Origin of the sequence: Maribacter huludaoensis, from assembly GCF_029350945.1 — a bacterium.
In the GTDB taxonomy this organism is placed as follows: domain Bacteria; phylum Bacteroidota; class Bacteroidia; order Flavobacteriales; family Flavobacteriaceae; genus Maribacter; species Maribacter huludaoensis.
The window spans coordinates 2,375-60,045 of record NZ_JARKMS010000001.1 but is presented as its reverse complement, the minus strand read 5'-3'; the positions used below and the strand labels follow the sequence as shown (position 1 = coordinate 60,045).

General features: G+C 36.4%; 40 protein-coding genes and 1 tRNA gene. 19 read left to right on the top strand and 22 right to left on the bottom strand.

Going from position 1 to position 57,671, the window contains the following annotated elements:
- Positions 1-68: 68 nt before the first annotated feature.
- The 5 genes from PXC01_RS00215 to aspS all read right to left on the bottom strand — a co-directional run bounded on the left by PXC01_RS00215 (position 69) and on the right by aspS (position 5,419).
- On the bottom strand, positions 69-329 hold the full coding sequence (locus tag PXC01_RS00215; protein ID WP_276470368.1) for a hypothetical protein: 261 nt from the start codon (positions 327-329) through the stop codon (positions 69-71).
- A 38-nt stretch (positions 330-367) separates the two neighbouring features.
- On the bottom strand, positions 368-2,152 hold the full coding sequence (locus PXC01_RS00210; RefSeq protein ID WP_276470367.1) for a chloride channel protein: 1,785 nt from the start codon (positions 2,150-2,152) through the stop codon (positions 368-370).
- Between the two features lie 35 nt (positions 2,153-2,187).
- Positions 2,188-2,997 (bottom strand): tetratricopeptide repeat protein, encoded by an 810-nt coding sequence (locus tag PXC01_RS00205; RefSeq protein ID WP_276470366.1) that lies wholly within the window; start codon positions 2,995-2,997, stop codon positions 2,188-2,190.
- Positions 2,969-3,535, bottom strand: a complete 567-nt coding sequence (locus tag PXC01_RS00200; RefSeq protein ID WP_276470365.1) for a hypothetical protein — start codon at positions 3,533-3,535, stop codon at positions 2,969-2,971. The genes PXC01_RS00205 and PXC01_RS00200 overlap by 29 nt, the downstream gene beginning before the upstream one ends.
- Positions 3,536-3,661: 126 nt before the next feature.
- Complete coding sequence (aspS, locus tag PXC01_RS00195; RefSeq protein WP_276470364.1) at positions 3,662-5,419, bottom strand: aspartate--tRNA ligase; 1,758 nt, start codon at positions 5,417-5,419, stop codon at positions 3,662-3,664.
- Positions 5,420-5,678: 259 nt separating this feature from the next.
- Here aspS and PXC01_RS00190 point away from each other — a divergent pair, with 259 nt between their 5' ends.
- On the top strand, positions 5,679-6,026 hold the full coding sequence (locus PXC01_RS00190) for a toxin-antitoxin system YwqK family antitoxin (RefSeq protein ID WP_276470363.1): 348 nt from the start codon (positions 5,679-5,681) through the stop codon (positions 6,024-6,026).
- A 73-nt stretch (positions 6,027-6,099) separates the two neighbouring features.
- Here the strand turns inward: PXC01_RS00190 and PXC01_RS00185 are convergent, their stop codons facing one another.
- From PXC01_RS00185 to PXC01_RS00145, 9 genes are all read right to left on the bottom strand, one after another.
- Positions 6,100-9,603 carry an efflux RND transporter permease subunit gene (locus PXC01_RS00185; protein WP_276470362.1) on the bottom strand — a complete coding sequence of 1,168 codons (3,504 nt, stop codon included), beginning with the start codon at positions 9,601-9,603 and terminating at the stop codon, positions 6,100-6,102.
- Between the two features lie 6 nt (positions 9,604-9,609).
- Positions 9,610-10,776 carry an efflux RND transporter periplasmic adaptor subunit gene (locus PXC01_RS00180; RefSeq protein WP_276470361.1) on the bottom strand — a complete coding sequence of 389 codons (1,167 nt, stop codon included), beginning with the start codon at positions 10,774-10,776 and terminating at the stop codon, positions 9,610-9,612.
- Positions 10,777-10,801: 25 nt separating this feature from the next.
- Positions 10,802-12,142 (bottom strand): TolC family protein, encoded by a 1,341-nt coding sequence (locus PXC01_RS00175; RefSeq protein WP_276470360.1) that lies wholly within the window; start codon positions 12,140-12,142, stop codon positions 10,802-10,804.
- Positions 12,143-12,748 carry a TetR/AcrR family transcriptional regulator gene (locus PXC01_RS00170; protein WP_276470359.1) on the bottom strand — a complete coding sequence of 202 codons (606 nt, stop codon included), beginning with the start codon at positions 12,746-12,748 and terminating at the stop codon, positions 12,143-12,145.
- Between the two features lie 201 nt (positions 12,749-12,949).
- Entirely contained in the window at positions 12,950-14,638 is a 1,689-nt protein-coding gene (locus PXC01_RS00165) for a CRTAC1 family protein (protein WP_276470358.1), read from the bottom strand.
- A complete protein-coding gene (locus PXC01_RS00160; RefSeq protein WP_276470357.1) occupies positions 14,628-15,986 on the bottom strand; it encodes a phosphatase PAP2 family protein in 1,359 nt (452 codons plus the stop codon). The genes PXC01_RS00165 and PXC01_RS00160 overlap by 11 nt, the downstream gene beginning before the upstream one ends.
- A gap of 14 nt (positions 15,987-16,000) precedes the next feature.
- On the bottom strand, positions 16,001-19,342 hold the full coding sequence (locus PXC01_RS00155) for a VCBS repeat-containing protein (protein WP_276470356.1): 3,342 nt from the start codon (positions 19,340-19,342) through the stop codon (positions 16,001-16,003).
- Positions 19,343-19,409: 67 nt separating this feature from the next.
- Positions 19,410-21,287 carry a RagB/SusD family nutrient uptake outer membrane protein gene (locus tag PXC01_RS00150; RefSeq protein WP_276470355.1) on the bottom strand — a complete coding sequence of 626 codons (1,878 nt, stop codon included), beginning with the start codon at positions 21,285-21,287 and terminating at the stop codon, positions 19,410-19,412.
- 9 nt (positions 21,288-21,296) lie between these two features.
- On the bottom strand, positions 21,297-24,488 hold the full coding sequence (locus PXC01_RS00145) for a SusC/RagA family TonB-linked outer membrane protein (protein WP_276470354.1): 3,192 nt from the start codon (positions 24,486-24,488) through the stop codon (positions 21,297-21,299).
- Positions 24,489-24,904: 416 nt separating this feature from the next.
- Here PXC01_RS00145 and PXC01_RS00140 point away from each other — a divergent pair, with 416 nt between their 5' ends.
- On the top strand, positions 24,905-25,921 hold the full coding sequence (locus PXC01_RS00140) for a GntR family transcriptional regulator (RefSeq protein WP_276470353.1): 1,017 nt from the start codon (positions 24,905-24,907) through the stop codon (positions 25,919-25,921).
- A gap of 145 nt (positions 25,922-26,066) precedes the next feature.
- Entirely contained in the window at positions 26,067-27,041 is a 975-nt protein-coding gene (locus PXC01_RS00135; RefSeq protein WP_276470352.1) for a polyprenyl synthetase family protein, read from the top strand.
- On the opposite strand, the gene PXC01_RS00130 is transcribed toward PXC01_RS00135, so the two are convergent.
- The gene (locus PXC01_RS00130) at positions 27,038-28,180 is read right to left on the bottom strand and encodes a lycopene cyclase family protein (RefSeq protein WP_276470351.1); all 1,143 of its coding nucleotides are present in this window, start codon (positions 28,178-28,180) and stop codon (positions 27,038-27,040) included. The two genes, PXC01_RS00135 and PXC01_RS00130, sit on opposite strands and share 4 nt — an antisense overlap.
- A gap of 74 nt (positions 28,181-28,254) precedes the next feature.
- On the bottom strand, positions 28,255-30,531 hold the full coding sequence (locus PXC01_RS00125; RefSeq protein ID WP_276470350.1) for a TonB-dependent receptor: 2,277 nt from the start codon (positions 30,529-30,531) through the stop codon (positions 28,255-28,257).
- Between the two features lie 77 nt (positions 30,532-30,608).
- Here PXC01_RS00125 and PXC01_RS00120 point away from each other — a divergent pair, with 77 nt between their 5' ends.
- The 4 genes from PXC01_RS00120 (at position 30,609) to PXC01_RS00105 (ending at position 33,224) form a co-directional block, all read left to right on the top strand.
- Complete coding sequence (locus tag PXC01_RS00120; protein ID WP_276470349.1) at positions 30,609-31,271, top strand: metal-dependent transcriptional regulator; 663 nt, start codon at positions 30,609-30,611, stop codon at positions 31,269-31,271.
- A gap of 27 nt (positions 31,272-31,298) precedes the next feature.
- On the top strand, positions 31,299-32,120 hold the full coding sequence (locus tag PXC01_RS00115; protein ID WP_276470348.1) for a ZIP family metal transporter: 822 nt from the start codon (positions 31,299-31,301) through the stop codon (positions 32,118-32,120).
- An 86-nt stretch (positions 32,121-32,206) separates the two neighbouring features.
- On the top strand, positions 32,207-32,647 hold the full coding sequence (locus PXC01_RS00110) for a hypothetical protein (protein WP_276470347.1): 441 nt from the start codon (positions 32,207-32,209) through the stop codon (positions 32,645-32,647).
- 154 nt (positions 32,648-32,801) lie between these two features.
- Positions 32,802-33,224 carry a DUF2141 domain-containing protein gene (locus PXC01_RS00105; RefSeq protein ID WP_276470346.1) on the top strand — a complete coding sequence of 141 codons (423 nt, stop codon included), beginning with the start codon at positions 32,802-32,804 and terminating at the stop codon, positions 33,222-33,224.
- A gap of 3 nt (positions 33,225-33,227) precedes the next feature.
- Here PXC01_RS00105 and PXC01_RS00100 read toward each other — a convergent pair whose 3' ends face one another.
- Positions 33,228-33,626 carry a TonB-dependent receptor gene (locus tag PXC01_RS00100; RefSeq protein WP_276470345.1) on the bottom strand — a complete coding sequence of 133 codons (399 nt, stop codon included), beginning with the start codon at positions 33,624-33,626 and terminating at the stop codon, positions 33,228-33,230.
- A gap of 71 nt (positions 33,627-33,697) precedes the next feature.
- Here PXC01_RS00100 and PXC01_RS00095 point away from each other — a divergent pair, with 71 nt between their 5' ends.
- On the top strand, positions 33,698-34,084 hold the full coding sequence (locus tag PXC01_RS00095; protein ID WP_276470344.1) for a DUF423 domain-containing protein: 387 nt from the start codon (positions 33,698-33,700) through the stop codon (positions 34,082-34,084).
- Positions 34,085-34,086: 2 nt separating this feature from the next.
- Here PXC01_RS00095 and PXC01_RS00090 read toward each other — a convergent pair whose 3' ends face one another.
- The 3 genes from PXC01_RS00090 to PXC01_RS00080 form a co-directional block, all read right to left on the bottom strand.
- A complete protein-coding gene (locus PXC01_RS00090) occupies positions 34,087-35,625 on the bottom strand; it encodes a carboxypeptidase-like regulatory domain-containing protein (protein ID WP_276470343.1) in 1,539 nt (512 codons plus the stop codon).
- Positions 35,626-35,882: 257 nt separating this feature from the next.
- Positions 35,883-38,075, bottom strand: a complete 2,193-nt coding sequence (gene feoB, locus PXC01_RS00085) for a ferrous iron transport protein B (RefSeq protein WP_276470342.1) — start codon at positions 38,073-38,075, stop codon at positions 35,883-35,885.
- Positions 38,072-38,317, bottom strand: a complete 246-nt coding sequence (locus tag PXC01_RS00080) for a FeoA family protein (protein ID WP_276470341.1) — start codon at positions 38,315-38,317, stop codon at positions 38,072-38,074. The genes feoB and PXC01_RS00080 overlap by 4 nt, the downstream gene beginning before the upstream one ends.
- Before the next feature lie 347 nt (positions 38,318-38,664).
- Here PXC01_RS00080 and PXC01_RS00075 point away from each other — a divergent pair, with 347 nt between their 5' ends.
- Positions 38,665-40,320, top strand: coding sequence for a hypothetical protein (locus PXC01_RS00075; protein WP_276470340.1), 1,656 nt, complete (start codon positions 38,665-38,667; stop codon positions 40,318-40,320).
- Between the two features lie 58 nt (positions 40,321-40,378).
- On the opposite strand, the gene PXC01_RS00070 is transcribed toward PXC01_RS00075, so the two are convergent.
- A complete protein-coding gene (locus PXC01_RS00070; RefSeq protein ID WP_276470339.1) occupies positions 40,379-41,050 on the bottom strand; it encodes an SCO family protein in 672 nt (223 codons plus the stop codon).
- A 163-nt stretch (positions 41,051-41,213) separates the two neighbouring features.
- On the opposite strand from PXC01_RS00070, the gene rseP reads away from it, so the two are divergent.
- The 5 genes from rseP (at position 41,214) to PXC01_RS00045 (ending at position 46,576) form a co-directional block, all read left to right on the top strand.
- Positions 41,214-42,566 (top strand): RIP metalloprotease RseP, encoded by a 1,353-nt coding sequence (rseP, locus tag PXC01_RS00065; RefSeq protein WP_276470338.1) that lies wholly within the window; start codon positions 41,214-41,216, stop codon positions 42,564-42,566.
- A gap of 80 nt (positions 42,567-42,646) precedes the next feature.
- Positions 42,647-42,720: transfer RNA gene (locus tag PXC01_RS00060), tRNA-Asn, on the top strand.
- Positions 42,721-43,007: 287 nt separating this feature from the next.
- Positions 43,008-43,487 carry an acetyl-CoA carboxylase biotin carboxyl carrier protein subunit gene (locus PXC01_RS00055; RefSeq protein ID WP_276470337.1) on the top strand — a complete coding sequence of 160 codons (480 nt, stop codon included), beginning with the start codon at positions 43,008-43,010 and terminating at the stop codon, positions 43,485-43,487.
- A gap of 46 nt (positions 43,488-43,533) precedes the next feature.
- Positions 43,534-45,006: an acetyl-CoA carboxylase biotin carboxylase subunit gene (accC, locus tag PXC01_RS00050; RefSeq protein WP_276470336.1), complete on the top strand. Its 1,473-nt coding sequence runs from the start codon at positions 43,534-43,536 to the stop codon at positions 45,004-45,006.
- A gap of 28 nt (positions 45,007-45,034) precedes the next feature.
- The gene (locus PXC01_RS00045; protein WP_276470335.1) at positions 45,035-46,576 is read left to right on the top strand and encodes an acyl-CoA carboxylase subunit beta; all 1,542 of its coding nucleotides are present in this window, start codon (positions 45,035-45,037) and stop codon (positions 46,574-46,576) included.
- Between the two features lie 14 nt (positions 46,577-46,590).
- On the opposite strand, the gene PXC01_RS00040 is transcribed toward PXC01_RS00045, so the two are convergent.
- A complete protein-coding gene (locus PXC01_RS00040) occupies positions 46,591-47,616 on the bottom strand; it encodes a LacI family DNA-binding transcriptional regulator (protein WP_276470334.1) in 1,026 nt (341 codons plus the stop codon).
- A 195-nt stretch (positions 47,617-47,811) separates the two neighbouring features.
- On the opposite strand from PXC01_RS00040, the gene PXC01_RS00035 reads away from it, so the two are divergent.
- From PXC01_RS00035 to PXC01_RS00015, 5 genes are all read left to right on the top strand, one after another.
- The gene (locus PXC01_RS00035) at positions 47,812-50,487 is read left to right on the top strand and encodes a TonB-dependent receptor (RefSeq protein ID WP_276470333.1); all 2,676 of its coding nucleotides are present in this window, start codon (positions 47,812-47,814) and stop codon (positions 50,485-50,487) included.
- Positions 50,488-50,666: 179 nt separating this feature from the next.
- On the top strand, positions 50,667-51,980 hold the full coding sequence (locus PXC01_RS00030; protein ID WP_276470332.1) for an amylo-alpha-1,6-glucosidase: 1,314 nt from the start codon (positions 50,667-50,669) through the stop codon (positions 51,978-51,980).
- 101 nt (positions 51,981-52,081) lie between these two features.
- Positions 52,082-53,686, top strand: a complete 1,605-nt coding sequence (locus tag PXC01_RS00025; protein ID WP_276470331.1) for a sodium:solute symporter family protein — start codon at positions 52,082-52,084, stop codon at positions 53,684-53,686.
- 10 nt (positions 53,687-53,696) lie between these two features.
- Positions 53,697-54,821: a glycerate kinase gene (locus PXC01_RS00020; protein ID WP_276470330.1), complete on the top strand. Its 1,125-nt coding sequence runs from the start codon at positions 53,697-53,699 to the stop codon at positions 54,819-54,821.
- Between the two features lie 355 nt (positions 54,822-55,176).
- The coding region (locus PXC01_RS00015) for a DUF7507 domain-containing protein (RefSeq protein WP_276470329.1) at positions 55,177-57,671 on the top strand (2,495 nt) is incomplete at its 3' end.

Genomic DNA, 57,671 nt, shown 5'->3' with positions numbered 1-57,671 from the left:
AATTTAAATATTAACATTCTAATTTAATATTTTTTCCTGTTGATTGGTAGAAAATAAAGGAATTAATTTTATGGAGTATCTTGATTATCAGTGTTTCTAGGCTTTTTTCCTTGCATTTTTCTCACATTCTCATCCGTAAGCATGTAATCATTGAACTTTTTGCCCCTGCTTTCCTTTATCAAGAAAAGTGGCATTGCCAATAAAAATAGACCCAATGTGCCGGAACCAATATATTTATGTGACAAAGCTTCTTGACTCACATCTAACGTGAATCCGTAAATAATTAATCCTAAGGATATTAAAACTATTATGCTAATAATATATTTCATCTTTTGTTTCTTAGTTAACAGCCTTAGTATTAGGCTGTTTATTTGGTAAATTGTATTAATTCTCTTCGGTAAGCGGTCAGTAATTTTGATTTTGATACAAAGCCCATGTATTTTCCGTCCTTTACCACCGGTAGGTTCCATGCGCCGCTATCTTGAAATTTTTGCATTACTATTTGCATACTGTCCAGCCCGTAATATATATGATCCGGTGCTTTGTGCGTAAAGGTTTCAACTTTTATGGTATTGTACAGTTTGGTGTCGAACATAAACTCCCTAATATCATCTAACAATATAATACCTAAAAATTTATGATGGGCATCAACTACAGGGAATATATTTCGGGTAGATTTTGCAACGGAATCATGTAACATTTCCCCCAAGGTCATCTCTGGGTGTACCGTTTTAAAATTGGTTTCTATCACGGTGTCTAGATCCATAAGAGTAAGTACGGCTTGATCTTTATTATGGGTCAACAATTCACCACTTTCTGCCAGTTCTCTGGTGTAAATGGTGTAATCTATTGTGTTTTTTGTAATAATGTATGAAATCGATGCGGTAATCATTAACGGAACAAACAAGGCGTAACCACCAGTTATTTCTGCAATAAGGAAAATAGCCGTTAAGGGTGCATGTTGTACACCTGCAATTAAGCCTGCCATGCCTATTAAGGTAAAATTACTTTCCGATACTGAAAATCCCAAGCCCGAATTATTGATCAGTTTAGCTACTACATTCCCTAAAGCGCTCCCCATGACCATGGTAGGAATGAAAATTCCACCAGCCCCACCGGCCGCTAACGTAGTGGTCATTGCTACAGCTTTAAAAATGGTGATACCGAACAGTAATGCAATAACGATCCAAATATTATCAATGTAATCGTCAAAAGGGGTTTTTCCTAAAGCATTTATATGGTCTCCTTTTAGCAAGTCGTTAATAAAGGAAAAACCTTCACCATATAACGGAGGTATAAAATAAAGCATAATTCCAATAGCCAAACCACCTACTAAAAGTCTGTACTTTGGACTCTTCAATGGTTTAAACAAGTTGATAATGCCAAAATACATTTTAGTAAAATAGATAGATGCAACGGCGGTACCAATGCCTAAAACAATGTAGAATAGTGTGTCTTTTACTTGGAACGGTTCATTGATCGAGAAATTGAACAATACTTCATTACCCATAAAGAAGTATGAGGTAAGTACGCCACTTATGGATGCCAATAATAATGGTAGCATTGATATCATTGTAAGGTCTAGGCTAAATACTTCTACCGCAAAAATTATAGCCGCAATGGGCGATTGAAAAATGGATGATATTGCACCGGCAGATGCACAGGCAATTAATAAGGACCTTGTCTTAGAATTGATATGAAACAATCGCCCAAGGTTAGAACTTATTGCAGCACCGGTTGCCACAGCAGGACCTAATAACCCCACCGAACCACCAAAACCGACAGTTAAAGGTGCAATGATCAATTGAGTGTAAACTTGCTTTACGGCAATTCTGCCTTTGTTTTTAGATAATGAAAATAGTATTGAAGAAACAGCATGGTTAAGTTTCTCTTTATGAACGTATTTTACATATAAATAGACAAAGGTTAAGCCTAGAATAGGCAGAATAAAATAGAGTTGATTGCTTGAAAATATAATTCCTTTCTCTAAGGATGCTTCAATAAAATAAGTAATATTCTTAAGTGTTACCGATGCTAAACCGGCCAATAAGCCAACAACAACACTTAAAATGTAAATAAAGGTCTTTTGTGAGATGTTCTTATATCTCCACTTATAAATACGCCTTAAGAAATTGTTCGTTTGTATGGGCATTGTATAACCATATCATTAGTAGCCATCAAAGGTATTTAATTACTTGCTATGATTTTTGATTTAAGTTCTTCTAAATCCTCAAGGTAAATTTGACGAAGTGTTTCAACATATGCTCTATTGTTATAATAGCCGTTGTTAAAATCTACAATGGCATCTTCGATCATATTTAAAGCCGCTTTTTTGTCACCTTCGCTCCGTAATAGCTGCGCCTTGTAATATTTGGCATCTGCAGAGTTGGTGAAGTATTGAATGACTTTGTCAAAATTCTCATTTGCTTTCTCTATGTTATCAGATTCGTAGTAGGCTATACCTCTATAAAGAAACGCTTCTAATTCTACCCAATCTTCACCGGAATCTTCAGTTTCTCTGGTAATATGTTTATCCCAATATACAATAGAGTTCTCATAGTCTTTAGCGCCTAAGTAAGCAATACCACGCCAAAAATCTACACTATGCCCTTGTGGATAATCTAAATACGGAGTTAACGAATCTGATGCATTAAAATCTGCAATGGCTTTTTCGTAATCTCTGTAGAACCACAGGTATAAATATCCTCGCCATGGTTGCCAAGTTATAGGGTCATACTCTACTGCACCATCATACCAAGATTTCCATTTATGTGGAATGCCTCTTTTTAAATAGGTGACGGAAAGTTCTCTATATGTTTCTGCTTTTGTAGAATCTAACTCTAATGCATAGGCAAATGCATTCATGTGAAAGCGGCTACCTTGATAATGCCTAAAGCCTACATCGTATGCATCTTTAACTTTCTCTTCTTTGGTTTGGCAAGAACTTAAAAGAAAAACAAAAATAATACTAAGGAATAATTTCTGTGATTTCTCCATTTACTATTCTGTATGATATGTACATATATGAATCCCTCTCTGCACCATTCATGTAATTAGGTTTCCATTTTTTTAATTCAACTGTAATGTTCAAAAGTTGGGATACTAAGGCTGTATTTAGTTTTTTAGGATTTAAGTCTAAATCATTTTCGTGAATAACATATGCGCCGGCTTCACCTTTGCAGTTAACTATAAATCTAAAATTCAAATAGCCTGAATCTTTATAGTCTTTATTCACGTATTTAGATAATACTTCTTTTCTAAGACCATTTTTATTAGTAATATACTGAGTTCTTCTATGTATAGAGTCATCTTTTAAATGGTTGTAGTAGTCCACAATATGGGTGCTATCACAAATTTTAAAATTTTCAGAAAATAATGCTTTTTTAGTATCTATATAAGCAACTCTTTTCTCGTATAAATCTTTTGAAGGAACATACTTTATTTTATAAGTATAGTATAGATATCCATATCCTGCTGCGGCAATTAGAAGTAAGCTACTTATAGCTATTACCGTAATTTTAACCCATTTTTTCACAAAGTGAATTTAACAAAAAATATCTTACTTGGTGCAGAATTGATTTGTAAGGTATCTAATTGAAGAGGAGACCAAAAATAAAAATCCCGCACTAGGCGGAATTTTTACTTTTATATCAAAAAGACTTTATTTCAAATCTATATCTAGCTTTAAGTTCAATTCTTTTAATTGTTCGTCGTCAATTGCTGCAGGCGCATCGATCATGACATCTCTACCACTATTGTTCTTAGGGAATGCAATGAAATCACGTATGGTCTCCTGTCCGCCTAAAATAGCAACGAGTCTATCTAAACCAAATGCCAATCCGCCATGAGGTGGTGCTCCGTACTGAAAGGCATCCATCAAGAATCCAAATTGTGCTTTTGCCTCCTCGGGAGTAAAACCTAAGTGCTTGAACATGGTTGCCTGTGTTTCTTTATCATGAATACGAATAGAACCACCGCCTATTTCATTACCGTTCAATACTAAATCATAAGCATTGGCGCGAACAGCACCTGGATCGGTATCCAATAATTCTAATTGACCTGGTTTTGGTGATGTAAATGGGTGGTGCATGGCGTGGTAGTGACCCGTTTCTTCATCAAGTTCCAATAAAGGGAAATCAACTACCCATAATGGAGCAAACTCGTTTGGCTTTCTCAACCCTAATCTGGTGGCCATTTCCATACGTAGCGCACTTAACTGTGTTCTTGTTTTATTGGCGTCGCCGGAAAGAACGCAAATAAGGTCTCCTGGTTTAGCACCGGTTACCGCTGCCCATTTTGCTAAATCTTCTTGGTCGTAAAATTTATCTACGGTAGATTTAAAACTTCCGTCTTCATTACACTTTACGTACACCATTCCGTTAGCACCCACTTGTGGGCGTTTTACCCAATTTACCAAGGCATCTAATTCTTTTCTAGTGTAAGTTGCTGCGCCAGGTACCGCAATACCCACAACCAATTCAGCGGAATTGAATACACCAAATTCTTTATGTTGTGCTACAGTATTTAATTCCCCGAACTCCATTCCAAAACGAATATCTGGCTTGTCGTTCCCATATTTAGACATAGCTTCGTCATAGGTCATTCTTGGGAAAGAGTCTATTTCAACACCATTAACTTCTTTTAAAAGGTATTTGGTTAAGTTCTCAAATACATTAAGAATATCTTCTTGCTCTACAAAAGCCATTTCGCAATCTATCTGTGTAAACTCTGGCTGCCTGTCCGCACGTAAATCTTCATCCCTGAAACACTTTACAATTTGAAAATATTTGTCTAAACCACCAACCATTAGCAATTGCTTGAAGGTTTGTGGCGATTGTGGCAATGCATAGAACTGCCCTTCGTTCATACGGCTAGGTACTACGAAATCTCTTGCACCTTCTGGAGTGGATTTTATTAAATACGGAGTCTCCACTTCTATAAAGCCTTCGCCAGATAAAAACTTACGGACCTCCATAGTTACCTTACTTCTAAAAATAAGGTTGTTTTGTACCGGTTTTCTACGGATGTCCAAATACCTGTACTTCATTCGCAGGTCTTCGCCACCATCAGTTTCGTTCTCAATGGTGAATGGCGGAGTCTTAGATTCGTTTAAAATGGTTAATTCAGAAACTAAAACTTCTATATTCCCTGTTGGAATGTTTGCATTTTTTGATGCTCTTTCAATAACCTCACCTTTTATTTGAATAACAAACTCTCTACCTAAGTTTCTTGCTTGCTCCAATAATTCTTTAGAAGTACGATCTTCATCAAGCACTAATTGTGTTATACCATAGCGATCACGAATATCTACCCAAACAACAAAACCTTTATCTCTTGTTTTGGAAACCCACCCAGAAAGGGTAACTGTTGTACCAATATGTGATTCTCTTAATTCCCCGCAGGAATGGCTTCTATACATAATACTTGCTTTAATGAAAGGGCAAATTTAAGAAGTCTATTTCATAGTAGGTCTATATTAAATGCAGGTTTTACTCGATGACTGGTTTTATGAAACAACCTTTGTAAATAAGGTTAATGTACTGATAAATAGTTTCTTATGTTTACTATGTTAATTTAATGTTATGTAAAAGTTACCTAAACATTGATTAATTGCAAAATAATTGTATCTTTATACCGTTATCATACAAGAAATCAGTAATCAAAAAAAATATATAATTATGAAAAAGCTACTAATTATTGCCGTAATGGCATTGTCTTTTGGAGCATATGCTCAAATTGATCCAGTTTTTGAAAAAGAAGGAGATAAAGTAAAAGCTACTTATTTTCATGCTAATGGAGAGAAATCTCAAGAGGGGTTCTTTTTAAATGAGAAATTGGAAGGTGAATGGAAAATGTTCAATGAAAAAGGAGAAAAAATTGCCATGGGTAATTATGAAAACGGTGTAAGAACCGGTACATGGTTATTCTGGGAAGGTGATGTGAAAAGTGAAGTAAGTTTTGATAACAACAGAATTGCAAGTGTGTCTAAAGCTGGCAAAAAAAATCCTGTTGTTAGTAATAGATAAGTTAACTAACTCAAATAAAAAGCCCGTATCAATTGTGATACGGGCTTTTTTTATGCAATTAATTTAAAGTATATTATGATACACTTTCAAGTTGTTCGTTCGAGTCTTTGCTCTTGTTTCCAAAACTACTAAACTTGACCTTAATACGATATACTATGTTAAATAGTACCGGTACAATGATTAATGTTAAGAAAGTAGCCACCAGTAAACCAAAGATTACCGTCCATGCCAATGGACCCCAGAATATGACGTTGTCACCACCTATATAAATATGTGGGTTAAATTCTGAGAACAATGCAAAGAAATCAATGTTAAGGCCTATTGCCAACGGAATCAATCCTAAAACTGTTGTTATTGCCGTAAGTATTACCGGTCTTAACCTTGCCTTACCACCAACGATCATTGAATCTGTTGCATCTTCCATGGTTAACAAATCACTGTCTTCAATACCAAGGCGTACCTTTTTACGATCTATTAGAATTTGGGTATAATCCAGTAGTACCACTCCGTTATTTACCACAATACCGGCTAATGAGATAATACCCATCATGGTCATCATAATTACAAAAGACCATCCGGTTATCATTAACCCTCCAAATACACCTATAAAACTTAAGAAAATGGCAATCATAATGATCAATGGTTTAGATATGCCACCAAATTGGAAAATTAAAATAAGCATAATCAATCCTAATCCTGAGAAAAATGCACCAACTAAGAAAGCTTGTTGCTTTGCTTGTTCCTCTAACTGACCGGTATAGTCAATTTTAACGGTAGCGGGTGTTCCTTCAAAACTGCCCATTTCATTTTGTATCTCGGCAACAATGGCACCTGCATCGGTAAAGCCAGGCTTTAAACCAGAGTAGATAGTTACAACTCGTTTACCATCACGGTGTTTTATGGCACTGTAACCAGATGTATTCTTCTCTTTGGCTACAGCAGAAATAGGAATCTCCTTAATCTGTCCGTTAGAAGGGTCTCTAAAAATGATATTCTGATTGAATAGCGCACTTTTATTGTATCTCAAATCTTCATTGAATCTGATGTTGATATCATAATCCTCACCATCTTCTTTGTAAACACCAGCTTTTTCACCAAAAATAGAACGTCTTAATTGGTTGCCTACTTGCCCAACGGCAACACCTAATTCACCCGCTTTTTCGCGATCTACAATAACTTGCATAGCAGGTTTGCCTTTGTTTACATCAATCTTTAACTCTTCAATACCTGCAATATTTTTGGTGTTGATGAAGTTTTTAATATCCTCTGCAGTATTGATCAGCTCGTCATAATCATTACCTTCAAGTTCAATATTTATAGGAAAACCGGCTGGCGGACCATTGGCATCTTTTTCTACGGAAATTGCAACACCTGGATAAATTCCCTGTAATGCAGCTTGTACACGACCACGAATATCCTCTGTATTAAGACCGTTACGATACTTATATTCACTGAAGTTTACCGTAACCTTTCCTTTATGTGGCATTTCTGCAGAAGAACCACCATCTGTAAGTGGATTACCTGCACCTTCACCTACCACGGACACAGCGGATGACATCATAAAGTTTTCACCCTTTTCATTTTTATACTTATCATCGTTCATGATAGCATATACCTGATTTTCTACCTCTTTGGTGATTTCATTGGTCTTCTCAATAGATGTTCCTTCAGGATATTCTACATATACGTAGATTTCGTTCGGTTTGTTATCTGGGAAGAATTCAATTTTTGTACGACCGCTACCTACGGACATACCAAATAACATGAAAACTCCGATCAACATTAAAAAGGTAATGCCAAAATACCAGTAAACGTTGCCACCTCTTAGGGCATGCTTTAAACGACGTTCATACCAATTTTCAAAACGGGACATGGTTCTCTTTTGAAACCTAATAGCTGCTCCTTTTATTAGATATTTATAGGCCCAGAACATAATAGCAGTAAGAATCAATACAGTACCTAAACCGCGCATAGCACCGCCAAAAATCAATATTAAAATACCTAAACCACCCATGATCACGCTCATTCTGATCAGTTGCTTTAAAGTAAGCTCCTTTTCGTCCGTACTCATGAATTTAGATACCAACATTGAATTCATAAAGATTGCCACGAACAATGAAGAACCCAATACAACAGATAGTGTAATAGGGAAGTAAATCATAAACTGTCCAAAAATACCAGGCCATAAACCTAATGGAACAAATGCCGCAACTGTTGTTGCCGTAGAAATAATTATAGGGTAAGCTATTTCACCAATACCTTTTTTAGCGGCCTCGATTCTGGACATGCCTTCATCCATTAATCTATATACGTTTTCTACCACTACAATACCGTTATCTACCAACATACCAAGCCCCATGATCATTCCAAAAAGAATCATAGTGTTTAGGGTATAACCTAACCATGATAATATTACAAATGACATGAACATTGACATGGGTATAGCAAAACCGACGAACAAGGCATTTCTAAAGCCTAGGAAAAACATTAAAACGCTTACAACGAGTATGATACCAAAGATGATATTGTTTACCAAATCGTCAACCTGATTCAATGTACGTGTAGAAGAATCATTGGCAATAGAGATGTTTAAATCTGGTGGAAAGTAATCTTCTTTTTCCTTTTTTACCAAGGCTTTTATCTTATCTGCCGCTGATATTGAATTTCTACCTGCTCTCTTTTTAACATCTAGCATTACTACGTTCTCGCCAAATTCTCGGGCATAGGTAGTTTTATCTTTAGACTGAAAGTTTACGGTAGCAATATCTTTTAAGTATACTGCACCGTTCTCAGATTTGACCACAAAATTGTTCAATTCTTTAGGGTCTTCAACTTCACCTAAAATACGAATGGTACGTCTTTGCCCAACTGTTTTTAGATTGCCGGCAGACATGGTCATGTTACCGTTGCTTATAGCGCTAATAACGTCTTGAAAGCTGATTTTTGCCGCCATCATTTTGTAGATGTCCACACCAACTTCAACTTCCAGATCTTGGGCCCCACGAATGTCCGCTTGCTTAATTTCAGGTAAGTCTTCTACCTCATCTTGTAGGTATTCCGCAAACTCTTTTAGTTTCTCTACAGGGTAATCTCCGGTAAAATTGATGTTCATGATAGGAACTTCTTCAGAGAAATTTAAATCGAAAACATTAGGTTCTACCTTGGCACCGTTGAATGTTGGCCAGTCTTCACTTGCTTTTTCACTATCTACCTCATCTTTTACCTTTTGCTTGGCTTGTTCAACCGTAATATCTTCATCGAATTCTATGGTTAGAATAGCGTAATCTTCCTGTGATGTTGAAGTAATTTCAACAACGTTACTAATATTCTTAAGCCTATCTTCTAAAGGATCGGTAATAAGTTTTTCAATATCCTCGGCAGTGTTACCGGGGTAAGGTGTGCTAACATATATCTTGGTTTCTATAATTTCAGGAAAATCCTCTCTCGGCATAGCCATATAGGCGCTAAAACCCAACCATAGAAAAATGGCTATCATGACATAAATAACCGAAGGGTTATCAATGGCCCAAGACGATAGGCCGAATTCCTTGTCGGCGTTCTTTTGTACTTTGCTCATCGATATTTATTTTTTGATTTTTACTTTTTGGCCATCTTTAACGCTTCTGGCACCTTCTTTTATAATTTGGTTACCATCGGTTAAACCGGATAATACTTCAATATTGGCCCCTTGGGTTTTACCTGTTTTGATAACGCTTCTTTTTACTACCGCTTCGCCATCCGCATTTGGTTCCTCTGCAACAAAAACATACTGCTCGCCATCTGCATTTTCAGAAATTATACTTGTTGGTATTAATATGGCATTGTCGCTTGTATAATCATTTATAGCAACCTTTGCGGTTAAATTTGGTTTTATTCTTCCCGCTTTGTTCGGTACAGGTATTTCAGCTTCAAAAGAACGGTTGGAAGGATTTATGAAATTACCGGTTTCCCTAATTTTTGTAACGATACTGTCACCTAAAACCGGAAAATAAACCAATGCCTCTTTCCCCTTGGTTACATTGTCTATGTACGATTCCGGAACTTCAACTTCAATGTACATATCAGATAGATTTACAATACGGAATACTTCTGACCCTGGACCAGGAGCCACCACTGTACCTTGTTCTTTGATAACATTATCGATAATACCGGAAAAAGGAGCTCTAATTGTAGATTTTCCTAATTGGCTCTGTGCTTGCGCTACCATGTTTTCAGCAGCCTCATAATTGGCTTTTGCCTGTAAGAATTGTATTTCTGAACCAATATTCTGGTTCCATAAACGCTCTTGACGTTCAAAAGTAGTTTTAGCTAATTCAGCTTGCGTTTTCAATTGACTTAATTGGCTTGACATACCACCATCATCAATAGTTGCCAATACCTGACCTCTAGAAACTTTAGTACCTTCTTTAACATAAACCCTTTGTAGCGTACCCGCCATTTCTGGGTAAATAAGAACATTTTGTTTGGTAGAAACATCGCCCTGTAATTCTAGATAGTGATTAAATACTTCTTTTTTTGCGGTCAATGTATTTACCAAAGGCAACTTTTCTTCATTACCTAAAATTCCTATAGCAGAATCTAATGATTTAAGTTGGGCATCGATCACTTTTTGCTGAGCGGTAATTTCATTTTTCTTCGCTCTTATTGCTTCTAGGTCTTGTTGCGCTATAATATCGGCTACCGTTTGCTCACCACCACCGCACGAGTAAATGCCTATGGTCGTAATTAATAAAACTAGTATTTTTTTCATGATTGTATTTTTAGTGATTGATTATTTAGCCTTTTGTATTTAAAATAATTTCTAATTCGGTCTTTTTATTGATGACCTCTACCATAGATTGTAAAAATTCTTGTTGTGTGGTATAGAGTTGTGTTTGTGCTTGTCTTAGTTCAAAACTGGTAGCCAAACCTTCTTTATATTTTATCTGGTTCTTGTTTTCTATTCGTTCAGATAGCATTAGATTTTGTTTTGCAGTTTCATAGTTATCTATGGCCAAGGTGAAATTGTTCTTGGCATTTTCTAACTGAAGTCTAATTTGTTGCTCTGCTTCGGTCAATTGTGTTTTTGCTTTTTCTAATGCAATTTTTGCACGTTGTGTGCTTGCACTTCTTTTTAAAGAACTGAAGATTGGAATATTCAGGTCTAGACCAAGTATAGAAGAATCGAACCACTGTTGGTCTCCATTGAAAAAATCAAAATTTTCTGAGTAGGCGGCACTACCATAATTAATGTATGCATTTAATGTAGGTAATGCACGGCTTCTAGCTAATTTCCATTCAAAATAACGTTGTTCGTTTAAATTTTCTGCAAGTTTGTAATCTACGTTATCTTCAATATTAAAATCTGTACTAAGAATGTTAAGGTTCATTTTAGAAACTGTAAGGTCCTCTAAGTTGTCTTTTAACTGTGTAGGTGCGTTTAAGTCCAAACCTAAGCTAACGTTTAGCATTTGAAGTGTAATTTCCTGTAGTCTAATGGCGTTTTGTAATCGGTTTTCTACAGATGATAATGTAATTTGAAGTTGGTCTACACTTTCTTCTTCTCCTAATCCGTTTTCAAATAATTTGGTAGTTTCATAAAGTGTTTTTTCTAGTGTTGCTTTATTTTTCTCTAAAATTTTAACACTCTCTTCCGCCAATAGAACGTTGCCGTATGCTTCTACGACTTGCTTTCTAATATCTAATTCTGTTTTTTCTTTATTGTTGTCGCTATAGCTTAAGAAAGCTTTTGTTGCCTGAACCCCAACAATGTAGGAACCGTCAAAAATTTGTTGTGTAAGGGTAGCGGTAGCGGTCATTGATTGTGGTTGAGAGAATACTACGGGAATAAATTCCCCTGCTGCTCCACCAACTAATTCTGCAGGTAATAACGTAACAGGTTGCTTTAATTGGTTTGAGTACCCTACAGATCCATTTATCTGAGGTAGACCGGTTGCAATAGTTTCCCATTTTTGCTTTTGTGCATCTATAATATCCCTATTTGCATTAATGGCCGAATAGTTGTTCTCTAAGGCATACGTAATAGCTTCCTCTAGGGTGAAGGAGGATGTTTGCTCTTGTGAATATCCCAAGCTAATACTTAGAATAAAGATTAATATTACTAATTGATTTCGCATTTATTCTTGATTTGAATTGATGATGTTATTTAAAATGGTTTTTCCTTTTGGGGTGACAATTCCTCTTAGGTGATATTCTAAAAACGAGTCCATAAGTTTGGCTATTGGAAATTGGTCTAGAGGAAAAATGTTTTGGTCTTTTATACTGTTCATGCCGGTAAAATATATTCTAGCAACAAACTCAGGTTCAATGTTATCCCTAAATAAACCCTGTTCTAGTCCGCGTTCTACATTTAATAACACGCAGCTATGCATTTTATCGAATTGCATTAGTTTTAGGTTTTTATGAATTTTGGGATAATATTTCATCAATTGATATTGCGGAGAGCTTTTTTCGTCGTTTAAATGAGACATAACATATTTTTTGATCTCATATAATTCTTCTATAGCGTTCTTCTCCATCGCTATAATTAAATCTATGCCATCACTTAAGTGGCAAAATTTGTTCATTACACAATCTTCCACAAGGGAAGTTTTGTTGCCGTATTCGCTGTAAATCGTTTTTTTTGATATACCAATTTCTTTGGCAATATCATCCATGGTAATACTCTTAAAACCGCGTTCCAAAAAAAGTTGTGAAGCCGTTTCCCTAATTTTTTCTTTCATAACAGCTGCAAATATACATAAGGAAACTATAGAAACTTAAAAAGTTTCCAAAGTTTTACAATTTAATAATGTGCTGTGTTTTTATGAACTAATTAAGGATGGCATCAGTACATAGAAGATACTAATGTATAGAATACGTGGGAATAAGATATGGACATGGGGTCTATAACTTAAAAACGTTACATAGAATATAGCTAGTTGCTATCTTCTCTTTTTATATATAATGTAAAATAAAACGAGAAGGATGGAGCCCCCCACAATGTACCATAAGGTAAAGGCTTGTTTTTTGGGGCTGTTGACCTCAATAATTTCTAGTTGTTGGTTTGCCTCTATATTGGTCAATACTTGAGTATTGCCACCTGTCCAATTAACTATGACGGAATCTACTTTTTTATTCGTTCCCAAACCGAAGTGCGCAATAACAGAGTTTTGTGATAAGTGACTAGATCCACCGCCATCTATTTCCCTAATAGTTCTCTTTCCATCAGCAACTATCGTAACTCTAGAGCCAATACCATTAGCTTCAGATTCAATACCTTTTAATGCTATTTTTAACCAATTACCATTGGCAATGTCATTTCTAAACAGGCGGGTGGTAGATGGGATTGGGTAATTTAAGATCGGTTGTTGATTTACCACCAACAAATCCATATCACCATCATTATCCATGTCAAAAATTACCGATCCTCTACCTATTCCGTAATCGTTAATAGTTAGTTCTCTTCCTTTTTCGGTGTATGTGTTATCATTATTCTCAAAATAGAAATTGCCCATAGGCGTGCAATTGGGGTTCAAATCTCCGTTCGAAACAAACAGATCTAAATCTTCATCATGATCAAAGTCTGCAAAATTGGCGCCCCAACTAATGGCTAGGTTATATGTACCTAATTCTTTCGCTTTATCTACAAACGGCTTGCCATTACCTTGGTTTTCCATAAGCATGTTGAACTTGATGTTTGTAATGTAATAATCCATCCACCCGTCACCGTTGTAATCACCAACAGCAGCACCCATTGCGTTTATCTTTAAATCCATTTCGGTTTGTTCACTAACATCCTTAAAATGATCGTCTGGATATTCATTTTGATAAAGAAAATTAGGGACGGCCTTATATCCAAAATCCTGGTTTACCAATAAATCTTGATCTTGGTCATTATCATAATCCGTGAAAACCCCACCAAAGCCAAAACCTTTATGACCTAAACCATATTCATCATATACATTTTTAAAACTTTTGCCACCTTCATTTTTTAGTAAGTAGCTTCTAGCTGTTTGGTTGGCACTTACTATGGTTGCGTCTTTTATAATGCCCAGTTTACCGGTAAATTCTTGAAAATAATTACCAACAAATAAATCAGGATATCCGTCTGCGTCAATATCTCCAAAACTTGGTCCTGTACTGAAAGAGTTTAAGTCCTCTAAGCCGTATTCATTAGTGACATCTTTAAATGTAGCATCTCCATTATTTAAGAAGAGTAAATTTTTAGCTCTTGGTATAACATTTTTGCCATCTGTAGTAGTAATGGTTGTAATGAACAGATCCCTGTATCCATCTTTATTAATATCTGCACTTACAACACCTTGGGTTACATACTCATTGGTTACTTCTAGACCAGATCCTTTAAAAACATCCGTAAACGTACCATTACCATTATTAAGGTAAAGTCTGTCAGATTTTATACCGCTAGTAATATACAGATCTTCAAATCCGTCTTTATTGAAATCAAAAACGGTAACTCCGCCGCCAAATGTTCCTTCGTATACTTCGTATTGGTGGTCCAAACCAGCTTCGGCGGTAACATCTACAAATTTTTGTTGCGCATTGGCAAACTTGCCGCAGGTAACAAATAATATTAGTGTTAAAGTAAGTGATGATAATCTATTTTTCATTTGTGTTCTTCCATTCTAGGCCGTAAACGTTTTTTGCTATTTCAATGCCTTTTTCTAATCCTACTTCGTTATCTAATTGCGTATGTATACCGCCATAAAATCTTGAGTCTGCCGTTTCTTGAGCGGCATCCCAAAAGCTATCAAAAGATCTAATAACAAAATCGGTTTCTTTTAATTCATCACGTTCCCTGCCTTCATGAGCTCTATCCGTAAAAGTAAATTCCTTTCCAAAATTATGCTCCAAAACGGTTGCTGCGGCAGCCGCTTGTATTGCATGCCCGGAAGGGAAGGAAGGAAATGGTGGGTCAGGCCAAAAAGACTCCCATTCTTCATCTATATATTTTGGTATAAAAGTATTTGGTCTCTCGGTAAAAAATTGATATTTCCATTTCCAGCAGTTCACGAACGCATCCGATACGGCCATGCCTACCTGTGCATAGACCTGTGTAGTTTCAATAAGCGATATGTCATGTCCTTCTACGGCCAAGGTTGCAAAATAATAAGAATGTCCTGGTGGTGTAAAGCTTACATCTGGGTCATCTCCCCACCAAATGGCTGCTTCTTTTTCTAATTGGGTCAATTCTAAATCCTTGAGATATACATTTTCAAATTGTTTATAGTACGCTGAACCAGGCGTGGTGTCATACGGAATCATTTTTGGGTCTTCAATCGCTTTATTTTTAGATGCAAAAGTTCTATTTTCACCCCAGTGTGGGTGTAATGGGTGATGACTAAAAGATTGTGCAAATAGGGGTGGTTTCCAAGAGCCAGGTCTGTCCGGATGCACCATGGTCTTATCAAAATTTTTCAAATATCCTCTATGTCCGCCATCGGTTTTTGACCACTCAAAAATGATTTGCGCTACTTTTTTACCGAATGCCACGGAACGTTCTGCTGTTTGTTGATCAACATCCGTTGTAAATTGATTGTAAATTACTTGTTCTAATGAATCTATTTTTTGAATATTCTCTTCGGAGGTTTGTACGTAGATGTTTTTTAGAATTTCCGATTGTCCGGCATTTAGTGCCAGTACCCAATTATATTCTTTAGAGGCATCCGCTATTGGGAGTTGATCAAAGACGTTTAACTGCCCGCCCATTGATTTATAATCAGGAAAACCTTGTACAGTGGTTTCGTACATAGTTAAGCCCGTATAACCAAATGCCCTAGAAGCAAAAGTGGGTGAATTTGACGGTGTATATCTGGTAATGAACAAAGTCATGTTGGCCCACTCTAAGGCAACTTCCTTTTCGCTTAATTTGGGCTGTTCTTTGGTAGTACATGATGTAAAAAGTACAATAAGAGCTACAAAGGTTATTATGTATTTAGATTTACTGAAAAAAGTCATGGTTAATTAAAAAGCTATTTTAATAGTTGATAAGTTTCGGTTGCTGCACCGTAACTTGTAAGTATAAGTTCGTTATTTATGAGTAGTGCATGGGTATCACTACCTTTTATGGATAATCCTGATTGTGTCTGTGGTAGGTACTTAAAGTTGCCATCAGCCTTGCCCAGAAGCACAGTACCATAATTAGCATCAAATTTTCCAATTCTTAATTTATAAAAATCATTGTTTCCTAAAAGTAGTAAATCCATAATACCATCGTTGTTAAAATCTGAACTAACAATACTGGAAATAGGGGAGTATTGTGCTTGTATTGGCAATGATATGTTTTTATATCTATCACTTTTATTGCTCATTAAAACTGTTGTTTTTTGATGCGTAATAGCCAATTTTTTTGCTTTTTGTAATTCAGTTTCATCGAGAATATCATTTATGGTTGCTACGGCATACTTTTCATAGCTATTAAATATTTGGCGTTTTCCAGAAAGTTGACCTAGTAACTCGTCCCTGGTCACATACGGATAGCTCTTGCCATCTATATAAAAGTTTAAAATAGGGTCTATTGAACCGTTATGGTCAAAATCGGAATAATACAGCTCGGCAGGTCTTTCAATACTTAGTTTAAATTGCGTATTTGTACCAATATTACCTGCTATAATATCTGGTTTGCTATCTTTATTTAGGTCGGTAACATGAAGGCTTGTCCACAAACCGGATAAAGATTCGTTGAAAAAATTATGCGTTTCATTTATCAACTTCCCGCTTTTGTTCAAATAAATAGAGATAGGCATCCACTCCCCAACTACAATCAGATCATTTTGTTGGTCACCATCCATATCTGCCCATACGGCATCGGTAACCATTCCTACATTTTTCAGTTCCGGTTGTATTGTTTCGGTATGGTCGGTAAATTTTCCTGTACCATCATTGATGAGAATATAGCTTCTTGGTATTTCAGGAAAACGCCCCGGTATACTATAGCCGCCCACAAAGATATCCATATATGAATCATTGTTAATATCAGAGAATGTTATGGACCCGGTACTGGTTAACATTTTTGGTAAGGCATTTTCATATTTTTTAAAATTTCCTTTCCCATCACCTAAATAAACTCTGTCCTGTAGTAATGGATCGTTCGGTGCCAGTTTATGATAACCACCACTAGCAATATATGCATCTAAATTTCCGTCCTTGTTAATATCGATCAGTGATATGTCCGTATCTGAATATTGTTGATCCTGTTCAAGATCAGCACTTGTTCTGTTATTAAACATTTTTTGTGAATTCTGAATATACACGGCAGTAGCTTGACCAATACCGCCTCCAATAACAATATCTTCTAGTCCATCATTATTAATGTCGCCTTTAGCCATGGGCGGACCGTAATGTGATAATTGTTTTAATAATAATGATTGTCTTTTAAAGTCATTCATTGAAGATGATGGATGCGTGTAATTAATTGCATTAGGTACTTTACGAAATAAAGGTTTAGATTTATCTTTTAAGATAGCGGTTTTGGTAGCATTACTTTCTTTTAAAACCAATAATTGATTAGTGGCAACTTCCCTTAAGGTTTCAGTTTTACCTGAATTCCATTGAACCGTTACGGAATCTATAATGCTAACATCATTAAACCCAAAATGTAAAATAGATGAAACTGTTGAAAGATAACCTTGTGTAGGCATTTGTTCTACAACTTGAGTTTTGTCTTTGCTATATACACTTACTTTTGATCCAATACCGTTGGTATTTTTATCAGCACCTTTTAATTGAATACTTATTTGATGGGTGCTTTCTTTTTTAGTATCATTTCTATAGATGAAAGCCGGTTTGTTTATATTGTTCACCACTAGGTCCAAATCACCATCATTATCCAGGTCAACATAAATTGAACCGTTACTATTAGCTGGTTGGTCAACACCTGCTTTGTCTGTTTTATCGCTAAAATTTAGTCCATCATTATTGCTGTAATAGAAGTTGGTCAGGTTTGAAGCTGGCATTTCTTTTATCAATTCCAAAACATCTTGTCGTTGTAGCCTACCTTTAGATTGTACATAACTATCCATGTAATTGATAAAATCTAAATTGGTATAATCCCTATAATATCCGTTGGAAATAAATAAATCTTTAAAACCGTCATTATCAAAATCTGCAAAGAGGGGAGCCCAACTCCAATCTGTGTTTGAAATACCGGCTAGTTGTCCAATTTCACTAAAGGTGTTATCGCCATTGTTCAACTGAAGCATGTTCCTCATGTATTGATGGTGAAACCCACTTCTAATATTTAAATCGAATTTTTCATAATTATCAGGTGACAATAATAGTTTTTGACGCTTATTATCTTTAGGCAGCATGTCTAAGGTGAAAATATCCTGTAGGCCATCATTATTGATATCTGCAATATTGTTACCCATAGAAAAATGGCTTGTATGCCCCATTTGTTCCCCTAATTGGTCAGTAAACGTTCCGTTTTTATTATTGATGTACAGGTAGTCAGGAATTGTATAGTCATTGGAAATATAGAAATCTTGCCAACCATCATTATTGATATCGCTTATACCTATGCCTAAACCGTAGGTAAGTGCAGAGCCACTGATGCCGGCATTTACAGTTACATCAACAAACGTATTTCTTTTTTGCTCAAAGAGACGTATACCTTGAAGAGGGTCGTCTTTATTGAGAAGTTTTTTAGTGCTTACTTCGTTTAAAACGGGTAAAGACTTTGGATTATGGTTTAGTAAAAGCATATCCAAATCACCATCTTTATCATAATCAAAAAAATATCCTTGATTACTAAAAGCAGCGCTGGCCAAACCATATTCTTCCGCTTGTTCTTTAAAAATAGGTACGTTATTGGCATCGTTTCCTTGATTGATGAACAATTGATTTTTACGCTTTACATCTGGTAAGGCACCTGAATAGCAAAGATAGAGGTCCAGTTTGCCATCTCCGTTTACGTCAGCAGAGGTAATGCCTGTTTTCCAAGGTCCAGGTCTACCGCTAACTTTAGAAGTATTAGTAACATCTTTAAATGTAAAATCACCTTGGTTTAAATAGAATTTATTTTCACCCATGTTAGAAGTGAAATACAAATCTTGAAGACCGTCATTATTGAAGTCTCCAGTAGCAATACCACCACCATTATAAAGGTATTCATATACCAATACGTTGGCATTTAATCCTTCTTTTAAAGTGTTCTGAAAAGTTACTTTCGTTTCGTCTTCTGACAAAAGAGTGAATAGGGTAGGTTCTTCAATTTTATTTATTGTTGAAGGGGTTTCATCTTTTTTAACTTTCTCGGTACAGCTTTGGTGTATTAGGAAAATTAAAAGGATATAGAAGATTTGATTTTTTGTCATTTGTTTAAAAGTAAAAGATCTATTCCAAAAAGGAATAGATCTTTAATTTAACTCAATTTAAACTAAACTAATAACCTGGATTCTGAATCAAAAGGTTATTTCTATTGATTTCATCTCTACTAATAGGCATGAAATACATTTTATCGTCCCAAGTTCTGGTTTCGTTATCATTATTGTCAACTACCGTATAGGTGTAATCATACACTGTTGGATCATATTTATATGGTGTCCTTGGTGTAGCACCTGCTTTTAAAGTTGCACTAACTTTCATTACCTTAATACCTCTACCAAGTGTTTGATCTGCAATCATCCACCTTCTTGCGTCATGGTATCTATGCTCTTCATAAGCTAACTCAACTCTTCTTTCGTTGATGTAATCTTCTAAAAGCTCGTTACCTGAAGATGAAATTGCGGGCATACCGGCTCTAAAACGAATTTTATTTAACCAATTTCTAGCTTCGCCTTCATCGCCTAGTGCAATAGATGCTTCCACATAGTTCAATACGATTTCAGTATATCTGATAAACGGCCAAGGTACTACTTGGGCACTAGATTGGTTATCTACCAAAGATGGGTCTGGATCAATAAACTTTCTTACATAATATCCAGTTCTACTTCCGTTCCAGTTTTCAATGGGCGAATCTCTCATGTCCACACCAGGTATTATTCCACCGCTACCGTCTGCGTATGTTCCTGTCTGTATTTCATCATAAGGATCAATTGAAGCAACATCATCCGGTCTAGGTTTCCAAGGTGCGCCGTCATATAGAATGGTAGCGGCCAATCTTGGATCTCTATTCTCATATGGAGCAGCTGCGTGTTCTTCATTGCTCCAGTCGAAATCCGAACCGTCCATCATTTGATAGTCGTCTACCAATTGTTGAATAGGTGTGTTCCCTGCCCAGTTGTGGTAGCCATTAGGTCCGTTGTTTATTCCTTGGTGAATACCACCTAAAGGCCAGTTACTTTCTTGAGTAAACAAAGGTGAGTGTGTTCTTTCAAACAATAGTTCAGACCTTGCAGCAGCATCACCAACGGCACTTCCACCTCCCATAGCAATAGAGATGTAGGTCTGTGTTGCTTCTTCTGCACTTGCAGGTTCCGTTAAATCTAGTTTATAACCGGTAGTTGCGTCTAAAACAGCCTTGGCAGCAGTTTTTGCAGCGTTCCATCTTGCATCTCTGTCCCCAGAAGTATATGCAACCAGTTCTAAATTTGAATATGCACCCAATGTTGCCGATTTAGCGCTCGCAGTAGGTCCGTCGCGTAAATCACTCGCTGCATATGTCAGCACTCTAGATTTTAATCCCATAGCACCTAGCATAGATGCTCTACCTGGAGTAACTTCTTTACCATCTAACAATGATATAGCCCTGTCTAGATCATCGGTCACAAAGGTTACGTTTTCGGCATAGGTTCCTCTAGCTATAGTATAGTCATCATCTAGTCCATATGGCGTGTCAATTAATGGGGCTCCACCATAGTAACGCATTAATTGATGATAGTAATAAGCTCTTAAAAAATGAGCCTCTCCTAGTAACCTATCCTTTAGAGTCTGGTCATCAAAGGTTGAGTTAGGCAATTCTTGTATGGCTATATTCGCTTTTCTAATGGCTGAATATAACTCGTTCCATTGTGGAATGATATTCACATTTCCCGTACCTGATGGGGAAAGAGAACCTTCTGTAATAACATTGACTCCTCTACCGGAGTGTGTAAACATTGCTTCGTCCGTTAATGAAGACAGACCTTCTTCTTCAAATCCTCCATAGCCGAGGGATCCGTACACATTAAATACAAATGCTTGTGCCAACGCCCCATCTGCCCAAGTAGCATCTGCCGAAATTGAATCTAATGGCTGCGTTTCTAAGAAATCTTCATTACACGAAATAGGAACCAGCGCTAGGGCCAGTAATCCTAAAAGTATTAATTTTTCTTTTTTCATGATTTTTTTTTAAAATGTTAAACTAAAACCTGTATTGATAATAGTCTGTTGTGGATAAAACTGACCATTATTACTAGTCGATTCAGGATCATATATATCTTGAGCTGCCCATGTAGCCAAGTTTAGACCGCTCATATATACTTTAAAATTAGATAAGCCAAATTGCTCAATCATTTCTGAAGGGAAGTTATATGCCAATTGAACATTTTTAAGCCTTAGGTAATCTTTACTAAAAAGATTATAGGTGTTGTTTCCATAATCACCGCCGGTATAATAGGTGTCTCCACGACTTGCAAGTCTTGGATGAACGCTACTTGGATTATCAGGACTCCATCTATTATCGAAGCTGTATTTTAAGAAGTTACCAATATCACCAGATTCTGTCTGGATGAATAATTTAGCACCTGTTGCTCCCTGCAATAATACCGAAAGGTCAAAATTCTTATAAGAAGCATTGAAAGTAACACCAAAGTTGAAATTAGGATTAATACTGTTCTTTAACCTAACTTGATCTAAATCATTAATGGCACCATCACCATTAATATCTTTGAACTTCATGTCTCCTGGCTCTAATGTAGGCTTAACGGCACTGTAATCCAGTGGATTTGAGTCTATGGCAGCCTGATCAATAAAGACACCGTCAGATTCATATACTAAATAGGAACCAATAGGCTTTCCTTCTTGTAATTGGTAACTTGGTGCACCAGGAATTTCGTCTAAGAACTCAACTGTGTTCTGTGCATAACCTCCATTAACACCAACATCCCATTTAAATCCTTCTACATTTCCACCAAAATAGTTTAATGCGAATTCAAAACCTTCATTGTTTACTTTTCCTGCATTCACAGGTGGTAGTAGTGTAGAAATACCAGAAGATCCTGGTGTAGAACCAGTTTTCTGAATAAGTATTTGATCACGCTTGTTCAAGAAGTATTCTAAAGTGAAACTTAGTTTACCATCTAGTACAATACCATCTAAACCAATATTATAGTTTTTGGCACGCTCCCAGGTAAAACTTGGGTTGGCTAAAAGATTTTCGAACAATGTTGTCTGTACTTGTCCGTTAATTGGATATTGACCAAATTCATAAATAGATTGGTAAGCATATTCCTGTAATTCGTCATCAGTAATTTCGCCATCACCGTTTGTGTCAAAAGAAACTTGATCATTACCCATTTCACCGTAAGATCCTCTTAACTTTAAGTAGCTTATAGAATCTACGTTGAACCAATCTTCATTATTAATGTTCCAACCAACCAATAAACCTGGGAAGAATCCAAAACGATCATTACCTGGGAATATATATGAACCATCATATCTCCAAATAAACTCAGCTAAATACTTTTCCTTAAAGTTGTATTGAGCACGACCATAGTAACCCAAACGTGTTCGGTTATACCCAAAACCATCGGTTTCCTGTGCAATTTCGCCACCAACACCAAGCTGGTCAACTGCTGTAGAAAGATAGTTTCTTCTAAAAGCCGAGAAAAATTCTCCTTGAAAATTTTCCCGGGTTACACCTGCCAATAAATTAATAGTGTGATTATCACCTATTGTTTTGTCATAACTTAACAAACCGGTAAGGTTGGTATTTAAAACGTTGTTAGATGATTGTAATAATCTTGCATCCGTAAAGTTGGAACGTATAGAACCGCTAAGTTCCGGTACCCCGGTAGCAATATAGTTTGCGCGGTCTAGAGAGTAAAGTGTCCAAGGTGTCTGCCATAATTTTCTACGTAATTGACTTTGATCTACACCAGCCAATAAAGTCATTTTCAAACCTTCTATCCACGGGTTTGTAATGTCTACGGAACCGGTAAATTGTAAATAATCGGTTGGTTGTTTGTCATAACCTGTAGCATTGGTAGTAACGACCACTGGCTGTTGCCCGTTTTCAATATCAGGTCCTGGTAAGCCATTTGGCCATATTGCAGGTTCGTTAGGTCTACCTCTCATTAACATTCTAAAAATAGCACCTGCACCTTCAGTAGGAAAGGTTCTATCTTCCTTTCTATATCCCATACTTAATTTAGTGGATAGATAGTCATTAATTCTAGCATCGGTATTGATTCTAAAATTATATTGTTGGTATCTGTTCGCCGAATTTTTATAGATAGCACCTTGGTCTGCATAACCTATAGAGGCATAGTACTTTAAATCTTCATTACCTCCGCTTATGGATAAGTTGTGTCTCTGTTGTTCTGCCCAATCTTGAAAAGTAGCGCCAAACCAATCCGTATCTGGGTATAACCATGGATCGGCATTCGTTCTATGGTTATTAATCGTTTCTGGACTAAATGCAGCGTTTACGGTTTCTGCCGGGTCGCTTCCTGGAATGGTATAACTTCCAGAGTTTTGAAAAGCCGTATTTGCCGCTCCCCACTGAGAAGATGGAATGTTACTATTAAAAATCGCCAATTCGTTCATAATAGTTTGGTACTCTACAGCACTAGCCATTTCTGGAGTTCTTGTTGGTCTGGTTATACCAAAATCTGCTTTGTAATTGATCTGCATTTTACCGGGCTTACCAGTTTTAGTGGTAACGATAATTGCACCATTTGCCGCTCTAGCCCCATAAATAGCTGCAGAGGCATCTTTTAGTACAGATATATTTGCAATATCATCTGGGTTAATACGACCTATGCCACCATCTCTATCTGGTATACCGTCAATTACAATTAATGGCTGGTTGTTACCCAATGTGTTCGTTCCACGAATGCTAATGTTAGATTCGTCATTACCAGGCTCTCCACTGGTCTGAACAATTACAACACCTGGTAGTCTACCTGCAAGGGAGTTAGATACACTAATGGCCGGAGAACTTTCAAGTACAGGTCCTTGTACAGCTGTTACCGCACCTGTTACCGTTGCCTTTTTCTGGGTACCGTAACCAACGACTACAACTTCGTCTAGGTTGGCAACATCTTCTTCAAGTGATACATTAATGGTACTTTGGTTGTTTACCGGTACCACCACTGCCTTAAAACCAATGTAGCTAAATCGTAAACTGGTACTACCATCATCTACGGTAATGGTAAAGTTACCATCAAAATCTGCTTGTACCCCAGTCGTTGGGTTGTTTGCATCAATGACCGAAACACCTGGTAACGGCATGTTGTCCGATGCCGAAGTAACAGTTCCGGACACGGTCGTCTGTGCGTGGAGGTTCATAAAAAGAAATCCACTAAAAAATAAAATCATCGTTAAGCTCGCATGATTTCGAATCATGGAAAACTTAGGAAAGTTTTTTTGATAATTCATAAAGTTAGTTCTTACAGTTGTTAGTTATTAAGCTGGCACGGATATTATAATCTCTTCAGGAAGCTTTTGAGATAAAAAGACTATGATACACTATGCTACTGCAAACAAATATATAAATAAATGTTAATTTAATAAATTTTGGTAGCTTATTTTTTCAAATTATGATTTAGATCATAAATTATTATTAAAATACAACCATTAGTTTATTTTGTTAATTATTCTTCAATACTCAAAAAAGCTTATTTTCCTTGCTTTTTGGTAGAATTGCCATGTGCAATAGCACTATATATCCTTGACAAAATTTTGATGTCTTTTATTAAATTGTATATTGACGGCTGCAAATTTGACTAGAATTTATGGCGGTTATTAGTAAAATTTTAAACCTGACCCACAACAACAATCTTACAAAACACGAGCAATTGGTTCAAGGTGTCATTGAATCTATTGAAGATGGTGAATTACTGGTAGGTGATCAACTACCCTCTATAAACATTATGGTTGAGGAGATTGGATATGCTAGAAAAACAATCTTTAAGGCTTATGAAGAATTAAAGAACAGAGGCTTAATTGAGTCTAGACAATTAAAGGGGTATTTTGTTATAAGTCAGGCTACGAATATCACCAAAAGAATGGCTTTGTTATTGTTCGCTTTTCAAAGTTACCAAGAGGAATTTTACAAAACATTTAGAAAAGAAATGGGTAAACGATTTCAAATCGATGTTTTTTTTCACCATAATAATCTTACCGTTTTTGAAACAATACTCACCAATATTAACGGTAAATATGGTATGTATGTAATTGCACCCATACAGCATGAAAAGGTGACCCAGTTATTGCAAAATATTGAAGCTAAAAAATTATTGGTGGTAGATCGTTATTTAAATCTAGGAAAGTCTTTTTCATATATTTCTCAAGAATTTGAAAATGTAATCTACTCTTCATTGGTACAGCTACTTCCGGAAATAAAAAAGTATTCTAAAATTATACTTTATTTTAATGAGGAAAGTGATTTTTCCCCTATAAGTATCAAAAATACCTTTGAAAGATTTTTAAAAGAACATTCCGTTAACGGAATGGTGAAGAACAACTATACCATAGGATCTGCCGCCAAAGGCAATCTTTATTTTGCCTTAGGCGATACTATTTTATGGCATATTTTACGTGATGCCGTGCGAAAAAAATTAAGTATTGGTGAAGATATTGGTATTCTTTCCCAAAACGATAATGTTTCTAAAGAGATTGTTTTTGGAGGTATTACTACTATTTCTACGGATTTTAATGAAATGGCAAAGCTGGCTGCAAAACATATTAAAAATGAGAGTACTACTCAGGTAATTATACCTTCTAGGTTAATTAAACGTGCTTCTTTATAATAAGATTTAAAATTCCCTTTTTAAGCCTCAAGTATCCATACTTTTTAAATGGAGTAAAATATAGGTGTTGACATTTAATTCTTATAGTGGTCAAATCACCTTATTTCAATCATATTTATTCTATTTTTGAAAAAAATTGCCTGTAATGCACACTATTGAAGAATATAGAGATGAGTTTATTGCGTATTTGGACTCAAAAAAAATCACGAAGGAACCTAGAAACCTTTATGAGCCCATTACTTATATTCTCGGTTTAGGGGGGAAACGTCTTAGGCCGGTATTGGTTTTAATGACAGCTGAAATTTTTGATGCGGATTTTAAAGAAGCTTTGGATGCTGCTGTTGCTATTGAAGTATTTCATAATTTTTCTTTGGTGCACGATGATATTATGGATGATGCCCCTGTGCGTAGAGGGCAGACTACCGTTCATGAAAAGTGGGATATTAACACGGGTATTCTTTCTGGTGATGCTATGTTGATTATGGCTTATCAGTTATTTGAAAATTACGAGCCAAATGTTTTTCGCGATTTGGCTAAACTTTTTAGTAAAACGGCCTTAGAGGTCTGCGAAGGTCAGCAATATGATGTTGATTTTGAAACTAGAGATGATGTCATGTTGCCGGAATATCTGAAAATGATCGAATTTAAAACGGCTGTTCTTGTAGCTGCTGCTTTAAAAATGGGTGCCATTGTTGCAGGTGCCTCTGAAAAGGCACAAGAGCAAATGTATAATTTTGGACTAAACCTGGGCATAGCTTTTCAATTACAAGATGATTATTTAGATGTATTTGGTGATCCAGAGACTTTTGGTAAGCAAGTGGGCGGTGATATTATTGAAAATAAGAAAACATATTTATATTTAAAAGCGCTTAACTCAGGTTCTGAAATGATGGTGAAAGAGTTAGAACATTTATACTCTATTCAACCAAAAGAAGCAGACGCTAAAATAAAGGCCGTACGTTCAATTTTTGAAAGAACAGAGGCTGATAATGCAACTAAAATGGCTATTTCAGATTATACGGCAAAGGCATTTGAGGTTCTTGAGGAGATGGATATTGTAGAAGAAAATAAAAACTTGTTAAGAGAATTTGGTAAAAATTTAATGAACAGAACTGTTTAAAAAATTCTTTTGAGCAGGGCTTTTATGAAGGGTGTTTTAGGACAGGAATTGATATAGACAATATCTTCTTTTAAGCTTGTTTGTTCATCTAAGAATTTAAATACCATTTGTGGTTTTAAAGTTTTAAAAATAGACTCGAATATGGTATGCCCTTTTGCATTATTATTATGCAAAACATCTAAAAATAGCATATCATAAAACCAAAATTTACCTTTTAATTTCAACTTTTTAAGTGGTTTTTCTTGTTTTAAGAAATCTATAAGTTTAGGAACTTTAGTTGCGGTGCTCATTAAAGTATATCCAGTACTAGGTTTGGCCCAACCGCCTGCCGTACCAATATATCTAACTCTATTGGTGTGGTGCTCCCTAAAATCATAGGCTGTCATGGGTATGCTACCAGCTTCTTTTTCAATTATTTCATAGGTTTCACATGCAAATCGCTCTTGTATGTAGTGTTTGATCGCTTCAGTATATTCCGCTTTTTCCAACAACTCTTCAGAAAACAAAGTATATTCAATTAACGCCGTGTTATTGGCATAAGGTAGTACATACATAAAGCGTGTATTTCCTTTTTGTGGAATAGAAAAGTCCATATATGTAACTTCATTACTATCAAAGATAGGCTTGTCGGTCTTTATTACCCAACCTACAAAATGCTGTTGCAATACAGGATATTTCTTCTGACCGGTTGCCATTCTATAGTCGAAAAGGCTGTTGAATATGTACTTTCCAGAATAGGTTTTTTTAGCAGTATGAACAGTTACTTTGCTTTCAGATTCTTCAAAGTTAATTAAAGTTTCTTGAGCAAAGGTAATGTTAACCGATTCTTTAACGCGACCTAGATAATGATTATAGAAATCAATGCTTCTTATCATTTTATAGGTATACGGACTTATATCTGTTCGCTTTAAAACATCTTTTCCTTGAAAGTGGATAGAATTCCATTTTTTATGTACAATATCTTCAAACTTACCATTGCCCTTTTCCCAAAAACACCATGTTCTATCATTGGTGTCTTTTGCATTTTTGTCAAGTAACAGAATTTTTTTTTGATCAAAAAACGAATCGTTCAACATGGCATCAGCAAGTAATAAACCAGATGCACCTGCGCCAATAATAATATAATCGTATTCGTTCATAGTATGTAAGCATCAATCAGAATCTTGTTCTGCTGAGCTGTTCAAAAATACAAAATAGCAATTGTCTTTTGTGCTTAATTCAAGGTGTAACGTACTCCAAAAAATGATCGTATGCCTTGGTTAGGTCCATAAACATAAGATGGGTCAAAAGTTAATGCATTTGGGTTGTTTGGTGTGGCAACGGCATTGCCATTGGCATCAAAGGTAACTTCTTTATCAAATGGATCGTTTGCGCGGGCAATAATGAACGGATTTCCTCTATTAGGTGTCCAATCTAACAGATTTTTTACACCTCCGTAGAATTCAAGATTTTCTATTCCATCATAAGATAATTGTATATTTTGAATACTCCATGCCGGAGAAAAATCACTTCTAGGGTCGTTGTCGCCTAAGGTAGGTAGTCGCATAGGTCCATACAAATTTCCGGTATAATCAATAGTTAGGTCCCAGGTACGGATATCATAGCTAACACTCCAGTTTGCTGAATAACTTTCTGTAAGAATCTGTCTTTCCTTTACGCCGTCTTCCGTATTACTGACATCTTGTATGGTACCGCCTATCATCAGTTTTAAACCGTTGTAGAAAGCTACGTCTACGTTGGCACTTATCCCTTTTGAAATTGAGGTGCCGTTTAGATTATCATATATAATCTGATTAGGATTGGTGTCATAATCAGGAATAATTACATTTTGGAAATTTGTGTAAAATAAAGAGGCATCCAAACCAACGAAAGTACCGTTATCACCATAAATTTTCTTTAAATAATTTAGGTTGACATTAAATGAACGTTCGGGTTTCAGTTCTTCTGCAATAATAACATCTCTTGATCCGGTTAACGCTGCGTGATCTTCTGTAAATAGATTCACTACCCTAAAACCGGTACCGGCATTTAAGCGAATGATATCATTATCAGTAAACTTGAACCTGTATGCCGCTCTGGGTGTAAATATGTTTCCATGGCGGCTGTCGTAATCATATCTTCCTCCAAGAAGTAAAGAATGTTTTTTATTGAACGCTACTTCATCTTGAATAAATAAACTGGGTATTAATACTTCATCTGGCTCATTCCCCTCTGTACTAAATGTAGCGGGAGTGCTGTCGTCATAGTAATTATAGCGTAAGGCAGAACCCACTAATAAGCTGTGTTTTCCTATAGTTTTATACCATGTTAATTGGGTAAACCCAATTCGTTGATCTGCCAAGTAAGGAACATCACCATAAACCGAATTCTGCTTGTGGTCATTATAGGAGAAAGACAGCATCATCTGTTCTTCAATCGGTAATTCATATTTCCCTAATACTTCCCATCTTCGGGTGTATATACTTTCGCCATATACTTCGTCTCCGCCTCTAAATTCCGGTGTCCATTGCATTTCTCCGCCCCACCGATCTTCGTAAAAAAAGCGACCTGCCAAAGAAAAGATGCGTGAGTTTTTTCTTGTGAAGTTCCATTTCTGAAAAACTGAAATTCTATCTTGTAAGGTTAGGTCTGTAAAATTATCTCCATTATTATCAATAGGGTTGTCGTACTTGAAGTAATTGGCGCCTAAAAGCACATTTGCTTTTTTACCTACATTGAATTTTGTCCCTACATCTAGATTAAATTCACCCCAATCGGTCACAAAACTATCGGCAAAAAATTTAGGAGCTGTCAAATTGTTTTTGGTGATGATGTTAATGAGTCCGCCAACGGCTTCACTACCATATAGTGTAGAAGCAGGACCTTTGACTACTTCAATTTGTTCAATAAGAGAGTTGGGTATTCCAGATAAGCCGTACACGGTTCCCAAACCACTTACAATGGGCATACCATCTATCAATACCAATGTATACGGACCTTCCAGTCCATTGATATGAATATCGCCCGTATTACAAACGTTACAATTAATTTGTGGCCTAACTCCGTTAACGTTTTGCAGGGCTTCAAAAATACTTGCCGTTGGGTTTTTCTTGAAAAAAGTAGGTTTATAAACTTCTACTGGTACCGGGCTCTCTAATCTACTTACAGGTTTTAAAGTTCCGGTAACGACCATTTCGTCCAAAGATTCTATAGAGGGTTTTAAATTAATATCAATTATTTTATCCTGGCCTTCTGTAATTGTAAGTATTTGGTAAAATTTCTGAAAACCAATATTGGAGGCAATGAGGGTGTATTTGCCAGAGGGAACATTTTTAAGTGAATACTTACCATTTTCATCTGAAGCGGTACCAATTTGTGTACCTTTTAAATAAATGTTCACATATGCTTCAGGCACACCGTTAGATGATATTGTGCCAGATATCTCAGAATTTTGCGCATTTAGCATGCCGAAATAAAGAATAGTGTAGGCAAAAAATAAAATTTTAACCATCTAAAATAAATTTTAGACAAAACTAAAAAATTGTTTTTACGTATAAAAATGTATTTTTGTGTTATTATTGTTTGCAAATGACGTTATCAGAAGAAGATTACATAAAAACAATCTATCACTTAAGCGATTTTAATAGTAAATCTGTGGCTACCAATGCCATTGCAGAGCAGATGAAAACGAAGCCATCGTCTGTTACGGATATGGTGAAGAAGCTTTCTGAAAAGTCTCTTGTCAACTATAAAAAGTACCAGGGTGTCTCACTTTCGGAGAAAGGGAGGTTGGTTGCGCTTTCTATAATCAGAAAACATCGCCTATGGGAAGTGTTTTTGGTAGATAAGTTGAATTTTTCTTGGGACGAGGTCCATGTTGTGGCAGAGCAACTGGAACATATTAAAAGTGATACTTTAATAGATAAATTAGATGCGCATTTGGGATATCCTAAGGTTGATCCTCACGGTGATCCAATACCTAACAAGGATGGTGTGTTTACCAAATCCGTTAAAAAATTGATAAGTGAATTGCCGGTTGGTAGTCAGGGGGTTTGTGTTGGGGTCAATGATTCTTCGGCGGCATTTTTAAAATTTTTGGACAAGAATAAAATCGCTTTGGGCGATACTTTTAAAATATTGGAAATTGAGGAGTTTGATGGTTCCGTAACTATTTCAACAAGATCAGGGTCCATAAGTATTTCTAAGCAAATAGCAACAAATTTATTCTTGGAAATTGTAGATGAAGAATAGGTTTTTAACCGTTGAATTATCAAGATTATGAATGAAATTATAGCATATTTTGAATCTATAGACCCAGTGTTGGCTGCGTTTTATGCAACATTGTTTACCTGGGGGCTAACAGCTGCCGGCGCTGCTTTGGTATTTCTGTTTAAAACAATGAACCGTGCCGTTTTAGATGGTATGCTGGGTTTTACTGGCGGAGTAATGGTAGCGGCAAGTTTTTGGAGTTTACTGGCGCCAGGTATTGAAATGAGTCCTGGAGAAGGTTTTGTGAAGGTCATACCTGCGGCAATTGGTTTTTTTCTAGGCGCTATGTTTATTTTTGGGTTGGATAAAGTTCTGCCACATTTACATATAAACTTTAAGGAAAGCGAAGCGGAAGGGGTAAAAACTCCTTGGCGTAGAACAACACTGTTAACCTTGGCAATTACTCTGCACAATATACCTGAGGGTTTAGCGGTGGGTGTTTTATTTGGTGGTGTTGCGGCTGGTTTTGACGGAGCTTCTATTGGCGGTGCCGTAGCATTGGCATTGGGTATAGGTTTACAGAATTTTCCGGAAGGTTTTGCCGTTGCCATGCCATTACGTAGACATGGTCTAAGTAGAACAAAGAGTTTTATGTTTGGGCAGGCATCTGCTATCGTGGAGCCAATAGCCGCAGTATTAGGTGCTTGGGCGGTAATGACTTTTCAGCCTATTTTACCTTATGCACTCTCATTTGCAGCAGGGGCAATGATCTTTGTCGTTGTTGAAGAAGTAATACCTGAAACCCAGCAAGACAAGTACACTGATATTGCAACTATGGGCTTTATTGGGGGCTTTATAATAATGATGACTTTAGATGTTGGTCTAGGCTAAGATCAAGGTGTTTTAATACCACAATAATTTAATGTCAATTTTAGCGTTTAAGGCAATAGTATTATTAACTTGATACTTTAATTTTTATGCATTCTTCTAAGAAAAATTGGATTTGGACCGTAACGTTGATCGTAACGGTTATTTGTTGTGCGTCCGTTTTAATACTTCATGTTAAAAATTGGGTAACTGATGATGCTACTAGTTTAGGTCTACGTTCAGGGTTTTATAACGTTGAAGTTCCTTTAAGTGAATTGGATAGCGTAGTGTTCGTTAACAGAATTCCGCCAATGCAGCGTTTGCATGGGTTTTCTGCCTTGGAAAAGGAAAAAGGCGTATTTAGGGAGTTTAAAGATTCTTTGACCAATAAGAAGGTGCACGTATTTGTAGATAATATCAATAACAATAAAATTAAGTTGGTCTATAAAGATTCTGCTTATGTATACTTTAACCTAAAAGATTCCGTTGAAACTGTTCAATTATTTCAGAAACTTAGCTCCTATACGGGTACTTTAAGTGAGCCTAATTAAGGTTGGTAATTGTAAGGTTGGGTAAAGGATAAAATATAATTTAGCTTTGGCATAACTATTGAAACTAATTTTAATCGATATTAGAGATTTAAATAAAATTTAATTTATTGCTTCTTAGACTTGTCCTAAGATGGTTTAATTTTAGTGAGCGCCCATGATCAAAAAAACTCTTTTAACATTGTGTGTATTAGGTTTTCTGTCTACAGGTCTGTTTGCACAACATAATGTAAGTGTAAATATTGACGGAGTTACTTCTGAAAAAGGCAATATCTGTTTTGCCGTCTACAATAATGAAAGGTCTTTTTTAAAGTTCGATGAAGTTTATAAGTCAGGTTCGGAAAAGGCCGTGAAAGGTAAAACGGCTTTTGATATCAAAAATCTACCGGAAGGGGAGTATGCTATTGCTATTTTTCATGATGCCAATGGTAATAAAAACTTAGACACCAATATGTTGGGAATCCCTAAAGAGCAAATTGCTTTCTCCAAAGGAAAAATGAAAATGTTCGGACCGCCAAAATATAAGGAATGTGTATTTACCGTAAATTCTCATATGGAAATGAACATTAGGTTAAATTAGCAATTAGTAACTTGTTATCTTGATTACACCATTAGAACCTTGGGTGCCATAACCTGCAGCATCTGCACCAGATAGAATTACAATTTTCTTTACGTTATAACTGTCTATAAGCTCATTGACTGAAAGAAAGGAGTTTCCTATAACCTGATTGTTTAAAATGTATAAAGGCTCCTGATTTCCGCCTGAATCAAACGAATTTGTGGTCTTGTTTAAAATAGGAACGTTGTTTTGAAGCACTACGCCAGGCTTTTGTCGAATACGTTGTAATAGAGAAACATTCGCTCTATTCTTTTCCCTTAACTCGGTATCTAAAGAAGATGTGTTACCGCTCGTATGTTTTACAGGTCCACAACTGCAGATCAAAACGAATGTTATACTATAGATTAAGAGATACGATTTCATACTTTATGAGATTATGGTTTCTGTAATTTATGAATTAAAAGAAGATGACAGTATCTTTGAAATAAAAAGATATGGTTTTGGTAGCGCAATTGATAGGAGCCTTGTTGGGTTTATTAGCTGTGGTATTTGGTGCCTTTGGTGCACATTTACTTAAAAAAACGTTTACAGCTGATCAATTAAATAGTTTTGAAACGGGAGTAAAATACCAAATGTATCATGCGCTATTGATACTGATGTTAAGCTTTAATTTAAACTTAGAAACGGGACTGGAAAAAGCAATTATCTATTGCTTAATTATAGGGACAATTCTTTTTTCTTTCAGTATTTACGGTTTGTGTATTTCTGCATCTAAAGGAAACAAAATAAAATTATTAGGTCCAATAACCCCACTTGGCGGACTATTTTTAGTATTAGGTTGGGGGCTTTTATTTTATAATTTTATTAAGAATCTTGTTTAATCTTAATTTTCTGAAGTTGCGGTAAACTCTTTAATGGCCGTATTGGGTTCCATAATGGCATAACCCTCCCAAAAAGTAGGGTCATATTTAGGCATATAAGTGGGCAATACGGTATTGTTTTCTTTAAAAGCATCAAAGGTTGATTGATTTATATTTTCTGTATCAAAAACAATCATTTCGTTCTTTTCAGTACCTATAACTACAAAATCCATATCTCCCGATAATTCGTTTTGCTTATTTCTACCTTTAACAATTTTATTTTTTTCAATAATTTTTAGTGGTCTTTTAACACCATAGCGCATACCGTTTTCAGATTCGTAATAGCGTATTCCGTACAAGCCATCATTACCCTTGTTGTAAATTATTTTGCCCTTAGATAGGTAATTGTTGCTAGATATACCTAAAAGGTTAAAGTTGCTAATAGGCTTTACATTGCTATAGTCTACTTGCAATACGGCAAAATCATCTGCATTTACATATAATGTACCTTCATAATCTGCGGACCCACTTGGAACAAATGAGATTACATAAACGGCGTCATTGCCTAGATAAGTGAATTCTTCTAAAGTGTACTCATACTTTCTTTTCTTGTTTATGAAGTTGAGTTTACTTTTTTCTTGAGTAGGTAATCCACTAAAAATATTGGCTAATTGTCTTCTTTTCCAATTGCCATAATTCTTTTGTCTTTCTTCTTTATTTTTCTTTTTCTCTTCCAATTCCTTATTAAGTGCCGCAACATCGGTAGAATCTACTTCTTCTTCAAAAAGGGAGCTTACTTCTTCAGAATCTACCTTGAACGATAACAAACCTGATTTAATTTTAAAATATGATCCGGGCTTTACATTTTCCTTCAGAATAGTATTTAGTTTTTCTTCCATTCTTTCAAAATCAAACTCCGTGTTTTTGTCGTATAATTTTGATGCTTTCAGCAAATTAAATTTTTGAACTTCTTCATCATAATTACCATATAAATCACCGACTACCTCAGAATAATAAGTGTCGTTCTTAGGTACTGTATTAATGACGCTATCTATAAATTGTTGATTTAATACGGCTATAGAAGATTTTTTGACTTTAAAACCGCTTTTAGTCCATCTGTCAGTGTTGGTTGTTCTATGGAACAGTCTTTTCTTGGATAGATCATTGGTATAATTTTTTTCCAGATTGTCTTCCACGAAATCCATAATCTCGTCAGCTGTGTAATTCTTGTTTGAGACGATAACCTCTTTCAGCTCTATAGCTTTTGGAACAAGTAAAATTTTGGTTGAAGTAAATTCTGCTATAGGTCTTGTTAATGTTTCATACCCCATTGATGATATCATAAGGGAATCGTTTTCTGTGATAACCTCATCAAATATTAAATTGAAGCTACCTTCTTCATTGGTGATTGCCCATTTCTCCTTTAATTGAACCGAGGCGAATGGTATAGGCTGTTGACTTACACTGTCTATTACCGTAGCACTTAAGCTTTGGGCATTAATGTTAACTACATTTAAAAATAGAAAAGTTAATAAGGGTAACAAAAACGGTCTTGAGTTCATAGTATAGATTATTCCTACGCAATCTAGACGAACAAATGTAAGTAGCGTTACAATTTTAGAAATTGTTATGAACTTTTTAAAAAAGGTTTAACAGAAATATAAAATTTAATGACAGCCACAATCATCTTGACCACAAGCTTTGGAATTATTTTTTTTACCCGCCCAAACAGATTTTGGAAGTAAAAATTTATTGATCAAATAAAAAGCGGAAATAGCTACTGTAATGTAAACCAATATGTGTTGTATGATATCCATATTTATTTTAATATTTGATAGGCTATTAAAGCTACAATATAAGCAAAAAGGCTCATAAATACCAGTTGGCCTGCCGGCCATTTCCATGAGTTGGTCTCTCTTTTTACAACTGCCAAAGTACTCATACATTGCATGGCAAATGCATAGAACAGCAATAAAGAAATGCCCGAAGCTAAATTGAACAATGGTCTTTTGGTTCTGGGGTTTATTTCTGCCGCCATTCTATTTTTAATGGTTTCCTCTTCATCGTTTCCTACGCTGTAAATAGTGGCAAGTGTACCAACAAAAACTTCTCGTGCAGCAAATGATGTAAGTACGGCTATACCAATTTTCCAATCATAACCCAATGGTCTAACTATAGGTTCTATTGCCTTGCCCATGTAGCCCATGTAAGAATGTTCAAGCTTGTAACTTGCAATCTCTTGGCTAAGCGCTCGTTCTTCTAAATCTTTTAACTGCGTTACGGCAGCTTCTTTGTTCAAGTTATTTCCAAGTGTCTCTTGTTGATTTTCAAAGTAAACCTCGCTATTGGCGCTAAAACCCTTTTCTTTAATTCTTTGTGCTACTATGGTTTCTGCATTTTTAAATTCATCAGAAAATCCGTTAGAGCCCAAAAACCATAGCACAATAGATATGGCCAAAATTATTTTACCGGCACCAAAAACAAAACTTTTTGTTTTTTCAAGAACGGTGTAGGCAACGTTTTTTATCAACGGTAGTTTATAGTTCGGCATTTCTACTACAAAGAAAGACCTACTTTTAATTTTTAAGATCTTGTTCAGAATTACCGCTGACAGAATAGCAGCTCCAAAGCCCATTAAATATAACGACATTAAGGTCAAGGCTTTATAACTTAATCCAAGAAAACTGCCTTCGGGTATGACCAAGGCAATGATAATGAGGTAGACCGGTAACCTTGCGGAACAGGTAGTGAACGGTGTTACTAGAATTGTAATTAATCTTTCTTTCCAGTTTTCAATAGTTCTAGTGGCCATTACCGCTGGTATAGCACAAGCGGTACCTGATATTAACGGCACCACACTTTTACCGCTTAAACCAAAGGGTCTCATTATTCTGTCCATTAAGAAGACTACCCTGCTCATATAACCTGTTTCTTCCAATAGGGCTATAAATAAGAATAAGAAAGCTATCTGTGGTATGAATATAACAATACCACCAATACCGGCTAAAATACCCTCTGCAATAAGATTTGTAAACACACCGGGCGGCAATGTGTCTTTTACCCATTCTGTAGCAGAAGCAAAAAAACCGTCAATTAAATCCATTGGGTATTCACTCCATCCATAAATTGCCTGAAAAATGGTAAGCAGAATTAAAAAGAAGATGAGGTAGCCAAATACTTTATGTGTCAATACCTTGTCTAAAGTAGCTCTAAATCCTTTGGCGGCATTGGCATCTATTTTATAGGTTTCCTTTAAAATGCCGTTAATAAACTGATAACGTAATATGGTCTCTTTTTGCTGAAGACGTTTAAGCTCTGATTTTGATTTTGTGGTAAATGAGGAAGTATCCTTAATAAGGGTTTTCTCCAATGGCATAAAATTCACATCTTGTGTGATTACCAACCAAAGTTTATAGACATCTTCTTTGGGGAAAGCTTCTTTTAATCGCTCAAAATAATCAGGTGCAATAACCGATATATCTACATTTTGGCTTTTTGGTAGATTTTTATAATCTGCAATAAGGTTTCTTAATCTGTCTATGCCGGTTTCTTTTCTAGTGCTTACCAGAGCAATTTTAGAGTTTAACTTTTGCTCCAATAACTCAATATCTATGGAAATACCTTTACGAACCATACGATCGGCCATATTAATGACCAAAATGGTAGGTATCTTTAAATCTTTTATCTGTGTAAAAAGAAGAAGGTTTCTTTTTAGGTTTTCAACGTCAGATACGACAATGGCAACATCTGGGTGGTCTTTGTCATTCTTGTTTAAAAGAAGTTCAACGGCAACACTTTCATCCAATGACGTAGTGTTTAAACTATAGGTACCCGGTAAATCTAAAATATGGGCTTTGACACCACGGGGCAGTTTACAGATTCCTTCTTTTTTCTCAACGGTAATTCCTGGGTAGTTACCAACTTTTTGGTTTAGGCCGGTAAGCTGATTAAAAACAGATGTTTTACCGGTATTTGGGTTTCCTATAAGGGCTACATTAATTTGTTTACTCATACTACAGCATTGTCTTCTATAATATCAAGTGCTATATGTAAGGCCATTTCTCTTCTAATGGCAATATGTGATCCGTTGACATTAATATAAATTGGATCTTTTAACGGTGCTACTTGTACCAATTCTACTTCGTTACCAGGCAGACAGCCCATTTCAAGTAGCTTGATCGGCAATAAGTCTTGAGTGAATTCTTTTATAATTCCCTTCTGGCCTCGCTTTAAATCTGCAACAGTAGTTTCCAATTTTATTTAGATTCATTATAAGTAAGGCAAAAGTAGTGGAAATATAGTTATTCCCTATACTTTTTAGAATAAATAACTACTAGTTCTAACGTAGATCGGTTAATGCGGTTGCCAATATTTTAACAGATGGGAATTTGTGAAATATTATTTTAACATATGCGTTGAATATTAGTCTTTTCTAGATTAGTAAGATTTATACCGCTGAATAAAAATACTTTTAAAATTGCTTTTAGCTGTTTTGTATTGTTGCGCATCTACAACAATTCTAACATAGAATACAGCAATGCAAGTAATCTAAAAGACAGGAGAAGAGTAATCAACTTAATTAAATAGATAAACAACCAATCATGAAAAAACCATTACTAGTATTATTCCTTTTTGGAGCAGTATCCATTTTTGGACAGTCTACCAAAGGAAAGAACATTACGGTCGCAATTCCTAGTTATGCAAAAAAACCTGTTCCCAAAAACGTAAAAACATATATGGGTGGCTTTGCAAACTCCAATGACGCTGCTTTGCCATTTACTGAAGAAGCATTTAATAATGCTTTAAAATTTCAAGATTTTACGAAATTAACAGATGAAAACGGAACGCCGGATTTTCTTTTTGCTTTAAAGGGATTGACTATAAAAGACCTTGATATGAAATTTACTCGAAATAAGGGTGAAGAAAAATACAGCGTATCAATTGTACCTAATTCAGATGCAGCCATATCTGTTTTGACCATGTTGAATGGAGAAAGTGTGCACTATAATCGTATTCCCGTGCTTGCAAAGGCAGACTCACAGGGTAAAATTATTCCTGAGGTTATTACATTTGATTTTGAAGAAGAAGAAAAGTTCTTGATTATTTTTGGCGAAGATAAGGTTAAGGGAACCCCGTATTTAGTTGAAGAATATTTAAGAAGAAGTCTTGGCGAAAATTTTTTAGCCAAGGAATTGACTCCATTACTTTATGCAGATTATGATAATAGAACTAATAGCGAAGCAGAAAAGTTTTATTTTATAAAAGATAAGAAAACAGAAGGTCTAGAAGATGAAACAAAAGCTAAAGTTATGGCTTTTGAGGAAATGTCTGCTGCTTTTACCAATCTAGAAGAATTAAGGGCAGGTAAAGAACAATTACAGTCTTTTAGAACGTATTGGGAAGAAAAATTAGCTACTTATAACCTATCAAGTAAAGTTGGTAAAAAAGCGGGATGGGGACTAATTATGAACCTATATAATGTTGCGTTAATGCAAGAAGATTTTGACGCTGCATCTAAGTACATGGATATGGCTTTAGAGACAGAAGAAAAGAAATGGATAACAAAAGCCAAAAGAAACGATTTCAATAAACATTATGAAAGGTATACTTTCAATTATGATACGGCTACAGGTGAGCGTATCTATTCTGAAGGGTATACTGTTGATCCCGTTTTAGCTGAAATTGCAAGAAAAGAAGCTATTGAGGGTAATAATATAGATAATGAGGTAGGTTATGTAATTAAAGATGATGGAGAAAAGATGGAAGGTAAAATGTCTATGCGTTTTTCTCCTCAAGAAAAAGAAGCTGAGGGTGGTAATATAATGGATGTTAGTGGTGATACTACTGCAAAAAGAGTTACCGTAACTTATGTAAACGCAAAAGGTAAAACCAAAAACTCGTCTTTAAAATGTAAAGAGGTCTCTGAAATAGTTATTGAAGACCGAGTATTTGAACCGGTTAATCCTAAAAAAGGTTTTATCAAATCTACAGAAGCCGGTTTGTCCGGTTTTAACTTAAATAGTACAATTTTTATGGAACGCGTTTACGTTGGTACAGGTATAAAGCTATTTAAAGACTTAACCGATACCGATACGTACTATTTTAGTATAGAAGGCGTTAAAAAGGCTGAAACAGCTAGTGCAGAATTTTTTGCTAGTTGCCCAGTACTAGCAGAGCGTATTGATAGTGGCGAGTTTTCAAAATCTGAAGAAGATCAGATTAAGATTGCAAAAGCATTCTCAGAAGCCTGTAAATAAAATTCTAAATAGATAAGATTATGTAAAGTCCCCATACGATCTGTATTGGGGGCTTTTATTATTTATGAGATTCTTTTAGTAGTTCAACATCTTTCAATAGTTTCTCAATATCCTCTTTTTTAGTGCCATCATAAAAGCCCCTTATGCGTTTATCCTGATCCACTAAAATAAAATTTTCGGTATGTATCATATCAAATGGTCCGCCATCGCCATCGGTTTTAACAGCTAAATAAGATTTTCGTGCCAATTCATAGATCTGTTTTTTATCACCGGTAACTAAGTTCCAATTCCTGTCATCTATCCCTTTTTCAACAGCATATTTTTTAAGCTGTGCTACCGAGTCGATCTCTGGAGTAACGGAATGTGATAGCAACATAACATCAGAATCTTTGCCCAGTGCCATTTGTAGGTCTACCATGTTTTTGGTCATGATAGGGCAAATAGTAGGGCAGGTGGTGAAAAAGAAATCGGCTATATAGATTTTACCTTTGTAATCTTCTTGGGTAATGGTCTCGCCGTTTTGGTTGGTCAATGAAAAATCTGCAATGGTATGATACTTTCTAACATGTTGAATTTCTTCTGCCACCAATTCTGCGTTAACCATGGCAGGAGAATACACAGGCAACAGTTTTACAGGCTGTAGGGCATTATAGAATAAATATATGATTATGACGGAAAGTATTAAAAGTACTATTCCAAAAATCTTGAATTTTGCGAAGAAAGACCGCATACTATTTTTTTTACAAAGGTACGCTAGGGGTGTCAAGATTTCAAGTAAATATAGATGTCCTGCTTATAAATTATTCATAAAATACCATAAGGTCAGTGGGTTTCTTTTTTTTAGCGGTTGTAAAAATGTACTTTTGTGCGATTTTAATTTTCACGAAATAAGGATGAGCCCCATTGTAATAAAGACAATTCAATTTTTTTTAAGCCTTTCAATATTAATAGTACTACACGAGTTAGGGCATTTTATACCGGCAAAATATTTTAAGACCAGAGTTGAGAAATTCTACTTGTTCTTTGATGTTAAGTTTTCACTTTTTAAAAAGAAGATAGGAGAGACCGAATACGGTATTGGTTGGTTGCCATTGGGCGGATATGTAAAAATATCTGGTATGATAGATGAGAGCATGGACAAAGAAGCCATGGCCGAAGAACCTAAGGAGTGGGAGTTTAGAAGCAAACCGGCTTGGCAGCGTTTAATTATTATGTTGGGCGGCGTAACCGTAAATTTCATTTTGGCCGTTGTTATTTTCATTGGTCTGGCATATGCCTATGGTGAAACATACATTGCAAATGACAGTCTAAAAGACGGAGTATGGGTTACCGATACTACCTTGGGTAATGCCCTTGGAATAGAAACGGGAGATAAGGTAATTGCTGTTGACGGTAAGAAGATCAAAGCTTTAAATGGTATTATGCCTGAAGTGGTTTATGGTGAAAAAATAACTTTAGAACGTGACGGTAATATAATTGAAAAGGATATACCTGTAAATTTTATTGAAACAATTTCTGATAATAGGGAAAATGCTAGGTTTATAAATTATAGGAATCCGTTTGTAATTAGAGAAATCCCTGAAGATTCTCAAAATAAGAATAGTGGATTTAAAGCTGGCGATGCTGTTGTAGAAATTGCCGGTACGCCCGTAGAGTATCAAGATCAAGTAATACCGGTTTTGGAAGCCAATAAAGGAAAAAGTGTTCCCGTATTAGTAATTCGAGATGGGAAGAAGGTTAACCTGAATGCAAATGTTTCTGATGAAGGAAAGTTTGGAGTGTATGCTGGGTTAAATTCATTAGAGGAATTTGAGGAAAAGGGGTATTTTAAATTTGAAACATTAAACTATACTTTTTTAGAATCTATCCCCGCCGGATGGAACAAAGGTGTTAAGACACTTACAGATTACATTAAGGGAATGAAGAAAATCTTTAACCCAGACACCGGTGCTTATAAAGAGGTTGGTGGTTTTGCTGCCATTGGCGGTATGTTCCCAGATACTTGGAACTGGCCAGCATTTTGGGGTACCACTGCGTTTATATCCATTATTCTAGCATTTATGAATATTCTGCCGATACCTGCTTTAGACGGCGGTCACGTAATGTTTTTGCTTTACGAAATGATTACAGGTAGAAAGCCAAGCGATAAGTTTTTAGAGTACGCACAGATTACCGGATTCTTTATTTTAATAGCACTTTTACTGTTCGCAAACGGTAATGATGTTTATAAAGCGATATTTAAATAAAAAAAATAATTTATTTGTTTGGCGACTTTCAAAAAACTACTATATTTGCACCCGCTTTAGGAAACTAAAACGGGTTATTTTCCTCCTTAGCTCAGTTGGTTAGAGCATCTGACTGTTAATCAGAGGGTCCTTGGTTCGAGCCCAAGAGGGGGAGCAAAAAGCGAAATCCAATCTATTTATTTAGGTTGGATTTTTTGTTTTTGGTCAATGTTTACGGTCATTTTCGCTGTTTTTCCCGACACCTCTACTATTATAAATAAAATCAATTCTTCGCTATATTACCTGATATTCGGTGTTTTATTCGGTATACCATTTTAAATTATAGGTATCCCTATTATTCAAATAATTAACGGAGCAGGTCATTTCAATACTTTAAAATTCATCCACAAACTTTTTCGATATCTTTGGTTTACTTAACTTTTGCATTTATAAGATCCAAATATGTCAAATTACCTAATTACCGTAAACAAAGAAGAATTACAATGTAGCACTAATGATGTAGATTCTTTAGATAGTATATTGGTCAATGAGAATACGCTTCATGTTTTAGATAAGAATAGCGCTTTTGACGTAGAAATAATTCATTCCAATTTTTTGAACAAGACCATCACCCTTTCCATCAACGGAAATATTTATGATGTTAAACTTGAAGATGAGTATGATCAGCAAATTAAAAAGATGGGATTGCTGGCGGTAACCACTCAAAAACTAAACGAGGTAAAAGCACCCATGCCCGGGTTAATTGTAGATGTTTTGGTAGACGTTGGGCAAGAGGTCATAGAGGGTACTCCTTTACTGGTACTATCTGCTATGAAGATGGAGAATGTTATTCTGGCTCAGGGTGAAGGTGTAATAAAATCAATTGAAGTTAAAAAAGATGATGCTGTTGAGAAAGGGCAGTTAATTATTGAAATGGAATAGACACAATCTTATAGCCACCATTGTATAAAAGGAAAATTAAGTTTTAATGAAAAAAATACTAATAGCCAACAGAGGTGAAATAGCATTACGGATAATGAAGACCGCTCAAAAAATGGGCATTAAAACCGTAGCTGTATATTCTGAAGTTGACCGTCATTCTCCACATGTGAAGTTTGCAGATGAGGCAGTTTTACTTGGTCCTGCCCCTTCATCAGAATCATATCTTGTGATGGAAAAAGTAATTAACGCAGCAAAGGATACAGGTGCAGATGGTATTCACCCTGGTTACGGATTTTTAAGTGAAAATGCGACTTTCGCACAAATGGTGGAGGACAACGGAATCACTTTTATTGGACCCAAACCTCATGCCATTAAGGTAATGGGGAATAAACTGGCGGCAAAAGAGGCGGTTCGTGATTATGATATTCCTATGGTTCCCGGTATTGAAGAAGCTATAACAGATGTGGTCTTAGCCGAAAAAGTTGCAAAAGAAATAGGATTTCCTATACTAATAAAAGCATCTGCAGGTGGTGGTGGTAAGGGAATGCGGGTAGTTGAAAACTTGAAGGATTTACCAGAGCAGATGCAAAGGGCAATAAGTGAGGCACAAGCGGCATTTGGCGACGGATCTGTTTTTATAGAAAAATATGTAGGCTCGCCCAGACATATAGAAATTCAGGTACTTGCCGATACCCATGGTACTATTGTTCATCTATTTGAACGTGAATGTAGTGTTCAGAGAAGACATCAAAAAGTAGTAGAAGAAGCTCCTTCAGCTGTACTTACTCCAGAAATAAGAAATGCAATGGGAGAAGCCGCCATAAAAGTAGCTAGAGCTTGCGATTATGTTGGTGCAGGCACGGTGGAGTTCTTGTTGGATGAAAACAAGAATTTTTATTTCTTGGAAATGAATACAAGGCTTCAAGTGGAGCATCCGGTGTCTGAGTTGATATCTGGGGTCGACTTGGTAGAGCAACAAATAAAAGTAGCTCGTGGAGAAGCGTTGGCTTTTACCCAAGAAGATTTAAAAATAAATGGTCATGCACTTGAAGTGCGGGTGTATGCAGAGGATCCTTTGGCAGATTTTATGCCCAGTATAGGAACATTAACCACCTATAAAGTACCGGTAGGTGAGGGTATTCGTGTTGATGACGGTTTTGAAGAAGGTATGGAAGTGCCTATTTATTATGATCCCATGCTTTCCAAGTTGATTACCTATGGTAAAACCAGGGAAGAAGCTATCCAATTAATGATTAGGGCTATTGAAAATTATAAAGTAGAGGGTGTTGCCACAACCTTGTCTTTTGGAAAGTTTGTCTGTGAACATGAAGCCTTTACTTCAGGGAATTTTGACACCCATTTTGTTAAAAACTACTATTCGCCAGAGCATTTAGAAATGCAATATGCCGAAGAAAGAAGAATAGCGGCCTTGGTAGCATTGAAGTTGTATAAGGAAAATGAAAAGGTTTTAAAGGTTCCGTCCAAAAATTCTTCTAATTGGCAGAAGAGTAGAGTGTAGAATTGCAAATAAGATTTGAACGAGTAGCATGAAAGATAATAAAGAGATTTTAGCGGAAAAACTGGCATTGTCCAAATTGGGTGGAGGTCAAGCACGTATTGATAAACAGCATGCCAAAGGAAAGTTAACTGCTCATGAAAGAATTCATTTTTTATTGGATGAAGGTTCATTTGAAGAAATGGGTGCCTTGGTTACCCACCGTACCAAAGACTTTGGAATGGAAAAACAAGGTTTTTATGGTGACGGAGTAGTCACTGGTTATGGTACGATCAACGGAAGGCAAGTTTGCGTCTTTGCACAGGACTTTACCGTTTTTGGTGGTGCCTTGTCTGAAACACATGCCGAAAAAATCTGTAAGATTATGGATATGGCCATGAAAATAGGTGTTCCAATGATCGGTCTTAATGATAGTGGCGGTGCCCGTATTCAAGAAGGTGTTCGTTCCTTAGGTGGTTATGCGGATATTTTTCATAAAAACGTAATGGCATCGGGAGTAATTCCTCAAATTTCGGCTATTATGGGACCTTGTGCCGGTGGTGCGGTATACTCGCCAGCCATGACCGATTTTACCTTAATGGTAGAAAACTCTAGCTACATGTTCGTTACTGGCCCTAATGTGGTAAAAACGGTAACCAATGAAGAAGTAACATCAGAAGAACTTGGTGGCGCATCGGCACATGCCACTAAATCTGGTGTAACACATTTAACGGCTGCCAATGATATTCAATGTATTGAACAAATTAAGCAGATGATTGGGTATATGCCTCAAAACTGTGAAGATAAACCCGCAGATGTTCCTTATGCACTTGGTAATGAGGTACGTGATGTATTGGAAGATATTATTCCTGAGAATGCAAATCAACCCTATGATATGCGCCATGTCATCAATGGTATTGTTGATGAGGATACTTTCTTTGAAATACATAAGGTCTATGCAGATAATATTGTTGTAGGGTTCGCTAGGTTGGCAGGCAAAAGTATTGGTATTGTTGCCAATCAACCTATTAGTTTGGCAGGGGTGTTAGACGTTGATAGCTCTAAAAAGGCTGCGCGCTTTACTCGTTTTTGCGACTGTTTTAATATTCCGCTTTTAGTATTGGTAGACGTTCCTGGGTTTTTACCGGGCACTGATCAAGAATGGAATGGTATTATCACAAACGGTGCAAAATTACTGTATGCCCTAAGTGAAGCAACGGTACCTAAGGTAACCGTAATTACTAGAAAGGCATACGGCGGTGCGTATGATGTTATGAACTCCAAACATATTGGTGCCGATCTAAATTATGCGTGGCCTGGAGCGGAAATTGCCGTTATGGGAGCCAAAGGTGCAAGTGAGATCATTTTTAGGAAGGAAATAAACGCTGCTGATGATCCAGAAGCAAAATTAGCTGAAAAGGAGGCGGAATATGCAAAGTTATTTGCCAACCCCTATAGTGCCGCCCAAAGAGGATTTATAGATGAGGTTATTCTTCCTAAAGACACCAGGAGGAAACTCATAAAAGCCTATACCCTGCTTGAAAATAAAGTGGCGGTCTTGCCAAAGAAAAAGCACGGCAATATTCCGTTATAACAAGTGTTCGTATTTTAAGCTTTTAGTGAAGAGTCCCTAACGATCAAACTGGTCTTTATCTCAACAGTTTTGGTATGTACTTCGTTGGGTTGACTTTCTATTTCCTTGATTAGAAAACGAACTGCTGTTCTGCCGATCTTGTCGCCAGGTTGGTCAACAGTGGTCAAAGCCGGACTGATGATGGTTGAGTTGATAGAGTTGCTAAAACCTACTACGGCAATTTCATCGGGTATTTTGATCTTAAATTTATGTAATGCCTTTATGGCGCCAATAGCAGCATTATCGGTGATGGCAAAAATGGCGTCTGGACGTTTTTTCATACTAATGAGAATATTGGCCAAACGTCTTCCATTGCCCAATGAAATATCTTCGGTGCTTAATATTAGCTTGTTTCGTACGGGTATTTTATATTGGTTTAAAGCGCGTAAATAACCGGCAAATCTTTTTTCTGAGTTGTATGAATTTTCGGTTTCTTTAATTATGGCAATTCGTTTTTTGCCAAGTTCTATTAGATGTTCAACAGCGTTAAAAGCAGCTTCTTCTTCATTGATAACAACTTGGGTGCAAGGTATTTTACTTGATACCTTGTCAAATAATACAATAGGTATTCTATTTAAAACCTTTAATACTTCTTCTACATCTTTTGTCTTTCTGGCCAATGACATTAGCACTCCGTCAACTCCAAATTGGGTCATGGTATTTAGCATTTCTGTCTGCTTGGTGTCGTCATTATTAGATTCAGATATAATTACTCTGTACCCCCTTAATTCGGCTTCCTCAATAATTCCTTTTATGATCGTAGAAGTAAATAGGTGTGAAATGTTGGGTACAATAACACCTAGTATATGTGTTTCTCTTGAACGGAAGCCTCTGGCAAATAAATTAGGAACGTAATTCATTTGCTTGGCTAGTTTTTTAACTTTCTCCTTGGTTGCAAGACTGATATCCGGGTGATCGTTCAGTGCCCTTGAAATTGTTGAGATAGATAAACTCAATTCTTTAGAAAGTTCTTTTAAAGTGGTATTTCTTTTTTTGCTCATGATTGGAAATGAGTAAATTATGTTGAATTTGAGAGAATAACAATATTACAAATTAAATTGCAAACGTTTTCGCAAACGTTTGCATAGGTAATTCGTTATTTTTAGGTTAATAGAATACTATATTCATATAATTTGGCTTAAAAATCAACGATTTGATAATTTAAATCGACTCAACTTAAAAAAAACTCAAACATTATGAAGAAAATTATTTTTGCGGTAATCGGACTTCTTATCAGTGTAAGCTCCTTTGCACAGACCGATATTTCTGGAACCGTTACGGACAATTTAGGAGACCCTATTCCCGGTGCAAATATTTTAATTGTAGGTAGCACTTCGGGTACAACATCAGATTTTGATGGTAATTTTTCTTTTTCAACAGACCTTACTGGTGAGCAGATATTACGTATATCGTATATCGGTTTTACTTCGGTAGATAAATCTTTGACCTTAAATGGTACTAAACAAACGGTAAATGTCGTGCTTCAAGAAGGTGGTCAGTTATTAGATGAGGTAGTTTTAACCGCATCAAGTACATTTCGTTCTCAAAAGCAGGCTCCCTTATCGATCAGTTCTGTGAAAATGAAAGAAATAACCAAGCTATCCGCTAACAGTCAGGCAGATATTCTTAGAAGTGTCCCAGGTATTACCGCTGAAGGTGGTGGTGGTGAAACGGCAAGTAATATATTCGTTAGAGGTTTGCCTTCCGGTGGTCAGTATGTTTTTAACCCACTGCAATATGACGGAATGCCTTTAATTAGTTCTTTCGGACTAAATTCTTCTGCGCATGATGTCTATGCAAGACCAGATATAGGTTTTAAAGGTGTTGAATTTGTTCGTGGTGGTGCAGCGGTATTATATGGTGCAGGTTCTGTTGCCGGTATTATAAATTACACAAGTAAAACGGGAGATACAAACCCTGGTAACATTATTAATATTGAAGTGGCCAACCAAGGTAGAATAAAAACGGACTTCTATTCCGGTGGTCAACTAGGTGGTGAAGATTCTAACACGTATTACGCTTTTACTGGTTTTGTACGTCATGATAGAGGTCCTATAGATGTTGGTCTTCCAACAAAAGGTGTTCAGTTTAGAGGTAATATTAAAAAGAAATTCGATAACGGTTCTTTTACGTTGAGCGGACAGTTTATTGACGACAAAGCTCAATTTTACCTTCCAATTCCATTAAGTGGTGGTAGTAGAGAACGTATAAACGGTAATGATGGTGACCCGGTTGAACAATTGTTATCCGGTGATTTGGCAAATACCTCGTTCAACACACCAGGCGGAACCTATAATAGTCCTATTTCGGATGGTGTTGCTACCTCAGGTGGTTACCTTATGGGTGATTTCAATTACAGATTTGAAGATGACCTTAAATTGACCTCCAAAATTAAATATGCAAATTACAAGCACAACTTTGCCCTTTATGTTGGAGGAAATGGAACAAACGGAAATCCGATAACATTAGATAATTATGTAGAAAGTATAGCTCCTGGTAATTTAGGGTATACTGCTGCTTACCAAAGTGGGTCAGGTGCTCAAATTAACGGTAACGACTTGGTAATAGATAATTTGCATGTGGATCGTTTACGTCCAATGACAGATTATTCTGGTGAGATCAACCTTACTAAGTCTATTGAAACGGCAAATGGTGGTAACCATAACATAACCGTAGGTTCTTATATAGCCCGTACTGAGACAGAAGATGTAAATTATCAATATAGAGTGTTGACAGAGTTCAATAATAACCCTCAATTGGTAAACTTAAATTATACCGATGCCAGTGGAAATAATGTAGTGTATTCTCAAGGCGGTTTATATAACCGTATTGGTCAAACTGCCAATAACTATCTTTCTCAAAATAGAGTAGCATTATATGTTACAGACGAGATGATTTTGGACAAATGGCGTTTTGATGTTGGTTTTAGATGGGAACATACAGATGGTATCAATAGCCGTGGTGGTATTATGAGCGAAACGGTATATGCTGACCCTGAACTTACAGCTGCATTAAGTGATGTGCAAACTGCAGATGGTACGTTTTTAAGAACAGAAGTAAATGCAAATGCTTGGGCGCTATCACTTGCAGGTCTTTATGAGTTAACCGAAACTACCAATCTATACGCAAACTTTTCTAAAGGATACTTTTTTCCACAACTAAGAGGTTTTGCTCCGGTTCCTGGTATTTCTGAAAGTCCGTACGATGCTGAGAACATTATTCAGTTTGAAGCTGGTGCCAAATTCGGAAACCAAAAATTCTCAGGTTCAGTTGCAGGGTATTACGTAGGTCTTAAAGATCGTATTTCCATTAGACAGGCAATTGTTGGTGGTCAATTAATAGATGAAACCAGAGCTGAGCAAAACACAAGGACTATAGGTATTGAGGCAACTTGGGATTACAGCCTTGCACAATATTTAAATCTACGTGGTAATGCTACATATCAAAACCACGAGATTACAAAAAATACCGATTTCGATTTGGTAAACGGTACGTCTACAGAAGCTAACGTTGGTAATGAATTGGCTAGACAGCCAAACTTGTTGGGTGGATTGGGACTGTATTATGACAATGCTGCTCTTGATGCCAATTTCGGTTTCAACTACACAGGTTCAAAATTCACCGATGATACCAATAATATAGAATTAGATGCCATAACAATTGGTAGGTTAGGTGCCGGTTATACATTCTCAAAAGAGGATAACAATAATTCGGTTCGTTTGGGGGTATCGGTCTTTAATTTGTTTGATAGTGACGGAATTACGGAAGGGAATCCAAGAGCAGGTTCAGCAGGTCAAACAGAATCTCAATTCTTTGTAGGTAGACCAATTCTACCTAGAAGATTATTTGTGACGGCCACCTTTAATTTCTAAAAAGAATTTGTTGTTCGTTTAAGTTTATTGATAGGCACATTGGTAGTCTAGACAATTGCCAATGTGTTTTTTTACTCGATATTTCAATAATTAATATGTTGATACTTATGTCGATAAAAGGACTAAGTTTTCAATTCAATGCCTCGTAGGTTAGTTGCTGAGGTTGTTTATTACAAAATATGAAGAAAGAAATATATAAGAAGGCTATTGCGATCTTGGATGCAAATTTTCAAGAAGGTGGATTTACAATACCTAGTGCAGGGCTGTATCCTTTTCAATGGAAGTGGGATTCAGGTTTTATAGCTATCGGTTTTGCACATTACGATGTAGAAAAGGCTAAAACCGAAATGAGAACCTTGTTTGATGCACAGTGGGAAAACGGATTTATACCACATATTGTTTTTCATACGGAGAACGATTCCTATTTCCCTGGGGCAGATTTTCATCAATCTGAATTGCATCCTTTATCATCAAAAAAATATAGATCTACTGGTATGACACAACCACCGGTTTCTGGTTTTGTGTTACAAGAAATGTATCGTATTGCAGAAGATAAGGATGATATGTTGCACTTTATCAAAGAAGAGATTGATAAGGTATTTGACAATCACGTGTATTTCTACAAAAATAGAGACCCAAAAGATGAAGGGTTGGTCTACATTTATCATAACTGGGAATCTGGTACGGACAACTCCCCAGTATGGGATGATATCTGGAAAACCATGAATCCGCCGGAGTATACATTTGTTAGAAAAGATACTACGCATGTAGATGCTTCCCAGCGCCCTACCAAAAGGGAGTATGATCATTATCTGCACCTTATCGATATTGCTAAAGAGCACAATTATGATGATGCTAAAATTGCCGAGTTATCCCCCTTTTTGGTTCAAGATCCATTGTTCAATGCAATGCTTATAAAATCTAATCAGGCGTTAATTGAATTATATGAATTGATCGGGGGTCATGAAGATAAAATTGCAACGCTATCTCAATGGCAATTAAAAAGTATTAAAATTTTCAATGATAAGTTGTTCGATGCGGCATTAGGGGCATATGTGCATTATGATTTAAGAAACGAGAAACCTATTCGTCACATTACTTCATCGTCTTTTTCACCTTTGTTCGCACATATTCCATCTGAAGAAAGAGCTCAGGTTTTAGTGAAAACAATGATGGAGAAGTTCGGTGGAGAAGATAAATACCTATGTGCATCGTTTGATCCTACTGATGATCGTTTTAATCCTAGAAAATATTGGAGAGGTCCTGTGTGGATCAATATGAACTGGATGCTTTTTCGTGGGCTAAGAAGTAACGGTTACACAGATCTAGCAGAGCGGATTAAAAAAGACAGTTTAGAACTGATTGAGCAATACGGTTTTTACGAATATTTTGACTGTAGACGAGATACCGGAGATAAAAATCAGACGGGATACGGAGGTAACAATTTTTCGTGGAGTGCAGCTTTGTATATAGACATGGTAAATACAGACTAAAATTATAAATCATGTATTATATTGATTACTTTTTAATTGCATTCTATATGTTCAGCATTGTATTGGTTGGTCTATTGATTCTAAAAACTAAAAACTAAGGTATGAACTACGTTGACTATATCATTATTGTTGTTTATTTAGCAGGGTTTTTAGGTTTGGGCTTCATGTTCAAGGAAAATAACTCTGGTGGCGATTACTTTTTGGGTGGTCGTAAAACATCATGGCTGCCATTAAGCTTATCGGCAATGGCAACCCAACTGTCTGCCATAAGTTTTATCTCGGCACCTGCTTTCGTCGGTTTAAAAGATGGTGGGGGTATGCAGTGGCTTACGTATGAATTTGGTGTACCATTGGCAATGGCATTTTTGCTTATTGCGGTATTACCAACACTGTATAAGTCAGGTATTGTTAGCGTATATGAATATTTAGAGAAAAGATTTGATTCTTCATCGCGTTTATTAATAAGTTTCGTTTTTCAAATTAGCAGGTCTGTAGCTACAGGGGTTATGGTATATACTATGGCCTTAATCTTACAGGCCACAATTGGATTGGATTTTTGGATTTCCATTTTAATTATCGGACTCATTACCATGGTCTACTCTTTTCAAGGAGGAATGAAAGCGGTTATATGGGGCGATGTCATTCAAATGAGTATCCTGTTTATAGGTATAATCATTTGTCTATATTTCGGATTTAACGAACTTGGCGGAGTAGATAATTTTCTTACCCATGTAGATACTGATAGAATTACAGCGGTAGATTTTAATAAATGGGGGTTTAACAATGCCGATGGTAATGATGAATTTGGTTTTTGGCCCATGGTCATTGGCGGATTCTTTTTGTATGCTTCTTATTACGGTACCGATCAAACCCAATCGCAACGATTGTTATCTTCAAGTAGCATGTCTAACCTTAAAAAACTGATGATGGCAAACGGATTATTGCGTTTTCCGTTTACATTGACCTATTGCATTATGGGGCTTGTGTTGGGTACATTGATGTTGCAAGATGTTAGTTTTCAAGAACAGATGGAAACCGTGTACCAAGCCAATATAACTTCATTACAGGGAAAAAAGGCAGATTTAATGGTGCCGGTCTTTATAATTAAGTATTTGCCAAATGGGGTAATCGGTATTTTGATCGTAGCCATCATGTCAGCAGCTATGTCTACCTTGAGTTCTACGGTAAACTCCTTATCTGCGGTAACTATGGAAGACTTCGTAAAAAGATTCAACCCTAATATGCCAGATAAAAAATACATGACCTATTCAAAGTTACTGTCTATTTTTTGGGGTCTGGTCTGTTTGTTTTTTGCATTTTTTGCAGGTAATATAGAAGGTACGGTCATAGAAGTCATCAATAAAATAAGTTCTGTTTTTTATGGTCCAATTTTGGCAGCTTTTATTTTGGCAATTCTTACTAAGAGAACTCATGCTCTTGGTGCCAATATAGGTATAGTATTTGGGGTATTGTTCAATGTTTACCTATGGCTATATGTGCCTCAAATCTTTTGGTTCTGGTGGAATGCACTGGGGTGTTTAGTAACCGTATTGGTAGCGCTTGGGGTTAGCTACACGGTTAAAAGAAAGGTGAACGAAGGGTTAGAGGTCGAATATTACAGCGGTAAAAAAGAAGTAGCAATTTTAGTTGCGTATTTTATTGCAATAGTTGCTTTTAGTGTTGCATTACCAAGTATTTTAAATTAATCTTATAGCAATGAAATTTGTAATAGCACCAGATAAGTTTAAAGGCTCACTAACCGGATTCGAATTTTGTGATGCCGTAGAGGAAGGACTCCTAATGGTGTTCAATGATGCCGAAATTTTGAAAAAGCCTTTAGCAGATGGCGGTGATGGTACCATGGAAGTCGCTAAACATTATATAAAAGGAGAAACGGTAACCATAACTGTAAACGATCCTCTTTTTAGACCTATAAATGCTTCTTATTTATATTCTGATGAAACAAAGATTGCCTACATAGAGATGGCGGAAGCATCAGGATTAAAATTGTTGAATGTAGATGAGTTTGACTGCATGGAAACGACAACATCTGGAACAGGCGAATTAATTTATGATGCGCTTGAAAAAGGAGCAACAGAAATTATTTTAGGTATTGGCGGCAGTGCTACCAATGACGGTGGTATGGGCATGGCAAATGCGTTGGGTTTTAGGTTTTTGGATGAAAAAGGACTGGAGTTATCCCCAATAGGAAAACATCTTTCAAAGGTGAAAACTATAGATGATTCCAACAAGCATCATAGATTAGATGGGGTAAAAGTGAAAGTCGCGTGTGATGTCACCAATCCTTTTTATGGGCTACAAGGTGCCGCCTATATTTATGGGGCACAAAAAGGTGCTTCTGAAAATGAGATTATATTTCTAAATCAGGGTTTGTGCAACTTTGCAGAAATTATCAAGAATCGCTATGAAATCGATTTACAGAAGGTAAGTGGCTCCGGTGCAGCAGGTGGTGTTGGTGGTGGCGCCCTTGTTTTTCTCAATGGCGAATTAATTTCTGGTAATAATTTGATAAAAGAATTGGCAGATTTTGATAATGCTATTGAAGGAGTAGATTGGATCATTACCGGCGAAGGTCAGTTAGACAAGCAAACGCTTTCTGGTAAGACCATAGATGGGGTAGTAAAATCTGCTAAATCTAAGAATATACCGGTTGCCGCACTCTGTGGCTCGGTAAGTATTAGCGTTGCACAACAACAAAAATTCGGGTTAAATTATGTGGCATCGATCGTAAGAGGCATTTCTACTTTAAATCAAGCTATGGAGCAGAGTAGGGACAACCTTGTAAATGCCACCTTTAATTTTGCAAGTTTAATTAAATAGGTTACAATTATTTTTACGGTTTAGCAAGGAATTAATTTTGATTATTCTTTGCTAAATACAGTCCGTTTTTTGTAAACCTGTACTTTTTTCCTCTCTTTTTTTTAGTGACGGCCCTATTTTTTTAAAACGATAATATCCATCGGTAAACAAATACATGTAATCGATTAAATTCACTTTTTAGCAGACGAATTAACTGCTTCGCTTATACTTTCCACAGGTTTAACCTAGTATACCGTTCTTTTCGGTGTATTGACAACAATTAGTTTAGTGGTCACTATGCTACTGTTACCTTTAATTAACGTAAGACTTATATCCATTAAAACTGAAAATTGTATTAATGGATTTTTTTTAGCATATGATCCAAACTAAATCAAGACATACTATTGAAAATACTATATGGAAGGGGATTTTCTGCTTTTTAGTAATCTTTCTTTTTCCTATATCATTATTTTCTCAAAACACGACCAGTTGGGTGCAAAAACCAGCATCTTCCACTTGGGAATCTATAAGTTCAGATGGACTTGTAAGAGTTGAATGTAGAATTACGGGCGGAGTCTCAATTACGGGAAATGAGATTATGGGTTGTATTTCTAACAACACTTATGGTAATCCAGATCCTGCGGTTTTTGGGGAAACTTCATTAGGTGTTTCCATCAATCCATTATTTACGGGAACAATAGCATTTCATTTTTTTGATGCGATAACCGGAGATGAGGTGTTCATTACCAACCCGTTTTTAAATGTAGATAAAGTTGGTACATATGGTCTTCTTCCTCTGGGTATTTTAACAGGAACAAATGCAGGTGTGTTTGAATCTACCAACGGCTCATGGACCAATATTGGTAATAATGGCGATATTTTTCAATTCACAAATACAGAATTTACAATAGATGCCGATGCTCTTTTGAGTTTTAATGGGGGCGAGTGTGGTGATAATTCATTTTATGGTACAGGCGGAGGAACCATGAGAATGGATGAAGCGGTAAATTCTATAGATATGGATGTTTCTGTATCGGGGTTACTTTCACTTTTTCAAGAAGATGTAGAATTTGTGATATCTAACTTAATTATTGCAGAACCTGAGATTGAAATTACCAAAACTGTAGTTAATAATTTTAGTTCTCCTGTAGAAGCAGGAGATTCAGTGGATTACACTATAACAATTGAAAATACCGGTAACGTAAAAGTTACGAATGTTGATGTAACCGATACTTTTAAAGATGCTAGTGGAAATAGTATAGGATTAAGTACCCCGCCAAATTTCTTATCTTCTACAATGGGTTCTCTAGAAGGAACTCTTTTGCCAAATGAAGTGGCGACATATACTGCTGGCCATGTATTGACTACAAATGAAATTGATGAAGGAGGAGTAATCAATCAGGTAAGTGTATTGGCAGATAGTCCATACGGTCCAGATGATACGGTTGACATTTCAGATGATGGTGATGATACAGATGGTAATTTACTTGATGATACTACAGATAGTTTTTTTCCTGTTCCTTTAGATGATGGCGCTACGGTAGAAAAGAATAATTCCATTGATATTTTAGTTACCAATAATGATGATTTTGGAGGCAACGGTCCTAATTCAGGAGCTATATTTATCGTTAGTACACCCACCAACGGTAGTATTTCGTTAAACGAAAACGGTTCACCCACCGATCCTCAAGATGATTACATTACTTATACACCAAGTACAGACTTTACAGGTCCTGATTCTTTTATTTATGGAATAACGGATGCAAGAGGTTATACACAATATGCTACAGTTAATATTACAGTATATACTTGTCCAAACGCGGGAATCGATGGAACATTGAATATTTGCGAAGGCGATGCATTCACGAATGCAGATTTGTTCGCACAGTTGACCGGTTCCCCGGATACCGGCGGAACATGGGTCGACAATGGCAATGGCACCTACACGTATACAGTAGCAGCAACATCACCTTGTACAACCGATGACGAAAGCATCGTAACGGTAACCGAGCAACCACAACCAAATGCAGGCATTGATGGCACATTGAACATTTGCCAAGGCGAAACATTTACGAATGCAGATTTGTTCGCGCAACTGACCGGTTCCCCGGATACCGGCGGAACGTGGGCGGACAATGGCGATGGTACACATACGTATACTGTAGCAGCGACTGCTCCATGTACGGTTGGTGACGAAAGTATTGTAACCGTAACCGAGCAGGCACAACCAAATGCAGGAATCGACGGAACATTGAACATTTGCCAAGGTGATACATTCACCAATGTGGACTTGTTCTCACAGTTGACAGGTTCACCCGATACCGGCGGAACATGGGTCGACAATGGCAATGGCACCTACACGTATACAGTAGCAGCAACATCACCTTGTACAACCGATGACGAAAGCATCGTAACGGTAACCGAGCAACCACAACCAAATGCAGGCATTGATGGCACATTGAACATTTGCCAAGGCGAAACATTTACGAATGCAGATTTGTTCGCGCAACTGACCGGTTCCCCGGATACCGGCGGAACGTGGGCGGACAATGGCGATGGTACACATACGTATACTGTAGCAGCGACTGCTCCATGTACGGTTGGTGACGAAAGTATTGTAACCGTAACCGAGCAGGCACAACCAAATGCAGGAATCGACGGAACATTGAACATTTGCCAAGGTGATACATTCACCAATGTGGACTTGTTCTCACAGTTGACAGGTTCACCCGATACCGGCGGAACGTGGACGGACAATGGCGATGGTACTCACACGTATACAGTTGCAGCAACTGCTCCATGTACAACCGATGATGAAAGTATCGTTACCGTTGTAGAGCAAGCACAGCCAAATGCCGGAGGCGACGGAAC

Bases quoted from the DNA above. Each gene is read 5' to 3' on its own strand.
- PXC01_RS00105 (WP_276470346.1), top strand. From the start codon at position 32,802: ATGATCAAAAAAACTCTTTTAACATTGTGTGTATTAGGTTTTCTGTCT.
- PXC01_RS00030 (WP_276470332.1), top strand. From the start codon at position 50,667: ATGAAGAAAGAAATATATAAGAAGGCTATTGCGATCTTGGATGCAAAT.
- PXC01_RS00150 (WP_276470355.1), bottom strand. From the start codon at position 21,287: ATGAAAAAAGAAAAATTAATACTTTTAGGATTACTGGCCCTAGCGCTG.
- PXC01_RS00075 (WP_276470340.1), top strand. From the start codon at position 38,665: ATGAAAAAACCATTACTAGTATTATTCCTTTTTGGAGCAGTATCCATT.
- PXC01_RS00035 (WP_276470333.1), top strand. From the start codon at position 47,812: ATGAAGAAAATTATTTTTGCGGTAATCGGACTTCTTATCAGTGTAAGC.
- PXC01_RS00165 (WP_276470358.1), bottom strand. From the start codon at position 14,638: ATGAAAAATAGATTATCATCACTTACTTTAACACTAATATTATTTGTT.
- PXC01_RS00120 (WP_276470349.1), top strand. From the start codon at position 30,609: ATGACGTTATCAGAAGAAGATTACATAAAAACAATCTATCACTTAAGC.
- PXC01_RS00175 (WP_276470360.1), bottom strand. From the start codon at position 12,142: ATGCGAAATCAATTAGTAATATTAATCTTTATTCTAAGTATTAGCTTG.
- PXC01_RS00160 (WP_276470357.1), bottom strand. From the start codon at position 15,986: ATGACTTTTTTCAGTAAATCTAAATACATAATAACCTTTGTAGCTCTT.
- PXC01_RS00180 (WP_276470361.1), bottom strand. From the start codon at position 10,776: ATGAAAAAAATACTAGTTTTATTAATTACGACCATAGGCATTTACTCG.
- PXC01_RS00070 (WP_276470339.1), bottom strand. From the start codon at position 41,050: ATGCGGTCTTTCTTCGCAAAATTCAAGATTTTTGGAATAGTACTTTTA.
- rseP (WP_276470338.1), top strand. From the start codon at position 41,214: ATGAGCCCCATTGTAATAAAGACAATTCAATTTTTTTTAAGCCTTTCA.
- PXC01_RS00090 (WP_276470343.1), bottom strand. From the start codon at position 35,625: ATGAACTCAAGACCGTTTTTGTTACCCTTATTAACTTTTCTATTTTTA.
- PXC01_RS00110 (WP_276470347.1), top strand. From the start codon at position 32,207: ATGCATTCTTCTAAGAAAAATTGGATTTGGACCGTAACGTTGATCGTA.
- PXC01_RS00045 (WP_276470335.1), top strand. From the start codon at position 45,035: ATGAAAGATAATAAAGAGATTTTAGCGGAAAAACTGGCATTGTCCAAA.
- PXC01_RS00140 (WP_276470353.1), top strand. From the start codon at position 24,905: ATGGCGGTTATTAGTAAAATTTTAAACCTGACCCACAACAACAATCTT.
- PXC01_RS00040 (WP_276470334.1), bottom strand. From the start codon at position 47,616: ATGAGCAAAAAAAGAAATACCACTTTAAAAGAACTTTCTAAAGAATTG.
- PXC01_RS00170 (WP_276470359.1), bottom strand. From the start codon at position 12,748: ATGAAAGAAAAAATTAGGGAAACGGCTTCACAACTTTTTTTGGAACGC.
- PXC01_RS00020 (WP_276470330.1), top strand. From the start codon at position 53,697: ATGAAATTTGTAATAGCACCAGATAAGTTTAAAGGCTCACTAACCGGA.
- feoB (WP_276470342.1), bottom strand. From the start codon at position 38,075: ATGAGTAAACAAATTAATGTAGCCCTTATAGGAAACCCAAATACCGGT.
- PXC01_RS00055 (WP_276470337.1), top strand. From the start codon at position 43,008: ATGTCAAATTACCTAATTACCGTAAACAAAGAAGAATTACAATGTAGC.
- PXC01_RS00100 (WP_276470345.1), bottom strand. From the start codon at position 33,626: ATGAAATCGTATCTCTTAATCTATAGTATAACATTCGTTTTGATCTGC.
- PXC01_RS00210 (WP_276470367.1), bottom strand. From the start codon at position 2,152: ATGCCCATACAAACGAACAATTTCTTAAGGCGTATTTATAAGTGGAGA.
- PXC01_RS00155 (WP_276470356.1), bottom strand. From the start codon at position 19,342: ATGACAAAAAATCAAATCTTCTATATCCTTTTAATTTTCCTAATACAC.
- aspS (WP_276470364.1), bottom strand. From the start codon at position 5,419: ATGTATAGAAGCCATTCCTGCGGGGAATTAAGAGAATCACATATTGGT.
- PXC01_RS00025 (WP_276470331.1), top strand. From the start codon at position 52,082: ATGAACTACGTTGACTATATCATTATTGTTGTTTATTTAGCAGGGTTT.
- PXC01_RS00125 (WP_276470350.1), bottom strand. From the start codon at position 30,531: ATGGTTAAAATTTTATTTTTTGCCTACACTATTCTTTATTTCGGCATG.
- accC (WP_276470336.1), top strand. From the start codon at position 43,534: ATGAAAAAAATACTAATAGCCAACAGAGGTGAAATAGCATTACGGATA.
- PXC01_RS00115 (WP_276470348.1), top strand. From the start codon at position 31,299: ATGAATGAAATTATAGCATATTTTGAATCTATAGACCCAGTGTTGGCT.
- PXC01_RS00095 (WP_276470344.1), top strand. From the start codon at position 33,698: ATGGTTTTGGTAGCGCAATTGATAGGAGCCTTGTTGGGTTTATTAGCT.
- PXC01_RS00135 (WP_276470352.1), top strand. From the start codon at position 26,067: ATGCACACTATTGAAGAATATAGAGATGAGTTTATTGCGTATTTGGAC.
- PXC01_RS00185 (WP_276470362.1), bottom strand. From the start codon at position 9,603: ATGAGCAAAGTACAAAAGAACGCCGACAAGGAATTCGGCCTATCGTCT.
- PXC01_RS00130 (WP_276470351.1), bottom strand. From the start codon at position 28,180: ATGAACGAATACGATTATATTATTATTGGCGCAGGTGCATCTGGTTTA.
- PXC01_RS00215 (WP_276470368.1), bottom strand. From the start codon at position 329: ATGAAATATATTATTAGCATAATAGTTTTAATATCCTTAGGATTAATT.
- PXC01_RS00145 (WP_276470354.1), bottom strand. From the start codon at position 24,488: ATGATTTTATTTTTTAGTGGATTTCTTTTTATGAACCTCCACGCACAG.
- PXC01_RS00205 (WP_276470366.1), bottom strand. From the start codon at position 2,997: ATGGAGAAATCACAGAAATTATTCCTTAGTATTATTTTTGTTTTTCTT.
- PXC01_RS00190 (WP_276470363.1), top strand. From the start codon at position 5,679: ATGAAAAAGCTACTAATTATTGCCGTAATGGCATTGTCTTTTGGAGCA.